This is a genomic window from Arhodomonas sp. SL1, assembly GCF_052060015.1.
GTDB lineage: Bacteria > Pseudomonadota > Gammaproteobacteria > Nitrococcales > Nitrococcaceae > Arhodomonas.
Genome location: NZ_JBPODZ010000001.1, coordinates 454,146 through 509,087 on the forward strand (window position 1 = coordinate 454,146; position 54,942 = coordinate 509,087).

Annotated in this window: 54 protein-coding genes and 1 tRNA gene (2 of these 55 running past the window's edge); 29 read left to right on the forward strand and 26 right to left on the reverse strand. The window is 68.4% G+C overall.

Going from position 1 to position 54,942, the window contains the following annotated elements; all coding sequences use genetic code 11:
* The 3 genes from ACQ754_RS02130 to ACQ754_RS02140 all read left to right on the forward strand — a co-directional run.
* Nucleotides 1–352, forward strand: partial view of a DnaJ family domain-containing protein gene (locus ACQ754_RS02130; RefSeq protein WP_440995335.1) — the 3' portion only. 32 nt of this gene lie to the left of the window's left edge; 352 of the gene's 384 nt are visible here — the last part of the coding sequence; its start codon lies beyond the left edge, outside the window; the stop codon is at nucleotides 350–352.
* Nucleotides 353–464: 112 nt separating this feature from the next.
* A complete protein-coding gene (locus ACQ754_RS02135) occupies nucleotides 465–1,091 on the forward strand; it encodes a hypothetical protein (protein ID WP_440995336.1) in 627 nt (208 codons plus the stop codon).
* A gap of 23 nt (nucleotides 1,092–1,114) precedes the next feature.
* Entirely contained in the window at nucleotides 1,115–2,236 is a 1,122-nt protein-coding gene (locus ACQ754_RS02140) for a GGDEF domain-containing protein (protein WP_440995337.1), read from the forward strand.
* On the opposite strand, the gene ACQ754_RS02145 is transcribed toward ACQ754_RS02140, so the two are convergent.
* From ACQ754_RS02145 to ACQ754_RS02170, 6 genes are all read right to left on the reverse strand, one after another.
* A complete protein-coding gene (locus ACQ754_RS02145; RefSeq protein WP_440995338.1) occupies nucleotides 2,196–3,122 on the reverse strand; it encodes an esterase/lipase family protein in 927 nt (308 codons plus the stop codon). The two genes, ACQ754_RS02140 and ACQ754_RS02145, sit on opposite strands and share 41 nt — an antisense overlap.
* Before the next feature lie 89 nt (nucleotides 3,123–3,211).
* Nucleotides 3,212–5,965, reverse strand: a complete 2,754-nt coding sequence (gene acnA / locus ACQ754_RS02150; protein ID WP_440995339.1) for an aconitate hydratase AcnA — start codon at nucleotides 5,963–5,965, stop codon at nucleotides 3,212–3,214.
* A gap of 154 nt (nucleotides 5,966–6,119) precedes the next feature.
* A complete protein-coding gene (hflD, locus tag ACQ754_RS02155; protein WP_440995340.1) occupies nucleotides 6,120–6,737 on the reverse strand; it encodes a high frequency lysogenization protein HflD in 618 nt (205 codons plus the stop codon).
* Complete coding sequence (mnmA, locus tag ACQ754_RS02160; protein WP_440995341.1) at nucleotides 6,724–7,833, reverse strand: tRNA 2-thiouridine(34) synthase MnmA; 1,110 nt, start codon at nucleotides 7,831–7,833, stop codon at nucleotides 6,724–6,726. The genes hflD and mnmA overlap by 14 nt, the downstream gene beginning before the upstream one ends.
* A 54-nt stretch (nucleotides 7,834–7,887) precedes the next feature.
* Nucleotides 7,888–8,340, reverse strand: coding sequence for an NUDIX hydrolase (locus ACQ754_RS02165; protein WP_440995342.1), 453 nt, complete (start codon nucleotides 8,338–8,340; stop codon nucleotides 7,888–7,890).
* Nucleotides 8,333–9,352: a LysR family transcriptional regulator gene (locus ACQ754_RS02170; RefSeq protein ID WP_440995343.1), complete on the reverse strand. Its 1,020-nt coding sequence runs from the start codon at nucleotides 9,350–9,352 to the stop codon at nucleotides 8,333–8,335. The genes ACQ754_RS02165 and ACQ754_RS02170 overlap by 8 nt, the downstream gene beginning before the upstream one ends.
* Nucleotides 9,353–9,755: 403 nt before the next feature.
* Here ACQ754_RS02170 and aceA point away from each other — a divergent pair, with 403 nt between their 5' ends.
* From aceA to clpA, 3 genes are all read left to right on the forward strand, one after another.
* Nucleotides 9,756–11,051, forward strand: a complete 1,296-nt coding sequence (aceA, locus tag ACQ754_RS02175; protein WP_440995344.1) for an isocitrate lyase — start codon at nucleotides 9,756–9,758, stop codon at nucleotides 11,049–11,051.
* A gap of 169 nt (nucleotides 11,052–11,220) precedes the next feature.
* The gene (gene clpS, locus ACQ754_RS02180) at nucleotides 11,221–11,541 is read left to right on the forward strand and encodes an ATP-dependent Clp protease adapter ClpS (RefSeq protein WP_440995345.1); all 321 of its coding nucleotides are present in this window, start codon (nucleotides 11,221–11,223) and stop codon (nucleotides 11,539–11,541) included.
* 71 nt (nucleotides 11,542–11,612) lie between these two features.
* Nucleotides 11,613–13,886 (forward strand): ATP-dependent Clp protease ATP-binding subunit ClpA, encoded by a 2,274-nt coding sequence (gene clpA, locus ACQ754_RS02185; protein WP_440995346.1) that lies wholly within the window; start codon nucleotides 11,613–11,615, stop codon nucleotides 13,884–13,886.
* A 59-nt stretch (nucleotides 13,887–13,945) separates the two neighbouring features.
* Here clpA and infA read toward each other — a convergent pair whose 3' ends face one another.
* The 4 genes from infA to ACQ754_RS02205 all read right to left on the reverse strand — a co-directional run bounded on the left by infA (nucleotide 13,946) and on the right by ACQ754_RS02205 (nucleotide 16,875).
* Nucleotides 13,946–14,164, reverse strand: a complete 219-nt coding sequence (infA, locus tag ACQ754_RS02190) for a translation initiation factor IF-1 (RefSeq protein WP_440995347.1) — start codon at nucleotides 14,162–14,164, stop codon at nucleotides 13,946–13,948.
* Nucleotides 14,165–14,262: 98 nt separating this feature from the next.
* A complete protein-coding gene (locus tag ACQ754_RS02195) occupies nucleotides 14,263–14,982 on the reverse strand; it encodes an arginyltransferase (protein WP_440995348.1) in 720 nt (239 codons plus the stop codon).
* Complete coding sequence (gene aat, locus ACQ754_RS02200) at nucleotides 14,975–15,706, reverse strand: leucyl/phenylalanyl-tRNA--protein transferase (protein ID WP_440995349.1); 732 nt, start codon at nucleotides 15,704–15,706, stop codon at nucleotides 14,975–14,977. Before aat ends, ACQ754_RS02195 begins: the two co-directional genes overlap by 8 nt.
* A complete protein-coding gene (locus tag ACQ754_RS02205) occupies nucleotides 15,703–16,875 on the reverse strand; it encodes a GNAT family N-acetyltransferase (protein WP_440995350.1) in 1,173 nt (390 codons plus the stop codon). The genes aat and ACQ754_RS02205 overlap by 4 nt, the downstream gene beginning before the upstream one ends.
* A gap of 56 nt (nucleotides 16,876–16,931) precedes the next feature.
* Between ACQ754_RS02205 and ACQ754_RS02210 the strand changes: the two genes are divergently transcribed.
* Together ACQ754_RS02210 and lolA are read left to right on the forward strand one after the other, a co-directional pair.
* Nucleotides 16,932–19,322, forward strand: a complete 2,391-nt coding sequence (locus ACQ754_RS02210) for a DNA translocase FtsK (protein ID WP_440995351.1) — start codon at nucleotides 16,932–16,934, stop codon at nucleotides 19,320–19,322.
* Nucleotides 19,323–19,333: 11 nt separating this feature from the next.
* Nucleotides 19,334–19,960: an outer membrane lipoprotein chaperone LolA gene (lolA, locus tag ACQ754_RS02215; RefSeq protein WP_440995352.1), complete on the forward strand. Its 627-nt coding sequence runs from the start codon at nucleotides 19,334–19,336 to the stop codon at nucleotides 19,958–19,960.
* Here the strand turns inward: lolA and ACQ754_RS02220 are convergent.
* A complete protein-coding gene (locus ACQ754_RS02220) occupies nucleotides 19,942–21,291 on the reverse strand; it encodes a replication-associated recombination protein A (protein ID WP_440995353.1) in 1,350 nt (449 codons plus the stop codon). The two genes, lolA and ACQ754_RS02220, sit on opposite strands and share 19 nt — an antisense overlap.
* Before the next feature lie 128 nt (nucleotides 21,292–21,419).
* Here ACQ754_RS02220 and crcB point away from each other — a divergent pair, with 128 nt between their 5' ends.
* Both crcB and serS read left to right on the forward strand, forming a co-directional pair.
* Entirely contained in the window at nucleotides 21,420–21,797 is a 378-nt protein-coding gene (gene crcB / locus ACQ754_RS02225) for a fluoride efflux transporter CrcB (protein ID WP_440995354.1), read from the forward strand.
* 23 nt (nucleotides 21,798–21,820) lie between these two features.
* Nucleotides 21,821–23,095 carry a serine--tRNA ligase gene (gene serS / locus ACQ754_RS02230; RefSeq protein ID WP_440995355.1) on the forward strand — a complete coding sequence of 425 codons (1,275 nt, stop codon included), beginning with the start codon at nucleotides 21,821–21,823 and terminating at the stop codon, nucleotides 23,093–23,095.
* 6 nt (nucleotides 23,096–23,101) lie between these two features.
* Here the strand turns inward: serS and ACQ754_RS02235 are convergent, their stop codons facing one another.
* Nucleotides 23,102–23,644: a Smr/MutS family protein gene (locus tag ACQ754_RS02235; RefSeq protein ID WP_440995356.1), complete on the reverse strand. Its 543-nt coding sequence runs from the start codon at nucleotides 23,642–23,644 to the stop codon at nucleotides 23,102–23,104.
* Nucleotides 23,645–23,780: 136 nt separating this feature from the next.
* Here ACQ754_RS02235 and surE point away from each other — a divergent pair, with 136 nt between their 5' ends.
* From surE to rpoS, 5 genes are all read left to right on the forward strand, one after another.
* Complete coding sequence (gene surE / locus ACQ754_RS02240; RefSeq protein ID WP_440995357.1) at nucleotides 23,781–24,530, forward strand: 5'/3'-nucleotidase SurE; 750 nt, start codon at nucleotides 23,781–23,783, stop codon at nucleotides 24,528–24,530.
* Between the two features lie 29 nt (nucleotides 24,531–24,559).
* Nucleotides 24,560–25,195: a protein-L-isoaspartate(D-aspartate) O-methyltransferase gene (locus tag ACQ754_RS02245; protein WP_440995656.1), complete on the forward strand. Its 636-nt coding sequence runs from the start codon at nucleotides 24,560–24,562 to the stop codon at nucleotides 25,193–25,195.
* Nucleotides 25,192–25,773: a YqaA family protein gene (locus tag ACQ754_RS02250; RefSeq protein WP_440995358.1), complete on the forward strand. Its 582-nt coding sequence runs from the start codon at nucleotides 25,192–25,194 to the stop codon at nucleotides 25,771–25,773. The genes ACQ754_RS02245 and ACQ754_RS02250 overlap by 4 nt, the downstream gene beginning before the upstream one ends.
* Nucleotides 25,770–26,507: a peptidoglycan DD-metalloendopeptidase family protein gene (locus tag ACQ754_RS02255; protein WP_440995359.1), complete on the forward strand. Its 738-nt coding sequence runs from the start codon at nucleotides 25,770–25,772 to the stop codon at nucleotides 26,505–26,507. The genes ACQ754_RS02250 and ACQ754_RS02255 overlap by 4 nt, the downstream gene beginning before the upstream one ends.
* A 149-nt stretch (nucleotides 26,508–26,656) precedes the next feature.
* A complete protein-coding gene (gene rpoS / locus ACQ754_RS02260) occupies nucleotides 26,657–27,676 on the forward strand; it encodes an RNA polymerase sigma factor RpoS (RefSeq protein WP_440995360.1) in 1,020 nt (339 codons plus the stop codon).
* A 4-nt stretch (nucleotides 27,677–27,680) separates the two neighbouring features.
* Here rpoS and ACQ754_RS02265 read toward each other — a convergent pair whose 3' ends face one another.
* Nucleotides 27,681–28,052: an Mth938-like domain-containing protein gene (locus tag ACQ754_RS02265; RefSeq protein ID WP_440995361.1), complete on the reverse strand. Its 372-nt coding sequence runs from the start codon at nucleotides 28,050–28,052 to the stop codon at nucleotides 27,681–27,683.
* Between the two features lie 172 nt (nucleotides 28,053–28,224).
* Here ACQ754_RS02265 and alaC point away from each other — a divergent pair, with 172 nt between their 5' ends.
* The 5 genes from alaC to recJ are packed head-to-tail and all read left to right on the forward strand — an operon-like array spanning nucleotide 28,225 to nucleotide 34,647.
* On the forward strand, nucleotides 28,225–29,427 hold the full coding sequence (gene alaC / locus ACQ754_RS02270) for an alanine transaminase (RefSeq protein WP_440995362.1): 1,203 nt from the start codon (nucleotides 28,225–28,227) through the stop codon (nucleotides 29,425–29,427).
* On the forward strand, nucleotides 29,424–30,734 hold the full coding sequence (locus tag ACQ754_RS02275; protein ID WP_440995363.1) for a homoserine dehydrogenase: 1,311 nt from the start codon (nucleotides 29,424–29,426) through the stop codon (nucleotides 30,732–30,734). Before alaC ends, ACQ754_RS02275 begins: the two co-directional genes overlap by 4 nt.
* 8 nt (nucleotides 30,735–30,742) lie before the next feature.
* Nucleotides 30,743–31,882, forward strand: coding sequence for a threonine synthase (gene thrC, locus ACQ754_RS02280; RefSeq protein WP_440995364.1), 1,140 nt, complete (start codon nucleotides 30,743–30,745; stop codon nucleotides 31,880–31,882).
* A 3-nt stretch (nucleotides 31,883–31,885) separates the two neighbouring features.
* Nucleotides 31,886–32,902, forward strand: coding sequence for a hypothetical protein (locus ACQ754_RS02285; protein WP_440995365.1), 1,017 nt, complete (start codon nucleotides 31,886–31,888; stop codon nucleotides 32,900–32,902).
* The gene (recJ, locus tag ACQ754_RS02290) at nucleotides 32,899–34,647 is read left to right on the forward strand and encodes a single-stranded-DNA-specific exonuclease RecJ (protein ID WP_440995366.1); all 1,749 of its coding nucleotides are present in this window, start codon (nucleotides 32,899–32,901) and stop codon (nucleotides 34,645–34,647) included. Before ACQ754_RS02285 ends, recJ begins: the two co-directional genes overlap by 4 nt.
* A 1-nt stretch (nucleotide 34,648) precedes the next feature.
* Here recJ and ACQ754_RS02295 read toward each other — a convergent pair whose 3' ends face one another.
* The 4 genes from ACQ754_RS02295 to pepN all read right to left on the reverse strand — a co-directional run bounded on the left by ACQ754_RS02295 (nucleotide 34,649) and on the right by pepN (nucleotide 41,437).
* The gene (locus ACQ754_RS02295; protein ID WP_440995367.1) at nucleotides 34,649–35,224 is read right to left on the reverse strand and encodes a hypothetical protein; all 576 of its coding nucleotides are present in this window, start codon (nucleotides 35,222–35,224) and stop codon (nucleotides 34,649–34,651) included.
* A complete protein-coding gene (locus tag ACQ754_RS02300; protein ID WP_440995368.1) occupies nucleotides 35,221–36,645 on the reverse strand; it encodes a hypothetical protein in 1,425 nt (474 codons plus the stop codon). Before ACQ754_RS02300 ends, ACQ754_RS02295 begins: the two co-directional genes overlap by 4 nt.
* Before the next feature lie 75 nt (nucleotides 36,646–36,720).
* Nucleotides 36,721–38,781, reverse strand: a complete 2,061-nt coding sequence (locus tag ACQ754_RS02305) for a carboxy terminal-processing peptidase (protein ID WP_440995369.1) — start codon at nucleotides 38,779–38,781, stop codon at nucleotides 36,721–36,723.
* A 4-nt stretch (nucleotides 38,782–38,785) separates the two neighbouring features.
* Nucleotides 38,786–41,437: an aminopeptidase N gene (gene pepN / locus ACQ754_RS02310; protein WP_440995370.1), complete on the reverse strand. Its 2,652-nt coding sequence runs from the start codon at nucleotides 41,435–41,437 to the stop codon at nucleotides 38,786–38,788.
* A 148-nt stretch (nucleotides 41,438–41,585) separates the two neighbouring features.
* On the opposite strand from pepN, the gene ACQ754_RS02315 reads away from it, so the two are divergent.
* Nucleotides 41,586–42,839, forward strand: a complete 1,254-nt coding sequence (locus ACQ754_RS02315; RefSeq protein ID WP_440995371.1) for an MFS transporter — start codon at nucleotides 41,586–41,588, stop codon at nucleotides 42,837–42,839.
* Nucleotides 42,839–43,699 carry an alpha/beta hydrolase gene (locus ACQ754_RS02320; protein WP_440995372.1) on the forward strand — a complete coding sequence of 287 codons (861 nt, stop codon included), beginning with the start codon at nucleotides 42,839–42,841 and terminating at the stop codon, nucleotides 43,697–43,699. Before ACQ754_RS02315 ends, ACQ754_RS02320 begins: the two co-directional genes overlap by 1 nt.
* Here the strand turns inward: ACQ754_RS02320 and ACQ754_RS02325 are convergent.
* Entirely contained in the window at nucleotides 43,687–44,157 is a 471-nt protein-coding gene (locus ACQ754_RS02325; RefSeq protein ID WP_440995373.1) for a DUF6231 family protein, read from the reverse strand. The two genes, ACQ754_RS02320 and ACQ754_RS02325, sit on opposite strands and share 13 nt — an antisense overlap.
* A 116-nt stretch (nucleotides 44,158–44,273) precedes the next feature.
* Between ACQ754_RS02325 and ACQ754_RS02330 the strand changes: the two genes are divergently transcribed.
* Nucleotides 44,274–45,302, forward strand: coding sequence for a quinone-dependent dihydroorotate dehydrogenase (locus ACQ754_RS02330; RefSeq protein WP_440995374.1), 1,029 nt, complete (start codon nucleotides 44,274–44,276; stop codon nucleotides 45,300–45,302).
* Here the strand turns inward: ACQ754_RS02330 and ACQ754_RS02335 are convergent.
* Entirely contained in the window at nucleotides 45,299–45,901 is a 603-nt protein-coding gene (locus tag ACQ754_RS02335) for a rhomboid family intramembrane serine protease (RefSeq protein WP_440995375.1), read from the reverse strand. The genes ACQ754_RS02330 and ACQ754_RS02335 overlap by 4 nt on opposite strands.
* A 106-nt stretch (nucleotides 45,902–46,007) precedes the next feature.
* Here ACQ754_RS02335 and ACQ754_RS02340 point away from each other — a divergent pair.
* A tRNA-Ser gene (locus tag ACQ754_RS02340) sits at nucleotides 46,008–46,095 on the forward strand.
* A gap of 61 nt (nucleotides 46,096–46,156) precedes the next feature.
* Here ACQ754_RS02340 and ACQ754_RS02345 read toward each other — a convergent pair.
* Together ACQ754_RS02345 and ACQ754_RS02350 are read right to left on the reverse strand one after the other, a co-directional pair.
* On the reverse strand, nucleotides 46,157–46,765 hold the full coding sequence (locus ACQ754_RS02345; RefSeq protein WP_440995376.1) for a DUF4202 domain-containing protein: 609 nt from the start codon (nucleotides 46,763–46,765) through the stop codon (nucleotides 46,157–46,159).
* An 11-nt stretch (nucleotides 46,766–46,776) separates the two neighbouring features.
* The gene (locus ACQ754_RS02350; protein ID WP_440995377.1) at nucleotides 46,777–47,163 is read right to left on the reverse strand and encodes a cyclic-phosphate processing receiver domain-containing protein; all 387 of its coding nucleotides are present in this window, start codon (nucleotides 47,161–47,163) and stop codon (nucleotides 46,777–46,779) included.
* Between the two features lie 136 nt (nucleotides 47,164–47,299).
* On the opposite strand from ACQ754_RS02350, the gene ACQ754_RS02355 reads away from it, so the two are divergent.
* Together ACQ754_RS02355 and ACQ754_RS02360 are read left to right on the forward strand one after the other, a co-directional pair.
* Nucleotides 47,300–47,911: a biliverdin-producing heme oxygenase gene (locus ACQ754_RS02355; protein WP_440995378.1), complete on the forward strand. Its 612-nt coding sequence runs from the start codon at nucleotides 47,300–47,302 to the stop codon at nucleotides 47,909–47,911.
* Nucleotides 47,904–49,991 (forward strand): diguanylate cyclase, encoded by a 2,088-nt coding sequence (locus ACQ754_RS02360; protein ID WP_440995379.1) that lies wholly within the window; start codon nucleotides 47,904–47,906, stop codon nucleotides 49,989–49,991. Before ACQ754_RS02355 ends, ACQ754_RS02360 begins: the two co-directional genes overlap by 8 nt.
* A gap of 10 nt (nucleotides 49,992–50,001) precedes the next feature.
* Here the strand turns inward: ACQ754_RS02360 and ACQ754_RS02365 are convergent, their stop codons facing one another.
* The gene (locus ACQ754_RS02365) at nucleotides 50,002–50,604 is read right to left on the reverse strand and encodes a hypothetical protein (RefSeq protein ID WP_440995380.1); all 603 of its coding nucleotides are present in this window, start codon (nucleotides 50,602–50,604) and stop codon (nucleotides 50,002–50,004) included.
* A gap of 165 nt (nucleotides 50,605–50,769) precedes the next feature.
* Here ACQ754_RS02365 and ACQ754_RS02370 point away from each other — a divergent pair, with 165 nt between their 5' ends.
* Nucleotides 50,770–51,375, forward strand: coding sequence for a CoA pyrophosphatase (locus tag ACQ754_RS02370; RefSeq protein WP_440995381.1), 606 nt, complete (start codon nucleotides 50,770–50,772; stop codon nucleotides 51,373–51,375).
* A gap of 72 nt (nucleotides 51,376–51,447) precedes the next feature.
* Here the strand turns inward: ACQ754_RS02370 and ACQ754_RS02375 are convergent, their stop codons facing one another.
* The 3 genes from ACQ754_RS02375 to ACQ754_RS02385 form a co-directional block, all read right to left on the reverse strand.
* Nucleotides 51,448–51,756, reverse strand: a complete 309-nt coding sequence (locus tag ACQ754_RS02375; RefSeq protein WP_440995382.1) for an Lpp/OprI family alanine-zipper lipoprotein — start codon at nucleotides 51,754–51,756, stop codon at nucleotides 51,448–51,450.
* Between the two features lie 126 nt (nucleotides 51,757–51,882).
* Nucleotides 51,883–52,449 (reverse strand): L,D-transpeptidase family protein, encoded by a 567-nt coding sequence (locus ACQ754_RS02380; RefSeq protein ID WP_440995383.1) that lies wholly within the window; start codon nucleotides 52,447–52,449, stop codon nucleotides 51,883–51,885.
* Nucleotides 52,446–52,688: a glutaredoxin family protein gene (locus ACQ754_RS02385; protein ID WP_440995384.1), complete on the reverse strand. Its 243-nt coding sequence runs from the start codon at nucleotides 52,686–52,688 to the stop codon at nucleotides 52,446–52,448. The genes ACQ754_RS02380 and ACQ754_RS02385 overlap by 4 nt, the downstream gene beginning before the upstream one ends.
* A gap of 111 nt (nucleotides 52,689–52,799) precedes the next feature.
* Here ACQ754_RS02385 and dusA point away from each other — a divergent pair, with 111 nt between their 5' ends.
* Nucleotides 52,800–53,774, forward strand: coding sequence for a tRNA dihydrouridine(20/20a) synthase DusA (gene dusA, locus ACQ754_RS02390; protein WP_440995385.1), 975 nt, complete (start codon nucleotides 52,800–52,802; stop codon nucleotides 53,772–53,774).
* Here dusA and ACQ754_RS02395 read toward each other — a convergent pair.
* On the reverse strand, nucleotides 53,762–54,577 hold the full coding sequence (locus ACQ754_RS02395; RefSeq protein WP_440995386.1) for a TatD family hydrolase: 816 nt from the start codon (nucleotides 54,575–54,577) through the stop codon (nucleotides 53,762–53,764). The genes dusA and ACQ754_RS02395 overlap by 13 nt on opposite strands.
* Before the next feature lie 89 nt (nucleotides 54,578–54,666).
* On the opposite strand from ACQ754_RS02395, the gene ACQ754_RS02400 reads away from it, so the two are divergent.
* Nucleotides 54,667–54,942 carry the beginning of a class I adenylate-forming enzyme family protein gene (locus ACQ754_RS02400; protein ID WP_440995387.1) on the forward strand. The gene runs 1,269 nt beyond the window's last position, so the window shows 276 of its 1,545 coding nt (coding positions 1–276); the start codon lies at nucleotides 54,667–54,669; its stop codon lies off the right edge, out of view.

A 54,942-nucleotide genomic window follows, 5' to 3' on the forward strand; every position in this document is an offset into this window, starting at 1 on the left:
CCTGCAGGAAGCGGAGGCTCGCGGCGAGTTGCGAGGCCTGGCCGGCGAAGGGGCACCTTTGCCGCTGGATGAGGATCCGATGATGCCCGAGGAGTTGCGCATGGCCTACCGCGTACTGCGCAACGCCAATTGCCTGCCCCCGGAGCTCGCCCAGCGCCAGGAGATACGCCGCCTCGAGGAACTGCTGGCCCATGTCGATGATGCGCACACCGGCGCCAGGGATGAGGCACGCCGCCGGCTGACGGCGTTGCGGGTCAGCGTGGAGGCGCGCCGCGGTGGCACGGCCCCGCTATGGGCGGACCCGGCCTATCAGGAGCGGCTTGCCCGCCGCATGGACCCAGCGAAGGAGTGAGCTCGAAGGATCCGTGATAGCCTGGGTTTGACAGCGCGCCGGTAGCCGCTGCTACCGTTCGCTTTTCGCCGGGCCACGGCCTGCGGTTTCTGCAAGCATGAGGCGATTCGTTATGTTGCATTGGAAGGGTTCCCCCATCCGGAGCGGCCTGCTGGTGGCCGCAGGTGCGTTGGCACTGGCATTGACCCTGCCCGCCGTGGCCCAGCAGGGCCAGGGCGGCGGTGCCGGGGCTCAGGGCGGCGAGGGCGCAGCGATGCAGTCCCGCGCCCAGGTCCAGGAACTGCGTCAGCAGCTGGCGGAGATCCGGCAGGCCGCCCTGGAGGCCAATCCGGAGCTGGAGCAGGAGCGCCAGGCGCTGCGGGACTCCGTTACCGAGGCCGTTCGTGCCGAGGGCGTCGATCCCCAGGAGGACGTGGGTCGTCTGCGCGAGATCGCGGAGAAGCTCCGCGGCGGGGAGGTCGAGGGCGAGGAGCAACAGGCCCTGACCGAGGAGTACCAGCAGACCCGCCAGGAGCTCCTGGAGGCCCGGCGTAAGGCGCTCTCGAACGAAGAGATCCGAGCCTCGCGCACGGAGTTCCAGGAAAAGCTGCTGAACGCCATGAAGGCGGAAAACGCCGACACCGAGGGGCTCATCGAGCAGTACAACCAGGCGCGCATGCAGCTCCGCCAGCAGATGCAGAACCAGCAGGGTGGCGGCGCGGGGATGCAGCCCGGCCAGGGTGATACCGGCGCCGAGTAATCGAGGTCGGCGGGTACAGTCCCATGGACCGCTTCGGGCTGTTCCCCGAGAACGACCCCTACCAGCAGCTGCGACTGAAACGCTTCCTGATGGCCACCCTGGTGTATGGGGTGGCCATTGGGTTGAAGGCGGTGTATGCGCAACAAGGCCTGATGGCGTGGCGCTCCTGGGCAGGTCTGTCGGCAGCCATCCTCGTCGTTAATCTGGTGCTCTTTGCCATCCTCCGTTCCGGGCGCAACGAGCGCCTGCGGGACCCGAGCCTCACCGCCGTCCAGATGGTGCTCGCCTGCCTGCTGATGATGGCCACCCTCTATCTTGCCGATGGGGCGCGGGGCGCGTTGCTGCTGCTGTATCTGGTTCTGCTGATGTTCGGTGTCTTCCGCTTGCGCAGCTGGCAGTTCACCGCCCTCGGCGTGCTGGCGCTGCTCTGTTACGGCGGTGCCATCCTGGCGCTGTTTTTCACGCGCCCCGCGGCAGTGGAGCTCCAGGAGGAGCTGCTGCAACTCGCGGCGCTGACCGTCATGATCCCCTGCGGGGGCTATTTCGCCGGTTATGTGGACGATCTGCGCCGCCAGCTCAAGGGCCGGCAGATCGATCTGCAGCGTGCCCGGGAACGGGTCCATGACCTCAGCGTCCTGGATCCGCTGACCGGCCTGACCAATCGCGGGACCCTGGTGAGTGCGGTGGCCGAAGAGGTGGAGCGGGGCCACCGGCTCGAGCAGCCATTGGCCCTGATCCTGCTCGATCTTGACGGTTTCAAGGCGATCAATCGGGAACACGGCCACGAGGTGGGGGACCGCATCCTCCAGCAGGTGGCCGAAGCCCTCGGCGAACGGCTGCGGGCCATCGATACCGTGGGCCGATACGGTGGCGAAGAATTCCTGGTGGCGCTGCCGGATATGGAGGTGCGAGAGGCCGAACGCCAGGCCGAAGCGCTGCGCCGGCGCCTCCAGCGATGCCGGCCCTCCGATGAGGAGGGCATGCCGGCGATCACCGTGTCCGTGGGGGTGGCCGAGCTGCACGAAGGGGAAGGCACCTGGGACCTGATCGGTCGGGTCAGGGCCGCCGCGGATACGGCTACCGAGCGCGGTGGCGACCGTGTGGTCACTGCGGAGGAGGATCGTGCGCCGACGACCCCCGGCTAGCGGCGGCGATGGCATCGAGGACCGGCCGACGCCAGCCAAGCAGCAGATGACCGGACTCGATCACTCGACGTTCACGGGCCTGTAACGGCAGGGCGCTGTCCCAAGGCCGGATCAGCTCGTCCTGGCGGGCCGCCATCGCCGTGAATCCGCCCGCGAGTGCCCCGTCCGCCTCCAGTGACCGAAGCCAATCATTGCCCGGGCGTAGCTGCCTGCCATTGTGGCCCCATGCCCGGCGCGCCAGCGCGGTCCCGCGATGGGGAGTCGCAAGCGTGAGGACGAACCGGGTGGTGGCGGGCAGCCCGTGGCGACGGTGGCAGGCGCGGATGATCAGCCCCCCCATGCTATGGCCGACCAGGACGAATGGACGACCAGGGTAGCGCTGTACCTCCCGGGCCAGTACCGCGTGCAGCGCGTCGGCCTGCTCATCAATGCTCCCGAAGGCGGGTTCCAGGGTCGGGGGTGGCAGGACAGCCACACCACGGCGACGCAGTCGCCACCAGGCCGGTAGCCAGTAGCCGCCGTTGCAGCAGTAGCCGTGGACGAGGATCACGAGCGGGGCCTGCTTGTCCCCGGGGCACGGCAGGTGGCGCCGGAGCAGGGGGTAGACCATCGCTTGCAGGGGGCCGTGGGTGAGGGTGAGCGCCAGCCATTCCCCGGCCAGCGCGAGCACAGTGGGGCCCGCGGCCAATCGTGGCGCCGATGGGTCGCGATGCCGCGCCAGCACGAACGCCGTGATGACGTAGGCGGCCCGCCCGGCGAGGGCAACCCCCACCAGTGCGATGACGACGAGGCCGAGCTCTGCGCCGCCGGCGATCGCTGTGGCGCCCGCCACCACATAGATGAGCAGCTCCAGGGCGATCAGCGCCCCCTCCAGCCGTGCCACCATCACTGCCTTTCCCTGCCGCCCATAGAAAGGCCCGCCCCCTTGCGGGTGGCGGGCCCTGTCGCGTGCCGGGGCGCCGCGTGGGGCTCAGCTCACGCGGCCTGGCCCTTGCTCGCGAGCTGGCGTAGCACGTAGTGCAGAATGCCGCCGTGGCGGTAGTAGTCCCATTCCGTGGGCGTGTCGATGCGCACTTCCGCCTCGAAGGAGGTCTCCTTGCCGTCCGTGCCGCGGGCGGTCACCTGCACGGTCTCCGGCTCGCCCTCCACGCTGCCGATCTCGAAGGTCTCCTCGCCGGTAAGGCCGAGGCCCTCGACGCTGTCACCGTCCTTGAACTGCAGCGGCAGCACGCCGAAGCCCACCAGGTTGGAGCGGTGGATGCGCTCATAGCTCTCGGCGATCACCGCGCGCACGCCCAGTAGCCGTGTGCCCTTGGCCGCCCAGTCGCGGCTGGAGCCGGTGCCGTACTCCTTGCCGGCGAGGACCACCAGCGGTGTGCCGGAGTCCTTGTAGCGCATCGCGGCATCGTAGATGCTGATCTGCTCGCCGGTGGGGAAGTACGTCGTCCAGCTACCCTCGGTACCCGGTGCCAGCTGATTCTTCAGGCGCACATTGGCGAATGTGCCCCGCATCATCACCTCGTGGTTGCCCCGGCGCGAGCCATAGCTGTTGAAGTCCACGGGCTCGACGCCCTGCTCCTGCAGGTACTTGCCCGCGGGGCTATCGGGCTTGATCGCGCCGGCCGGGGAGATGTGGTCGGTGGTGATGGAATCCCCCACCTTGACCAGGCAGCGAGCACCGGAGATGGCGCCGAGGCCTTCCGGTTCCATGGTCATACCCTCGAAGTAGGGCGGGTTCTTGACGTAGGTGGACGCCGGCCACTCGTAGATCTGGCCCTCGGGTACCGGCAGCTGCTGCCAGGTCTCCGAGCCGGCGAAGACATCGGCGTACTTCTCCCGGTACATCTTGGAGTTGATCTTGCTCTCGATGAGCTCCGAGATCTCCTTCTGCGACGGCCAGATGTCCTTGAGATAGACGTCGTTGCCGTCCTTGTCCCGGCCGAGGGGCTCGCGGTCGAGGTCCTTGGCCATGGAGCCGGCCAGGGCGTAGGCGACCACCAGCGGCGGCGAGGCCAGGTAGTTGGTGCGCACGTCCTGGTGGATGCGGCCCTCGAAGTTGCGGTTGCCCGAAAGCACCGAGGAAACCACCAGATCGCCCTCGCGGATGGCGCTCTCGATGGCATCGGGCAGCGGCCCGGAGTTGCCGATGCAGGTGGTGCAGCCGAAGCCGACCACGTAGAAGCCCAGCGCCTCGAGGTGGGGCAGCAGGCCGGCATCGCGGAGATAGGCCGGTACCACCTGGGAGCCCGGGGCCAGGGAGGTCTTCACCCAGGGCTTGGTCGTTAGGCCGCGCTCGTGGGCCTTCTTCGCCAGCAGACCCGCAGCCACCAGCACCGCCGGGTTGGAGGTGTTGGTGCAGGAGGTGATGGCGGCGATGACCACGTCGCCGTGCTTGAGCCAGTGCCTCTCGCCGTCCAGCTCAAACTCCACGGCCCCCGTCTCGTGCCAGTTCTCGTTACCCGGTGCCGAATGGCCACCCTCGCCCTCGAAGCGTTCCTCCTCGCCGTTGGCGGGCAGGGCATGGTGGCTCTCCACCTCCTTCTCCAGGGTGTTGTGGAAGGCCTTCTTGGCGTCGGTGAGGGCGATGCGGTCCTGGGGCCGTTTGGGGCCGGCGATGCTCGCCACCACCTCTCCGAGGTCCAGTTCCAGGGTGTCCGAGTATTCCGCCTCGCGGGCGCCGGTCTCCCGCCACAGCCCCTGGGCCTTGGCATAGGCCTCCACCAGATCCAGGTTCTCCTGGTCACGGCCCGAGAGCTCCATGTAGCGCAGGGTCTCGGCATCGATGGGGAAGATCCCGCAGGTGGCGCCGTATTCGGGGGCCATGTTGCCGATGGTGGCCCGGTCGGCCAGGGGCAGATTGTCCAGGCCGTCGCCGTAGAACTCGACGAACTTGCCCACTACGCCCTTCTCGCGGAGCATCTGGGTGACCGTAAGCACCAGGTCGGTGGCGGTGGCGCCCTCGCGGAGGCTGCCGGTGAGCTTGAAGCCGATCACCTGGGGCACCAGCATGGTGATGGGCTGGCCGAGCATGGCCGCTTCTGCCTCGATGCCACCCACGCCCCAGCCGAGCACGCCGAGGCCATTGATCATGGTGGTGTGGGAGTCGGTGCCCACCAGGGTGTCGGGGTAGGCCTGGACCCGGCCATCGAGCTCCTTGGTCATCACGCCCTTGGCCAGGTACTCCAAGTTGACCTGGTGGACGATGCCGGTGCCCGGCGGCACGACGCGGAAGTTGGAGAAGGCCTTCTGGCCCCAGCGCAGGAACTTGTAGCGCTCCTCGTTGCGCTTGAATTCGATCTTGGTGTTGAGATCCAGCGAATCCGGCTTGCCGAAATGGTCAACCATCACGGAATGGTCGATCACCAGGTCCACCGGCTCGAGGGGGTTGATCAGCTCCGGGTCCCCGCCGAGGCCCTGCATCGCGTCGCGCATGGCGGCGAGGTCGACGATGGCGGGCACACCGGTGAAGTCCTGGAGCACCACCCGTGCCGGCGTAAAGGCGATCTGATCGGAGGGCTCCGCCTTGGCGTCCCAGCCGAGCAGTGCCCTGACGTGATCAGCGGTCACCGCCTGGCCGTCCTCCTTGCGCAGCAGGTTCTCGAGCAGGATCTTCAGCGAGTACGGGAGGCGGTCGACGTCGTTCTCGCCCTTGAGGGCGTCGAGACTGTAGATCTCGTAGTCCTTGCCGCCGACCTTCAGCGTGGATCGGGTATTGAAGCTGTTGCTCATTGTCCCTCCCAGTGCGTTTGCGGGCAGTCGAGCCCCGGATCCTGGCGCTCAAGTCCATGCCTGTGCCGGGCGCTGGCGCACTGCTTGTCCGTTGGATTTGCTAGCCGAAAGCGCAGGCTATGATACACGACGAGGCTATTGATGTGGCAGTGCATCAGGCTTCGGAAAGCAGGGCGCGGGCGCTGTCGATGAGCTGGCGCCTGCCGAGGAGTAGGCGCAGCCGTGAGCCGCCGGCGCGCCGCCACAGCGCCGCGGAACGCAGCGCCGAGAGCAGCAGCGCCCGGATGGCGGCGGCGTTGCGCGGGTCCTCAAGATGGGCGCGCTCGCCGGACACCATGATCCGAGGACGCACCTCGCTGACCGTCTGGCTGTAGAGGTCACCGAGGTTGTGGAGCACATTGTCATGGATGACGGAGCCGAAGTACTCGGCCTGCTCGGCGGCACCGCGCAGGCCGGAAACCATTTTCTGGAACCGGCGCCGGTCCCGGGCGAGGCGGCGCTCGAGGTGCAGCACGGTGACCAGGTAGCGGGTGAGCTCCGCCTCCCGTGGCTGGTTGAGGTGATCCACCAGAAGTCGCAATCCTGGGGCGAGGGCCTCCCGGGAGCCGTAAAGCATGGTCAGGTCCCCCTCCAGGCGGCCGAGCAGCGCGCGCAGGCAGGGTTCCATGCGCCGAGTGTCGCCGTGGCCGTGACTGGCGATGGCGCGGACCTGCTCCAGGGCCTGGAGCACACCGGCGAGCGCCAGGGCCTGGTCGGTATCACGCGCTGGCACGTTCGGCTCCCCGGGCAAGGCGCGTCGCGATGATGCCGCCGCCGAGGCAGCGGGGCCCGTCGTAGAGCACGATCGATTGACCGGGCACCACCGCGCGCTGCGGCTCGTCGAAGAGCACGCGCAGCCGGGGTCCCTCGGGATAGACGACGCACGGCTGATCCGGCTGACGATAGCGGGTCTTCGCGCTGCAGCGCAGGGGTGCCTGCGGCCCATCTCCGTCGACCCAGCACAGCTGCCCGGCGGTCAGCCCCGCGCTCAATAGCAGGGGATGATCGTGGCCCTGGGCGACGACCAGGCGGTTTCGGGACAGGTCCTTGTCCACTACATACCAGGCCCCTTCGCCGTGCCCAGCCCGGCCCCCGAGGTCCAGGCCGCGGCGCTGGCCGAGGGTGTAGAAGGCCAGACCCAGGTGCGTGCCGATAACCTCGCCCTCCGGGGTGACGATCTCCCCGGGCTCGGCGGCGATGTAGCGGCCGAGGAAGGCCCGGAAGTCACGCTCGCCGATGAAGCAGATGCCCGTGCTGTCACGCTTGTCGAAGTTGTCGAAGCCGGCGTCCTCGGCAAGCGCCCGCACCTCGCGCTTGTACAGCCCGGCCAGGGGGAAGACGCTGCGGGCCAGGCGTTCCTGGTCCAGGGTGTAGAGGAAGTAGCTCTGATCCTTGCCGGGATCGGCACCGCGCAGCAACGTGTAGCGGCCGCCCTCGCGACCGACCCCGGCGTAGTGCCCGGTGGCGACGCGGTCGGCGCCAAGGCGCAGGGCGTGATCCAGGAAGGCGCGGAACTTGATGCGCTGGTTGCAGAGGATGTCGGGATTGGGGGTGCGCCCGGCTCGGTATTCGCGCAGGCAGTGCTCGAAGACCTCAGCACGGTACTCCCGCGCGAAGTTCGCCTGATGTAGCGCGATGCCGAGGGTGTCGCAGACCTGACGGGCATCGGCGAGGTCCTGCGCGGCGCTGCAGTGGCTGTCGGAGTCATCGTCCTCCCAGTTCTTCATGAACAGGCCCTCGACCCGATGGCCTGACTCGAGCAGACGCAGTGCCGCCACTGCCGAGTCCACGCCCCCGGAAAGGCCCACGATGATGCGCTCGACACTCACGATTGCCGTCCCGTCCCCGCTATGCGCTGGCTGCGGTGAAATGGTAACACGCGCTTATGGCAGATCCTGGAGCAGCCCCAGGGGGTAGAGCGCGCCCCGGAGATAGTCCTCGACGCTGCGCAGGACCATGGGGCTGCGCAGGCGCTCGTGCTCGGCGGCGATCTCTTCAGCGGTCAGCCAGATGGGGCGGTGGATGTCGGGATCCAGGGACCGCTCCGGGTGGTGGGTGACGCACCGCGCCGCAAAGGTGGTGCGCAGGAAGGTGAGGTCCTTGCCGGGATGCCGCCAGCGATAGATCGCGATGATTCCCTCGGGCTCTACGTGGTAGCCCGTTTCCTCAAGGACCTCCCGGCTCATCGCCTCGGTGAGCCCCTCGTCCGGCTCCAGGTGTCCGGCCGGCTGGTTGAGCCGCAACGCGCCGTCCACCCACTCCTCTACCAGCAGGAACCGCTCGCCGCAGCGGATCACCGCCGCCACCGTCACCCGCGGCCGCCAGGGCTCAGTCATTGTGCGAGGGCGCCCCGGCCTGGTCGGCGGCGACAAAAACGTTCTCGCTTACGCTGGCCGTGGGGCTCTCCCGCAGGGCCTGCTCGTCGGCGAAGAAATCCGGTTTCATCAGCTCGATGAACCGCCGTGCCTGTGCGGAAAGGAACTTCCCGCGCCGGCTCATGACCCCGTAGGTCCGCCGTGGGAAGATTTCCGGGAGGGAGCGCACGGCGATCCGCTCGGCACCGGTCAGGCAGATGTTGCTGGCGATGGCGATGCCGAAGCCGAGCTCCACGTAGCGCTTGATGATCTCCCAGCCCCCCACCTCCAGGCGGACTCGGTAGGGCACGCTGTGCTGCTGGAAAACCAGATTGATCAGCCGCCAGGTGGTGAGCTGCCGCGGGGGCACGATCAGCTGTCCGTCGGCGAGATCCTCCAGGGTGATCACCGGCTTGGTCGCCAAAGGGTGGTCCTCGGGGGTGATCAGTGACAGGCCGTAGGAGTAGACCGCCCGGTAGTTGATATCGTCCGGGAGATCGAGCATTGAGCCCACGGCGAAATCCACTTCATCCTGGCGGATCGCCTGGCACAGCTCGCGGCCCTGGAGATTGTGCAGCTTGACATGGACTTCGGGGTACTGCGCCATGAACGCGCGGATAAGGTCCGGCAGGATGTAGAGGGTGGTGCTCTCGCCGGCGGCGATGTCGAGGCGCCCGGCATGGAGGTTCTGGCTGCGCGCGGCGAAGCGCTCGGGCAGGGCGTCGACGCCCTCCACCAGGGGCTGGGCGAGCTCGTAGAGGGTCTCACCGTCCGGGGTCAGGCGAATCCTCGGGCCACGGCGCTCGAACAAGGTGATCCCGAGCTCGCGCTCCAGCGCCTGGATCTGCAGGGACACCGACGGCTGACTCAGGAACAGCCGTTCCGCTGCCCGCGAAATGCTCCCGGACTGGGCCGCGAAGCAGAAGGCACGCAGTTGCTTGATGCGGTTATGCTTATAGTAAATGCGGCCAATGCCGTCCGCGCCCTCCGCCAAACCGATGCCCCGCCAAAGAAATTGGTAAAACCAATAGTAAATATTGTGTAAATAGGGTTGTCAAATGTTGCGATGCGGCATTATGCTGCAATCGCGTCGCCCGGGCCGTGGGGCTGAACAATGGGCTCGCGGCGGCGCGCCATCGATGGCCGTCGGGCTTGAGGCGTCGACACGACGCCGATAACGGCCATCGGTGACCCGTCCTGCCGGATCCGGCCGGGCGGGTGGGCCGTCCGCCTTCGGGTGGCGCCATTGTCGAGCGGGTGGGTAGCGCGAACCGCGCACCCCAGGGCCCATCGACCCGGCCAGCAGCCGGTATGGCGCCACACACCGAGGGCCCGGTAAACGACGACCTGAATCGACGCGGACCCATGGGGTCCGGCCTTAACGGGAGGCGATGCAAATGACAGACAAGCAGACGGCGATCCGCGAACTCGAGCGCGACTGGGCGGAGAATCCCCGCTGGAAGGGCGTGACCCGCCCGTATACGGCCGAGGACGTGGTGCGGCTGCGGGGCTCGGTGCAGATCGAGCACACCCTGGCGCGGCTTGGCGCGGACAAGCTCTGGAACCTGATCCAGGACGAGGAGAACTACGTTAACGCCCTTGGTGCCCTCACCGGCAATCAGGCCATGCAGCAGGTCAAGGCGGGCCTTAAGGCCATTTACCTGTCCGGCTGGCAGGTCGCCGCGGACGCCAATCTGGGCGAGACCATGTACCCGGACCAGTCGCTGTACCCGGTGAATTCGGTGCCGTCGGTGGTTCAGCGCATCAACAACGCGCTGCTCCGCGCCGATCAGATCCACACCGCCGAGGGCGACGACAGCGTCGACTGGCTGGCCCCCATCGTGGCCGACGCCGAGGCGGGCTTCGGCGGCGTGCTCAACGCCTTCGAGCTGATGAAGGCGATGATCCGGGCCGGTGCCGCGGGCGTGCACTTCGAGGATCAGCTCGCCGCGGTGAAGAAGTGCGGGCACATGGGCGGCAAGGTGCTGGTGCCCACCCAGGAGGCAGAGCAGAAGCTGGTGGCGGCTCGCTTCGCCGCGGACGTGATGGGCGTGCCCACCCTGGTCGTGGCACGTACCGACGCCCTGGCCGCGGACCTGATCACCAACGATGTGGACGAGCGTGACGCGCCGTTCCTCACCGGCGAGCGCACCGCCGAGGGCTTCCACCGCACCAAGGCGGGCGAGGATCAGGCCATCGCGCGCGGGCTCGCGTACGCGCCGTTCGCCGACCTGATCTGGTGCGAGACCGGCAAGCCGGACCTGGAGTTCGCCAAGCGCTTCGCCGAGGCCGTCCGCAAGGACTACCCGGATCAGCTGCTGGCCTACAACTGCTCGCCGTCGTTCAATTGGCGTGGCAACCTGGACGAGAAGACCATCCGCAAGTTCCAGAATGAGCTTTCGGCGATGGGCTACAAGTTCCAGTTCATCACCCTGGCCGGTTTCCATAGCCTGAACTACTCCATGTTCACCCTGGCCAAGGGCTACAAGGAGCGGCAGATGGAGGCCTACTCGGAGCTCCAGGAGGCGGAGTTCGCCGCGGAGGCGGACGGCTACACCGCCACCCGTCATCAGCGGGAGGTGGGCGCCGGCTACTTCGACCAGGTCACCCAGGTGGTCCAGGGCGGCGTGTCCTCGGTCACGGCCATGAGCGGCTCCACCGAGGAGGAGCAGTTCAAGACCGCTGCCAAGTAACGCGGCAGCGGCGTGACCCTGCTAGGAGCCCGGCGCCGGTGAGGCGCCGGGCTCTTTCATTTGGGGCGACGGAAGGCGACGGCGCGCGATTGGTTAGCGCACGGGGACCTTTTAAAATCGTCGTATCAGGTCCATATCCACGGGCGCACACAGACAGGCTTCAGGTGCGATGAGCGAGCATAACGACCCCCGCAAGGAAGACGATGTCTCGGTAGAGACGGCGAAGCCGAAGCTGAAGCGGCCGCCACTCTACCGGGTGGTGCTGCTCAATGACGATTACACCCCGATGGACTTCGTCGTCGAGGTGCTGCAGACGTTCTTCCGGATGGACCGCAGCCAGGCGACCCAGGTGATGCTGCATGTCCATACCCGTGGCAAGGGCGTCTGTGGGGTGTACAGTCGGGATATCGCGGAGACGAAAGTCGAGCAGGTGATGGACTATGCGCGCACCCACGAGCATCCGTTGATGTGCACCATGGAACCGGCATGACAGGGGGAACCTGCCGCCGGCCTGCGGGTCCAATATGCGAGACCGCCACGAGGGCGATCGGGTGAGGGCACATGTTGAGTAAAGAGCTGGAATTCACCCTGAACCTGGCCTTCAAGGAGGCACGGGAGAAGCGGCACGAATTTCTCACCGTCGAGCACCTACTGCTGGCGTTGACCGACAACCCGGCGGCGCTGGAGGTACTGCGTGCCTGTGGCGTGGACCTGAATCAGCTGCGCGAGGAACTGGAGGCCTTTCTCGAGGAGACCACCCCGCTGCTGCCGCCGGACGATACCCGCGAGACGCAGCCGACGCTGGGCTTCCAGCGCGTGCTCCAGCGCGCCATCCTGCACGTACAGTCGTCGGGGCGTAAGGAAGTGACAGGGGCCAACGTACTGGTGGCCATATTCAGCGAGCAGGAGTCCCAGGCGCTGTATCTCCTGCACAAGCAGAACGTCTCCCGCCTGGACGCGGTGAACTACATTTCCCACGGGATCTCCAAGGTGCCAGGCGAGGAGGGCGCCAACGAGCCCGATTCTCCGAAGGAGGACGAAGAGGAGACGGTGCAGGAATCGGGACAGAAATCACCCCTGGAGAGCTTCGCCACGGATCTGAATGCCCGGGCGAAGAAGGGTCGCATCGACCCGCTGATTGGCCGGCGCCATGAGATCGAGCGCACGGTCCAGGTCCTCTGCCGCCGGCGCAAGAACAACCCGCTGTTCGTCGGCGAGGCCGGCGTGGGCAAGACCGCGATTGCCGAGGGGCTGGCGCGGCTCATTGTCGAAGGCGATGTCCCCAGCGTCCTCTCCGACGCCAAGATCTACGCCCTGGACCTCGGGGCCCTGGTCGCCGGCACCAAGTACCGTGGCGATTTCGAGAAGCGGCTCAAGGGACTGCTGGCCCAGCTCCAGAAGGAGCGCCACGCCATTCTGTTCATCGACGAGATCCACACGATCATCGGCGCGGGGGCGGCATCCGGCGGCGTCATGGATGCCTCCAACCTGATTAAGCCGATGCTGGCCAGCGGCGAGCTCAAGTGCATCGGCTCGACCACCTACCAGGAGTATCGCAGTATTTTCGAGAAGGACCGCGCGCTGGCGCGGCGCTTCCAGAAGATCGATGTCTCCGAGCCCACGGTCACGGAGACGGTCCAGATCCTGCGCGGGCTCAAGGATCGCTTCGAGTCCCACCATGGGGTGAAGTACACGCAGCCGGCATTGGAGGCCGCGGCGGAGCTGTCGGCACGCTACATCACTGATCGACGACTGCCGGACAAGGCCATCGACGTCATCGACGAGGCGGGGGCCAATCTGCGGCTGCTACCGCCTTCCCGTCGCAAGAAGACCGTGGGGGCCTCCGACGTCGAGACCATTGTCGCCAAGATTGCACGTATCCCACCGAAGCGGGTGTCGAACTCGGATATGCGCATGCTCGAGTACCTCGAGCGTGACCTCAAGCGCAACATCTACGGCCAGGACGAGGCCATCGATACCCTCGCCGCGACCATCAAGACCTCGCGGGCGGGGCTGCGGGACACCGGCAAACCGGTGGGCTCGTTCCTGTTCGCCGGGCCGACCGGTGTCGGCAAGACCGAGGTCACCCGCCAGCTCGCCGAGCAGATGGGTATCCACATGGTGCGTTTCGACATGTCCGAGTACATGGAGCGCCACACGGTCTCCCGCCTGATCGGTGCGCCCCCGGGCTACGTGGGCTTCGATCAGGGCGGGCTGCTCACCGAGGAGGTGATCAAGCATCCCCACGCGGTGGTGTTGCTCGATGAGATCGAAAAGGCCCATCCGGACGTGTTCAATCTGCTGCTCCAGGTCATGGACCATGGCACGCTCACGGACAACAACGGTCGCGAGGCGGACTTCCGCAACGTGATCCTCGTGATGACCACCAATGCCGGGGCCGAGGAGCAGAGCCGCCGATCCATCGGCTTCACTACCCAGGATCATGCCAGTGACGGTATAGAGGCGATCCGTCGTACCTTTACGCCGGAGTTCCGCAACCGTCTCGACGCCGTGATCCAGTTCAATCCGCTGGCGCCGGCGGTGGTGGAGCAGGTGGCGGATAAGTTCATCCGTGAGCTGCGTCATCAGCTCGCCGAGAAGAAGGTGTCTATCGAGATCACGGACGGCGGCCGGCGCTGGCTCGCCACCCACGGCTATGACCCCAAGATGGGGGCCCGGCCGATGGCGCGGCTCATCCAGGATCGCATCAAGCGGCCGTTGGCCGATGAGCTGCTGTTCGGGCGACTCACCCAAGGTGGTCAGGTGGTGGTGGATGCCGACGAGGGCACCGACGAACTGAGCTTCGAGATCAGCGAGGCCGCGGTGGCGGAATAACGGCAGGCCGCCGAGACGCCATGCGGACGGCGTCGGCGGCGGCCCCGGCAGGGGCGGGGTCAGCGGGCGCGGTAAACGATACGCCCCTTGTTGAGATCGTAGGGCGTGAGCTCCACCGTCACCTTATCGCCACGCAGTATCCGGATATAGTGCTTGCGCATCTTGCCGGAGATATGGGCAGTGACTTCGTGGCCATTCTCCAGCTCGACGCGGAACATGGTATTGGGGAGCACGTCGATCACCGTGCCGTTCATCCGGATATTGTCTTCCTTCGCCATTCAGCCCCTACTCGTTTTGCCCAGGGAATGCGCCCGCCGTTGGGGAGGGCGTCAAATCCGGTATGGTACCGAATCGCGCCCGGCCGCTCCAAGTACAATCACTCGTGGCGATGCCAGTCCCCGTCGGGGCCGAAACGCTCGTGGGGGGTGAAGCCGCTCTTGTAGCACATCGTCGGCGCCTCGGCGATCCAGTAGCCGAGGTAGAGCCAGGGCCGCCCCAGCCCCTGGGCCCGTCGTATCTGGCGGAGTATGGCTAGGGTGCCCGGGCCGAGGTGCCCATAGGCCGGGTCGAAGAAGGTGTAGACCGCCGACAGGGCGTCGGGGGTGCGGTCGGTGATGGCGACGGCCACGAGTCGGTCGCCATCGCGAAGCTCCATGAGCTCGGTGTCGCACCAGGGCGCGAAGGCGAAGCCCGCATAGTCCGCCGGACCGATGGTGCTCATACCGCCACCGGGGTGGCGCGCGTCGACATAGCGGCGGAATAACTCATAGTGCTCGTCGTGGTAGTCTCCGGGGAGGACGTGGGCCGCCAGGTGCTCGCCGGCGCGCAGGCAGCGCCGGTGCCGCCGACGCGGACGGAACACGTCGACCGGGATGCGCAGGCTCTCGCAGGCGTTGCATCCGGGGCACATGGGCCGGTACACGATGCCGCCGCTGCGGCGCAGGCCCAGGGCCAGCAGCCGACCGTAGAGGGTCGGTGACAGTGGCGCCTCAGGGTCGATAAAGGCGTTCCGTGCGGTTCGCCCCTCGAGATAGGGGCAGGGTTCGGTGGCGCCGAGATAGATCTGCATCCGGCGCCCGCGCTCGTGGCTATCCATGGGCCTCGCCGGCCAGGGGGGAGACGCCGCCGAACCGCCAGGGGCCATGGACCTGATGGCGTTGCCGGGCCTGCCGGAGTGCCGCGAGGAATTGTCGACGGGGCCAGTCCTCGGCACCGAGGCGCCGGAGGTGATCGGTGGGCAACTGGCAGTCGAGGAAGTCGAACCCCCATGCCGCAAGCTGTTGCGCCAGCCGCACCAGGGCCACCTTGCTGGCGTCGGTATGGCGGCTGAACATGGATTCACCGAAAAAGGCCGCCCCCAGCGAAACGCCGTAGAGCCCGCCCACCAGGGTGCCGTCCCGCCAGACCTCCACCGAATGGGCGATGCCGCGCTCGTGCAGGGTGCTGTAGGCCTCGATCATGCCCGGTGTGATCCAGGTGCCGGCCCCGTCGCGCCGTGGCGCGGCGCACCCGGAAATGACGCGGGCGAAGGCCCTGTCGAGGGTCACGCCGAACTCATCGCGGCGCAGGCGCTTGCGCAGGCTTCGGCTGACATGCACCGCACCGGGCCGGATCACCGCCCGGGGGTCCGGGCTCCACCAGAGCACGGGTTGGTCCTCGGCGAACCAGGGGAACACCCCGTTGCGGTAGGCCTCGACCAATCGGGCGGGGCTCAGCGAACCGCCGATGGCCAGCAAGCCGTTGGGCTCGCGGAGGGCCTGCTCCGGGTCGGGGAATGGCGTGCGGTCATCGCCGGGTGCGATCCACGGTACTCGGGTCATGACGGCGACGCGGGTTGCTGGCGATACGGTCCGGCCATTGTAAGTTCCTCCGCATAGGCCTTCACGGCCGGGCGCTCCCGGGCCAGGAAATCGGCCACCGCCCGGTGGAACGCCGGCTCACGGAGGTGATGCAGGGAGTGGGTAAGTACCGGCAGGAAACCCCGCGGGACCTTGTGTTCGCCCTGGGCGCCCGGCTCGAAGCGCTGCAGCCCCTCGCGGATGCAGTACTCGATGCCCTGATAGTAACAGGTCTCGAAGTGCAGGCAGTCGATTGCCTCGTCGCTACCCCAGTAGCGGCCGTACAGTGTGCCCGAATCGCGGAAGCAGATGGCCCCGGCCACGGGCCGGTCCCCGCGCTCGGCGACGAACAGCACCATCCGCCGACGTAGCCGCTCGCCGAGGGCGCGGAAGCACTCACGGCTCAGCACCGGCACATTGCCGCGCTCACGGAAGGTGTTGCGGTAGAATCGGTGGAGGTCCGCCCAGAGCGCGGCATCGGCCTCGTCGCCGTGGAGGACGCGCAGGCGGATCCCGGCCTGCTCGACGAGGCGGCGTTCGCGGCGTATGTTCTTGCGCTTCTTTGCGGTCAGGTCGGCGAGGAAGGCGGCAAAGTCGGGGTAGGATCGGTTATGCCAGTGGAACTGGCAGCCCAGGCGATGCAGGTAGCCCGCCTCCGCGCCGGCCGCGGTGGCGGCCTCCGGGAGGAACAGCCAGTGCACGGAGCTTAGCCCGGTAGCATCCGCGTGTTCCCGTGTGGCCTCCAGTAAAAGGCGCGCCAGGCGGCTCGCATCCACCCCGGGGCGGGTGAGCACCCGGGGACCGGTGGCCGGGGTCCAGGGGATGGCGACCACCAGCTTGGGGTAGTAGTCGAGGCCGTGGCGGGCGTGGGCATCCGCCCAGGCGAAGTCGAAGACGAACTCGCCCCAGGAATGATCCTTCAAATAGGCGGGGGCAGCGGCGAGGATCCCGGCAGCGTCGCGCAGCACCAAGTGGTGCGGCGTCCAGCCAACGGGGTCCCCCACCGCGCCATGCTCCTCGAGGGTGGCGAGGAATTCGTGACGGAGGAACGGGTAATCGCTGCCGTCGAGGGCATTCCATTCCTCCGGCGCCACCACGTGTAGGTTGTCCACTACCTGCAGCGCCGGTTGGGACGTATCATTTTCTCGCATTAATAGATGGTTAGACGCTAAACTTCTAAACGTACCTAGATTCAGGGGCCATTGCCGTGGCGAAGGCGGAGACCACCTCCAATCCGGGCCTGCCCTGGGGGCAGCATATCAGCCGTGGCCTCCGTGAGGCGGCGCTGCTCATCCTGCTCGCCATTGCGGCCTTCCTGCTGCTGTCACTGGTGAGTTATGACCCGCGGGACCCCGGCTGGAGCTATACCACCGCGGCCGCCGAGGTTCACAACGCCGGGGGGAGGGTGGGTGCATTCTTCGCCGATTTGAGCCTGTTCCTGTTCGGCTATCTCGCCTACCTGTTCCCGCTGATGATCGTCTTCGCCTCGGCCCTGGTCTGGCAGTGGCAGCGCCGGGAGGGGCGGATCCACTGGGGCGTGTTCTCCCTGCGCCTGGCCGGTTTCGTGGTGACCGTGCTGGCTGGCACCGCAGTGGTGACCCTGCACTTCGCGCCGGTGCCGGGAACGGTGCCATTGAGCTCGGGGGGTATCGTCGGGGCGCTGGCGGCCCGCGCGCTGGAAGAGGCGTTCAGCTTCCCGGGGGCGACACTGCTGTCGCTGGCGACCCTCGCGGCAGCGGTGACGGTGGCTACCGGGCTGTCCTGGGTGCGTCTCGCGGAATGGCTGGGCCGGGGGCTGTTCTCTCTCGCCGCCGGCCTGCGTGAGCGGCTGCAGGGGTTTGCCGCGGCGCGGCGCGCCCGGCGGGAGCGGCTCGAGGCACTCGCCCCGGCGCCTGTGCCGGCACCGGAAGCCGGGGCCCGTCCCGGCGCGGCGGGGCGCAAGGGCAAACGTCGGGGTGGTGGCAGCCGACGGGCCCAACGCGAGCCCCGTCTGGGGGCTACGGACCCCGCCCCCGAGGAGGGTCGACAGATGGTGCTGCTCGATGAGGTGGACCCGGGGGAGGTGAGCCCCGGGGAGCTGCCCACCGCGTCGTTGCTCGACGCCGCGCCCCGGGCGCAGGGGGGCTATAGCGAGGAGGCACTGGCCGAAATGTCGCGCCTAGTGGAGACCAAGCTGGCGGACTTCGGCGTCAAGGTGGAGGTGGTTGCGGTGCGGCCGGGGCCGGTCATCACCCGTTTCGAGCTGCAGCCGGCGGCGGGCGTGAAGGTCAACCAGATCTCCAATCTCGCCAAGGACATGGCCCGGGCGCTGTCGGTGACCTCGGTGCGGGTGGTGGAGGTGATCCCGGGGAAGACCGTTGTCGGCCTGGAGATCCCCAACGAGCAGCGGCAGGTCATCGCCTTCTCGGAGATCATTCAGTCGGACCCCTTTCAGCGCGCCGCCTCCCCGCTGGCGCTGGCCATTGGCAAGGACATCGGTGGCGGCCCGGTGACCGTGGATCTGGCGAAGATGCCCCACCTGTTGGTGGCGGGCACCACCGGCTCCGGTAAGTCCGTGGGCGTGAACGCCATGATCCTGAGTCTGCTCTATCGAAACGGGCCCGAGGCGGTGCGGATGATCATGATCGACCCCAAGATGCTGGAGCTGTCGGTCTATGAAGACATCCCGCACCTGCTCGCCCCGGTGGTTACCGACATGAAGGAGGCGGCGAACGCCCTGCGCTGGTGCGTCGCCGAGATGGAGCGCCGCTACCAGTTGATGGCGGCGCTCGGGGTGCGCAACATCGCCGGCTGCAACCGCAAGATCCGGGACGCCGCGGCGCACGGCGAGCCCCTGGCTGACCCCCTTTGGACCCCGCCGCAGACGCCGGCCGCCGACGCCGGTGATCCCGATGCGGTGCCCGAGGCGCCGCGACTGGAGCCGCTGCCCTACGTCGTCGTGGTGGTGGACGAGTTCGCGGACATGATGATGATGGTGGGCAAGAAGGTGGAGGAGCTCATCGCCCGCCTGGCCCAGAAGGCCCGGGCGGCAGGCATACACCTGATCCTGGCGACCCAGCGTCCTTCCGTGGATGTGATCACCGGCCTGATCAAGGCGAATATCCCCACGCGCATGGCCTTCCAGGTGTCCTCCCGGGTGGACTCGCGTACCATCCTCGATCAGATGGGCGCCGAATCGCTGCTCGGCCAAGGGGATATGCTCTATCTCGGCCCCGAGACACGGGGTATGCCGGAGCGCGTGCATGGGGCGTTCGTCTCCGATGCGGAGGTGCATCGCGTCGCCGAGCACCTCAAGCGTAGCGGACGGCCGGACTACGTCGACGAGATCCTCCAGGAGCCCGGTGGTGACGCCGCCGGCATCCCGGGTCTCGGCGGTGACAACGCCGGCGACGAGTCCGATCCGCTCTACGACGAAGCCGTGCGGATCGTCACCGAAACCCGAAAGGCCTCCATATCCGGGGTCCAGCGCCGCCTGAAGATCGGCTACAACCGCGCCGCCCGGCTGGTCGAGGAGATGGAGGCGGCGGGGATCGTGGGGCCGCTGCAGTCCAACGGCGGCCGCGAGGTCCTCGCCTCGCCGCCGCCCCCCGCGGACTAGGAGATGCGAAAGTGAAACGATGGTACCGACTCCTGCCGGTGCTGCTGGTGCTGGCCTTCCCGCTCAGGGCCGCCTCGCCGGACGAGCTGGCCGAGTTCTACCAGTCCGTGGACAGCCTGCGCGGTTCGTTCGTGCAGGTGACCCGGGATGAGGAGGGCACGGTTTTGGAGCGCGCGGAGGGGCGCTTCGTCATCCAGCGCCCGGAGCGGTTCAATTGGCTCTACGAGACGCCCTACGAGCAGCGTATCGTCGGCGACGGGGAATGGCTCTGGGTCCATGACCGCGACCTCCGCCAGGTCACGGTACGCCCCGTGGAGGAAGTTCTCGGCGTGGGCCCGGCGCTGCTGCTCAGTGGCAGCCTCGAGGCGCTGGAGGCACGCTTTCGCATAGAGTCGGGCACCGGGGGCTGGATCACCCTGCGGCCGCGGGACGATGCCTGGGATTTCCAGTCCGTGCGCCTGCGCATGGACGATGGCCTGCCCGCCGTGGTCCGGCTCACCGATGGCCTCGGCCAGACGGTGCGCCTGGAGTTCGCGGGGCTGGAGCGTAATATCCCGGTGGAGCCGGCCGCATTCGATCGGGATATCCCCGAAGGCGTCGATGTGATCGCCCCGGAGGGCTATGATTCTTCCTCTTGACCGTTGCCGTCGTCGTCGGCGCGGCGATCGAGGGCTTGGCGCCATTCCATGAGCTCGCGGAAGCGCCGTTCTTGGCCCTGATCGCGGGGGTGAAAGAAACCCCCGTAAGGCAGATCCTCCGGCCAGCAGTCGTGGCCGCTGCCCGCGGGGTAGGCGGAAGGCTCGTCGTGGGCATAACGGTAGCCGCTACCATGGCCGAGCTCCTTCATCAGCCGGGTCGGGGCATTACGCAGATACAGCGGCACCGTGAAGTCCGGGTGCTCGCGCACAAAGGCCTGTGCGGCCTTCCACGCGCGGTCGATGGCGTTGCTCTTGGGGGCGACGGCTAGGTGGATGGCGGCGTGGGCTAGCGCCCGCTGCCCCTCATAATCACCAAGGCGCAAATAGGCATCCCAGGCCGCCATGACCAGGGGGAGTGCCCGCGGGTCGGTATTGCCCACGTCCTCGGAGGCGATGGCGGCGAGGCGCCGGGCAATGTCCAGCGGGTCGCCGCCGCCGTCTATGAAGCGCGCGATATACAGCAGCGCCGCATCCGGCCGCGAGGAACGCACCGACTTGTGCACGGCGGAGAGCAGGTCGTAATATGCATCACCCTGCTTGTCGAAGGCGCTCGCATGATGGCCGAGGACGTCCGCGAGGGCGTCCTCGTCCAGCCGCTCGCCGTCCCCCTCGGGCCAAGTGAAATCCGCGGCGCTCTCCAGCAGCCCCAGCGCCCGACGGGCGTCTCCGCCTGCCGCCCGCGCGATTCGCTGCAGCACCTCGGTAGCGGCGCGGAGACGGCGCTGCCCCAGCCCCCGCCGATCATCGGCGAGGGCGTGCTCGAGGACCGCGACGAGGTCGCCTTCGTCGAGGGGCTTGAGCACGTAGACCCGGGCACGGGAGAGCAGGGCGGAGTTCACCTCGAAGGAGGGGTTCTCCGTGGTCGCGCCGATGAGTGTCAGCAGCCCGGATTCCACGTGGGGCAGCAGGGCGTCCTGTTGGGCCTTGTTGAGCCGGTGGATCTCATCGAGGAAGAGCACGGTGGGCGTGGCGGGGGCAGCCCGGGCCCGATCCACGGCTGCGCGGATCTCACGGACCCCGGCCATCACCGCCGACATCCGCTCCAGCCGCGCGCCGGAGGCGGCGGCCAGGATTTCGGCCAGGGTGGTCTTGCCGGTGCCCGGTGGGCCCCACAGGATCATGGATTGCAACCGGCGGGCCTCGGCCATCCGGCGCAGGGGCTTGCCCGGGCCGACCAGGTGGGCCTGCCCGGCGAAGTCGTCCAGCGACTCCGGGCGCATGCGGTGGGCCAGGGGCTGATGCTCCGCGGTGGTGTGCTCGAACAGATCCATGGGATGGCACTCTACCGCGGTGCTCGGAGGACGCAAGCCTTCGCCCGCGGGCCTTGTGCCGGTACAATCCCCGCCTATGCCGGGATCAGGGGTAGCGGGATTGGACAGGCACCCAGTGGCAGGCAGGGATGTGGGTTGAGGCCTCCGCCGTGGCGGTGGGGGGCGCGGCCGGCGCGGTGTTGCGCTTTCTCCTCACCCGCGGGATGACCTACTGGCTCGGGCACGGCTTCCCGTGGGGGACGCTGGCGGTCAATGTCCTCGGCAGCCTGTTGCTGGGGGTGCTGTTCGTCATTGCCGTGGAGCGCGGGGGCGTGCCGTTATTGTGGCGCGCCGGGCTCATGGTGGGGCTGTTCGGCGCGTTCACCACGTTCTCCACTTTCTCCGTGGACACAATGGTGTTGCTGGAAGACGGGGCACCGGTGCGGGCGTTGGCCAATGTGCTGGCCAACGTGACGGCCTGCCTGATCGCTGCATGGGTGGGTCTGCGCCTCGCGCGAGTGTTGTGAACGGATAGGATAAAGGTCGATCTATGCTGGATGTGAAGGCGTTGCGCGCGGATCCGGAGGGTGTGGCCGCCGGGCTGCGGCGACGTGGCTACGAGCTCGATGTGGCGCGTTATCGCGCCCTCGACGAGCGGCGCCGGGAGCTGCAGGTTCAGACCCAGGAGCTGCAAAACGAGCGGCGCACCCGCTCCAAGGCGATCGGTGCCGCCAAGGCCCGGGGTGAAGATATCCAGCCATTGCTCGACGAGGTGGCAGACCTCGGTGACCGGGTGCAGGCCGCCGAGGACGCGCTGGCGGAGGTCCAGGCGGAGCTCCACGACATCCATATGGGGATGCCCAATCTGCCCCATGCAGACGTGCCTGAAGGCGCCGACGAATCGGACAATGTCGTCGAGCGGTATTGGGGCGAGCCGCCGGCGTTCGAGTTCACCCCCCGTGACCATGTGGACCTGGGGGCGCAGGCCAACGGCATGGATTTCGAGGCCGCGGCCCGCCTGGCCGCCGCCCGGTTCGTGGTGCTGCGCGGTGCCGTGGCGCGGCTGCACCGCGCCCTCGCGGGCTACATGCTCGACGTACAGACCCGGGAGCACGGTTACCAAGAGGTCTACGTGCCGTATCTGGTTTCCCCGCAGACCCTGGAGGGCACCGGCCAGCTCCCGAAGTTCGGGGACGACCTGTTCGCCATCGCCGGCGAGCACTCCCTGTATCTCATCCCGACCGCTGAGGTGCCGGTCACCAACCTGGCCGGGGCGCAGATCCTCGAGGCGGATGCGCTGCCGATGAAGATGGTGGCCCAGACGCCGTGCTTTCGCTCGGAGGCCGGTTCCTACGGCAAGGACACCCGGGGCATGATCCGCCAGCACCAGTTCGAGAAGGTGGAGCTGGTGCAGGTCACCCGACCGGAGGATTCCTATGCCGCGCTGGAGGAGCTCACCGGCCACGCCGAGCGCATCCTCCGCGAGCTGGGTCTGGCCTATCGGGTGGTGACCCTGTGCACCGGAGACATGGGCTTCGCCGCGGCCAAGACCTACGACCTGGAGGTCTGGTTGCCGGGGCAGCAGGCCTATCGCGAGATCTCCTCCTGCAGCAATACCGCGGCCTTCCAGGCCCGGCGCATGCAGGCGCGCTGGCGGAACCCGGAGACGGGCAAGCCGGAGCCGGTGCATACCCTCAATGGGTCGGGGTTGGCGGTGGGGCGGTGCCTGATCGCGGTGCTGGAGAACTACCAGGAGGCCGACGGTCGGGTGCGGCTGCCGGAGGTGCTCAGACCGTACTTCGATGGGGCGGAGTACCTCGGCTGAGCACCTTCAGCCACCGACAAGCACGTAGACCGCCCCGGTGCCGCCGTCGACCCGGCGAGCCGAGCAGAAGGCGAGGACGTCGTCGCGCTGGCGCAGCCAGCGGTCGACGCGCCCCTTGAGCACCGGACCATCGTTACCCGATCGCCGTCCCTTGCCGTGGATCACCCGCACGCAGCGGATGCCGCGCAGGTGGCACTCGGCGAGGAACTCCCGAAGCGCGCCGGATGCCTCCCCAACGGTCATGCCGTGGAGGTCGATCTCCCCCTGGACCGCGTACTGGCCGCGGCGCAATCGGCGCAGGACCTGCCGATGGACGTCCCTGCGGAGGTAGCTCAGCGCCTCGCCGCGCTCGGCACCAAGGTCGGCATCGTCCAGCGGTGGGCGCAGCAGCTCGTCCATGACCTGGTCATTGTCCGCCATGCGTTGGCGCGGTACCGGCCGCGGGCGCGGTCGGTAGAGCTCGCGTCGGCCGTGCTCGCGCAGGCGGCGCACGTCACGCATGGCCTCCCGAAAGGCGTTGCTGTCCGAGTCGCGGTCCCCGTTGTACACGACGCCCTCCCGGTTTCGCGGCTAGGGTCTACTGGGCCCTTGGCGCGTATGCTACCCGGGCGATGCCCTGCTGTGCCAGCTGGATAGCCGGCTTCGTGAAGGTATACTGTGGCATTTCCGGCGCCATGGGGGGAGCATGCGCATTCTGCTGAGCAACGATGATGGCTACCGTGCCACCGGGCTGCGGACACTGGCGGAGGCGGTGGGCCGTCACGGCGAGGTGGTGGTGGTAGCCCCGGAGCGCGACCGCAGCGGCGCCTCCAACTCGCTGACCCTCGACGTTCCCCTGCGGGTCTGGCCCGTGCGGGAGGGGGTCTTCCGGGTGGAGGGCACGCCCACGGATTGTGTCCATCTCGCGGTCACCGGGCTGCTCGACCCGGAGCCGGACATGGTGATCTCGGGGATCAACGCCGGTGGCAATCTGGGCGATGACGTGCTCTATAGCGGCACCGTGGCGGCGGCCACTGAGGGGCGACACCTGGGGCTGCCCGCCATCGCTATTTCCCTGGCGGGGGAGGAGCCGACGCACTACGCCACGGCGGCCCGGGTCGCCGAGCGCCTGCTCGAGCGCCTGCGCCACGATCCCCTCCCCGCGGACACCATTCTCAACGTGAACGTGCCGGATTGCCCCTGGGAGGGCCTCCGGGGCTTCGAGGCCACGCGGTTGGGGCAGCGGCACCGCGCCGAGCCGGTGGTCCGCGACCAGGACCCCCGCGGTCGCCCCATCTACTGGATCGGGCCGCCCGGTGATGCCGACGATGTCGGCCCCGGGACCGACTTCAACGCGGTTCGCCGGGGTTACGTATCGATAACGCCCTTGCAGGTGGACCTGACGCGTTACCAGGCCCTGGAGCAGATCGCCGGCTGGCTCGGGGGGCTGGCGTGAGCAACGGGCAGCAGCGCCGGGGCATAGGGATGACCTCCGAGCGCACCCGCGAGCGCCTGGTCCGTCGCCTCGCGAACGCGGGCATCCGTGACCCAAGGGTCCTGAACGCCATGCGCCGCGTACCGCGCCATCTCTTCGTCGACGAGGCCCTGGCGAGCCGGGCCTATGAGGACACCGCGCTCCCCATCGGCCACGGCCAGACCATCTCCCAGCCCCATGTGGTGGCGCGGATGACGGAAGTCCTGCTCGGCGACGGCGACCCGCCGGCCAAGGTCCTGGAGATCGGCACCGGCTGTGGCTACCAGACCGCGGTGCTCGCCACGCTGGTGGAGCGGGTGTTCACCATCGAACGAATCCGCGGGCTCTACAGCCGTGCCAATGGCCACCTCCGCGAGCTCGGCGTGCACAACGTCCGACAGCGCCTCGGTGACGGCTACCTGGGCTGGCCGACAGAGGCCCCCTTCGACGGGATCCTGCTGACCGCTGCCCCGCCGTACGTCCCCGAGGGGCTGCTGGCGCAACTGGCCCCCCAGGGACGCCTGGTGGCGCCGGTGGGTGAGCCCGGTGCCCAGGCCCTGCGGCTACTGATCCGCGGGGATGAGGGCATCGAGGCCCGGGATCTGGCGCCGGTGAGTTTCGTGGCGATGCAGGAAGGGCTGCCGTGAGCCACCTGTTCAGCCGGCTTTATGAGCGGACGCTGCAGTGGGCAAGGCATCGCCACGCCGTATGGCTACTCGGGCTGTTGAGCTTCTCGGAATCGTCGTTCTTTCCGGTGCCGCCCGATGTGATGCTCGCCCCCATGGTGCTCGCACGGCCGACGCGCTGGTTGCAGCTCGCCGGGATCACTACCCTGGCCTCGGTGGCCGGCGGGGTATTGGGTTACCTGATCGGTGTGTTCGCCCTGGAGCTGGTAGAGCCGCTGATCCTCGAGCTTGGATACTGGGGCTCCTACGAGACGGCCCGGGAGTGGTTCGTGCGCTGGGGTTTCTGGGTGGTGCTGCTTGCCGGCTTCTCACCCATTCCCTACAAGATCTTCACCATTGCCGCCGGGGCCATGGCGTTGGCGCTCGTGCCGTTCGTGCTCGCCTCTGCGGTCGGGCGTGGCGCGCGCTTTGTCCTGGTCGCGCTGCTCGTTGCCTGGGGGGGACCGAGGGTTGAGCCTTGGTTGCATACCTATATCGACCGTATCGGCTGGATGAGCGTCGCGGTGGCGGTCGTGGCCGTGGCACTGTTGCAGCTTTGATCCGCGCCTTGCTGGTGGCGGCGCTGCTGGTGGTAAGTGGCTGCGCCGAATTCGACTATGGGCAAGGTGCACGAGGGTCGAAGCCGCCGGCGGTCTACCGCGTCCAGCAGGGCGACACCCTCTACGAGATCGCGGTCCGGTATGGCCTGGACTACCGCCGGGTGGCCCGCTGGAACGGGCTGTCACCGCCCTATACCATCTACCCGGGCCAGCGGCTCAGCCTCCGCCCCAGCGCCGGTGGCGGCACCAGCGCGGCCCAGCGCCGCTCCGATGACGGTGCGCCGGAACCGGCCGCCCCGGCGGATCGCCGGGCGGAATCGGAGCCGCGGCCGGCGGGGGGCGATGCCGAGGCGGCGGAACCGCCCGGCGGCTGGCAATGGCCGCTCGGCGGATCGGTGCTCAGCGGATACCGTGCCAGCGCCAATGGACGGCAGGGTATCACCATCGGCGCCGAGGACGGCGAGGCGGTACGGGCCGCCGCACCCGGGCGGGTCGTCTACAGCGGTAGCGGGCTGCGCGGCTACGGTCGGCTGGTCATCGTCAAGCACAACGACGCCTTCCTAACGGCCTATGCCTACAACGACGCGCTGCTGGTCGAGGAGGGTGCCAACGTCGATGCCGGGGAGCCCGTGGGTCGCCCCGGCCGCACTCCCGAGGGCGAGGAAGGCATCCATTTCGAGCTCCGGCGTCACGGCAAGCCCGTGAATCCCCTGGATTATCTCCCTGGCCGCTAGGGCGCCGCCGGCCCCGGGGACCCCCGTTGCTTCGCCACCGCTGCAGGCATATATTGGAGCCGTAACGATAACGATAAGCCCGTTTTCCGTGGACCATCGGGTTCCTAAACGTACCGGCCCCAGCGGGCCGGCGGGCATGGAGGAGCAGCATGGCGAGCAAACAGGCGCTGAGGGTCGATCCCGCAGCCATCGACGACGTGGAAGAGGATGCCGAGGCCGGGCTCGTCGTCGTCGCGGATAATGATCCGGCCACGGCCATCGAGGACACGGACGAGGAGATCAGAGAAGACGACACCACCGAGGTCGGCCGCCCCCGCAGGGGCGGCGAGTTGGACCACACCCTCGATCCCACCCAGTTATATCTCAACGAGATCGGATTCTCCCCCCTGTTGAGCGCCGAGGAGGAGGTGTACTACGCCCGGCGGGCCCAGCGCGGTTGTGCACGTTCGCGCCAGCGGATGATCGAGAGCAACCTGCGGCTGGTGGTGAAGATCGCCCGCCGCTATATGAACCGCGGCCTCGCCTTCCTCGACCTCATCGAGGAGGGGAATCTGGGGTTGATCCGCGCGGTGGAGAAGTTCGATCCGGAACGCGGTTTCCGCTTCTCCACCTATGCCACCTGGTGGATCCGCCAGACCATCGAGCGGGCGATCATGAATCAGACCCGCACCATCCGGCTGCCGATCCACGTCATCAAGGAGATCAACCAGTACCTGCGCACGGCGCGGCAACTCGTGCAACAGCTCGACCACGAGCCCACCATCGAAGAGATCGCCCGTGCCATGGACCGACCCGTCGAGGACGTGCGCCGGATGATGGGACTCAACGAGGGAGTGACCTCCGTCGACGTCCCCATCGGCCGGGAGGCGGATCGGGTGCTCCTCGACGCCATTCCCGACGAGACCAACCCGGATCCGTTCTCCGCCCTCGAGGATGATGATGTCCTCCACCACCTGGACGCCTGGCTGGAGCAGCTCACCGAAAAGCAACAGGCGGTGGTGATGCGCCGCTTCGGGCTGCGCGGCTTCGAGAAGGCGACCCTGGAGGAGGTCGGCAACGAGATCGGGGTTACCCGCGAGCGGGTGCGTCAGATCCAGATCGACGCCCTGCGTAAGCTCCGTGACGTCATGGAGCGAGCGGGCTTTTCCCAGGAGACGGTGTTCGGCTGAGCCCTCAGCGCAGCAGGAGGGCGGCGGTGACCCGCCGCCCCTCCGCCATGAGGATGTTGTAGGTGCGACAGGCAGCGGCGGTGTCCATCACTTCCATGCCGATGCCGCGCTCCAGCACCGCCAGCATGACCGCACGCGAGGGGAAGCGCTGGGTCTCGCCGGTGCCGAGGAGCACCACCTCCGGCTCCAGGGCCAGTACGGGGTCGAAATGCTCCCGGGCAAGCTCCTCGAAGCGCTGGGGCGGCCACTGCGCGTCCAGCGCCTCCGGCGCGAGCACCAGGCTGGTGGTGTAGCTCGTCTCGTTTACAACGATGCGGCCGGCATCATACCCTCGGATGCGGTAGCTGCCGTCGCCCCGTTCCTCGGTCAGTTTCATGGGCGAACAATAGCCCAGTGCCCCCGATGGCGACAAGGGCGGCGGGCGTCAATTGACAGCTCCCGGCGCCGCCAGTAGCTTTTACCGTCTGCTGTCCGCACGCGATTCCGCTCGCCCGCGGGCGCCGCCGCGAGGCGCCGCCGGGGCGGCACAACCATCACAGGGGCCCGAGGTGAACGAGGAATTCCAGCGCATACGCCGGCTGCCGCCTTATGTGTTCAATATCGTCAACGAGCTCAAGGCGGCGGCACGGGCCCGCGGCGAGGATATCGTCGACTTCGGCATGGGCAATCCGGATCGGCCCACCCCCCAGCACATCGTCGATAAGCTCGTGGAGGCGGCCCAGCGCCTGGACACCCATCGCTATTCCATGTCGCGCGGGATTCCGCGGCTGCGCAAGGCCATCTGTGACTGGTACGCACGCCGCTATGACGTGGATCTGGATCGGGAAACCGAGGCCATCGTCACCATCGGCTCCAAGGAGGGGCTGGCCCACCTGGCGCTCGCCACCCTGGGGCCGGGGGACAACGTGCTGGTGCCGAACCCCAGCTATCCCATCCATCCCTACGGTGTGGTGATCGCGGGCGCCGATTTGCGCCATGTCCCACTGGTCCCCGGGGTGGATTTCTTCGAGGAATTGGAGAAGGGCATCAAGGACACCTGGCCGAAGCCCAAGATGCTCATCCTCAACTTCCCGTCCAATCCCACCGGCAACTGCGTGGACCTCGAGTTCTTCGAGCATGTGATCGCGATCTGCCGGGAGCACGGGATCTGGGTGGTCCATGACCTGGCCTATGCCGATATCGTCTTCGACGGCTATCGCGCCCCCTCCATCCTGGAGGTGCCCGGGGCCAAGGAGGTGGCCGTGGAGTGTTTCTCGCTGTCGAAGAGCTATAACATGCCCGGCTGGCGGGTGGGGTTCGTGGTTGGCAACGAGCAGCTCATCGCCGCCCTGGCGCGGATGAAGTCCTACCTGGATTACGGCATGTTCACCCCCATCCAGGTGGCGGCCATCGCGGCCCTGGATGGTCCGCAGGACTGCGTGGAGGAGATCCGCGAGACCTACCGGCGACGCCGGGACACGCTCTGTGACGGCCTCGCCCAGGCCGGCTGGCCGGTGGAGCGGCCGCGGGCGACCATGTTCGTGTGGGCCCCCATCCCCGAGCCCTACCGTGGCATGGGGTCGCTGGAATTCGCCAAGAAGCTCCTGGCGGACGCCAAGGTGGCCGTCTCGCCGGGCATCGGTTTCGGTGAGTACGGTGATGACCACGTCCGTTTCGGGCTCATCGAGAACGAGCACCGCACTCGCCAGGCGATTCGTGGTATCAAGCAAATGTTCCGCAGGGATGGCTATCTAAAGGAGGCGAGCTCTTGAAACCGGTGAAGGTCGGCCTGCTGGGGCTGGGAACCGTCGGCGGCGGCACCGTCAACCTGCTGGAGCGCAACCGCGACGAGATCGGCCGGCGCGCCGGGCGCGACATCGAGATCGTGCACGCGGCGACCCGCCATCCCGATCGCCCGCGGACCTGTTCCACCGAGGGGATCCGGCTGACCAGCGATCCCTTCGAGGTGGTGGACGACCCGGAAACGGAGATCATCGTCGAGCTCATCGGCGGCGAGGAGCTCGCCAAGGAGCTCACCCTCCGGGCCATCGATCGTGGCAAGCACGTGGTCACCGCCAACAAGGCGCTGATCGCGGCCAGCGGCAACGAGATCTTCGCCCGGGCCCGGGACCGGGGCGTGACCATCGCCTTCGAAGCGGCGGTGGCCGGCGGCATCCCGGTGATTAAGGCCATCCGTGAGGGGCTGGTGGGCAACCGCATCGAGTGGCTCGCGGGGATCATCAATGGCACCGCGAACTTCATCCTCTCGGAGATGTTCCACGCCGACCGCGAATTCGGTGAGGTGCTCGCCGAGGCACAGCGCCTGGGCTACGCCGAGGCGGACCCTACCTTCGACGTGGAGGGCGTGGACGCGGCGCACAAGCTGACCATCCTGGCCTCCATCGCCTTCGGCATCCCGCTGCAGTACGACAAGGTCCACGTGGAGGGGATTTCCCATGTAGGCCAGGAAGACGTCGCCTACGCCCAGGAGCTCGGCTTCCGGATCAAGCACCTCGGCATCGCCGAACGCACGGACGCCGGTATCGCGCTGCGGGTGCACCCGACGCTGCTGCCGGCACGCCAGCTGCTGGCCAGCGTCGACGGCGTGATGAACGCGGTGATGATCCATGGCGATGCCCTTGGGCCGACTCTGTATTACGGACCGGGGGCCGGTGCCGAGCCCACCGCCTCGGCGGTGGTCGCCGACCTGGTGGACGTCGTCCGCGAGTTCACCCTCGCCCCCGAGGACCGGGTCCCCTATCTCGCTTTCCAGTCCCATGCGCTCTCCGATGAGCCGGTGCTGCCCATGGACCGGGTGGAGACCGCCTACTACCTGCGGATGCAGGCGCTGGATCGTCCCGGCGTGCTCGCCGAGGTGGCGCGCCTGCTCGGGGAGGCGGGGATCAGCATCGAGGCCATCATCCAGAAGCAGCCCGCCCCCGGGGCGGAGGATGTGCCGGTGATCATCCTCTCTCACCGGGTACAGGAATGGCAGATGGACCAGGCCTGCCGCTCCATCGAGGCCCTTGAGGCCATACGCGGGCAGGTCCATCGCATGCGTGTGGAGACGCTGGAGTAAATCGGGCAATGCCATTCAGAAATCGTTATACCGGCCTCATCAACAAGTACCACGACCGCCTGCCCCTGGCGGACGACGCGCGCGTCATTAGCCTCGGCGAGGGTGGCACGCCGCTGATCCGGCTGAACAACATACCCCGCGCCCTGGGGCGGGACGTGGACCTGTACGTCAAGTTCGAGGGGCTCAACCCCACCGGCTCGTTCAAGGACCGGGGTATGACCGTGGCAGTCAGCCAGGCGGTCTCGGAGGGCAGCAAGGCGTTGATCTGCGCGTCGACGGGTAACACCTCCGCATCGGCGGCGGCGTACGCGGCGCGGGCCGGTATCACGGCCTTCGTGCTCATCCCCGACGGTAAGATCGCCATGGGCAAGCTCGCCCAGGCGATCATGCACGGCGCGACGGTGCTGCAGATCCGCGGCAACTTCGATGACGGGATGCGCATCGTCAAGGAGCTCGCCGACGAGGCACCGGTCAGCATCGTGAACTCGGTCAACCCCTATCGCCTCCAGGGGCAGAAGACCGCCGCCTTCGAGATCGTCGAGGAGCTCGAGCGCGTCCCCGACTATCACTGCCTGCCGGTGGGGAATGCGGGCAACATCACCGCCCACTGGATCGGCTACAGCGAGCTCGCCCTCGGCCCCCACGACGAGGCCACCGCTGCCTGTGCCTTCTGCGCCGGCCATTGCCGTTACCAGTGTGGGCTGGTACGGGAGCGCCCGCGGATGGTGGGCTTTCAGTCCCGCGGTGCGGCCCCGTTCCTGCGCGGCGAGCCGGTGGCCGAGCCGGAGACCGTCGCCACCGCCATCCGCATCGGTAACCCCCAGTCCTGGGAGTACGCCTGGGCGGCGAGCCGCGAATCCGGAGGCTGGTTCGACGAGCTCGGCGATGACGAGATCCTCGACGCCCAGCGCATGCTCGCCGGCCACGAGGGGGTTTTCTGCGAGCCCGCCTCGGCCGCCTCCCTGGCCGGCGCGATGCGCGACATCCGCAGCGGCCGTATCGAGCAGGGCAGCACCGTGGTCTGCACCCTCACGGGGCATGGCCTCAAGGACCCGGACGTCGCCCAGCGCTATTCCGCGGAGGCGGTGAGCACCGTGGACGCGGACACCGCAGCGGTCAAGAAGGCCATTCTCGGGCGCCTGGACTGAGCCATGGCGGCCGGCGGGGTGGTGCACCTGCTGGCCCCCGGCCTGCTCGGCCCGGTGCCGGCGCAGCTGCAGGAACTGGTATCGCGCCGCGGTGCCTACCCGGCCACGGAATGGCTCCTGGCCCGGGCAGGGCGCTGCGGGGCCGCGCCTGCATTCCTCTCCCCCTGGCCGGCCGCCTTCCCGGGTGCCGGTGCGGTGGGGGTCCTCGGCGCGGGGGGAGAGCCGGGCGAATTCCCCTGGTGCTGCGCCGATCCGGTTCACCTGCGCCCCGACCGGGACCGCGTGATGGTTTTCGCCGGCGCCCACGTCATGCTGAGCGAGGCCGAGGCCACGCAGGTCCGCGATGCCTTTAATGCCCAGTTCGTGGCCGATGGCCTGGAGCTGCGCTGCTTCGGCGGCCACTTGTTCCTGCGCCTGCCCAGCCCCCCATCAGCGCTGGCCGGCGCGGGGGCCGGCGTGGCGACCCGGGAGGTCGCCGGACGACACCTGGGCGATTACAGCGGCATCGAAGCGGCCGACCAGGAATGGCGGCGACTGCTCAACGAGACACAGATGCTGCTCCACGGTCTGGCGCTGAACGCGCGCCGGGAGGAATCGGGAATGCTGCCGATCAACGGCCTCTGGTTCTGGGGGGCCGGAACGTTGCCGGCCGTGGCGGGCGATGGGATGCCACCCCTGGCCCTGAGCGATGACCCGGTGGTCAGCGGCCAGGTGCGCCTGCGTGGCGGCAGCGTCGACGCACCGGTGGCCCGTTACCGCGATCTCCCCGCCGATCAAGACATGATCGCGGTCTGGGGGGATGCGGACCGGGCCCTCTGCGGCGGTGATGTCGAAGGCTGGCTGGCGGCGTTACAGGCGTTCGAGGCGGACTGGGCCGTACCGGCGAGCGAGGCCGTCGCCCGCGGCCACCGACGGGCGGTGTGCGTCTACCCCGGTGGCGACCGGGGTTTCCGCCTCGACGGCCACGCGCGCCTGCGGTTCTGGCGCAGGGGGGGAGCCATCCGGCGGTGGCTGCAATGATGCCCGACCCGGGCCCGGTGGCGGTGGCGCGCCGTCCCGTGGACGCCGAGGCGCAGCGGCGGCTCCCGCCGCACTGGCACCCCGTTCTGCGCCGGGTCTACGCGGCCCGGGGGATCGATCACCCGGAGGCCCTGGATCGTCGCCTGGAGGTGCTGCCCGACCCCGCTACCATGGGTGGTACCGAGGCGGCCGCACGGATCCTCGCCGATGCCGTGGCGAAGGGGCGACGAATCCTGCTGGTGGGCGACTTCGACGCCGACGGCGCCACCAGCTGTGCCGTGGGCCTGCGCGCGCTGCGCGCTATGGGCGCCGATGCCGTGGACTATCTGGTGCCGAATCGCTTCCAGTACGGCTACGGCCTCAGCCCCGCGCTGGTGCGGGAGGCGGAATCCTTGGCACCGGAGGTCATCGTCACGGTGGACAACGGCGTCTCCAGTATCGATGGGGTGAGGGTGGCCCGGGAACGGGGCATGCAGGTCATCGTAACCGACCATCATCTGCCCGGGGCGGAGCTGCCGCCGGCGGATGCCCTGGTCAATCCCAATTGCCCGGGTTGCGGCTTCCCGGCGAAGACGTTGGCCGGAGTGGGCGTGATCTTCTACGTCATGGCCGCACTCCGGCGCCTGCTCCGTGCCCGCGGCCGATTCCCGCAGCAGGCACCTCCACTCGCGGGGTTGCTGGATCTGGTGGCGGTGGGGACGGTCGCCGATGTGGTGCCCCTGGAGCGCACCAACCGGGCCCTGGTCCACCAGGGGCTCGCCCGTATCCGTGCCGGTCGTGCGTGTCCGGGCATCAAGGCCCTGCTGGAAGTTGCCGGCCGCGATCCCGCACGGGTAGTGGCGGCGGATCTCGGTTTCGCGGTCGGGCCCCGGCTGAATGCGGCGGGACGGCTGGAGGATATGTCTGTGGGCATCGAGTGCCTGCTCAGCGACGACCCCGGCCGTGCCCGGGAGCTTGCCGCGGAGCTGGATGCGCTCAATCGCCGCCGCCGGGTGATCGAGGCGGACATGAAGGCGGAGGCCATGGAGCACGTCGCCGAGGGGGTCGCAGCACTCGAGGGCCAGTCTCCGCCGCCGGTGTTGTGTCTGAGCCGAGCGGAGTGGCATCAGGGGGTCGTCGGCATCGTCGCCGCCCGCCTCAAGGAGCGTTTCCACCGGCCGGCCATCGTCTTCGCACCCGACGAGGACGGCCAGCAGCTCAAGGGTTCGGCGCGCTCCATCCCCGGCGTCCACATGCGGGACCTCATCGAGCGGGTCGATACCTTGGAGCCGGGGCTGATCACGGGTTTCGGGGGCCACGCCATGGCCGCCGGTCTCACCCTTCCTCGGACGCATTTCGGACGCTTCGAGGCGCTGTTGCGAGAGGTCGCTGATCAGTGGATCGACGGGCAGGACCTGACTGCTACCCTCTACACGGACGGCCCGCTGGCACCCGCGGAGCTGAGCCTGGACACGGCCATGGCGCTGCGCTCGGGCGGCCCCTGGGGACAGGGTTTCCCGGAGCCGGTCTTCGAGGGACGTTTCCGGGTACTTCACCGGCGGGTCGTCGGTGGGGACCACCTCAAGCTCTCGGTGACCCCCGCGGACGCTGACACCGCGGTGGACGCGATCGCCTTTGGCGCTGTCGAGGCGGGCTGGCATGAGCTCGGCGAGCGGGTCGACATGGTCTACCGCCTGGAGGTAAACGCCTACCGGGGCGAGGAGCGTCTGCAGCTGGTCGTCAGGCACATGGCCGAGGCGGTGTAGCTCACTCTGCGGTCTCTCCCTCCCCCGCAGCGGGTGCCAGTCGCGGCGCCGCTAGCGGCAGTACGGTGACCGGCACATCCTTGCCCCATATCGTCCGCCATGCCCCGAGCTCCCGGCGGGGCGTGGCGGCCGGCAGGTCAATGAGCAGCACCCGCCGGAAGGCGTCGCCGGGCGGGAGGCTCGCCGGCGGCGTGGCGGCGGCGATGCGGCCCACGAGCACGGCGGCCGCAGGCATGTCCTTTTCCACGCAGCGGGCCGGCTCAGGGCGCCACTGCTGGCGCAGGGCGATCTCGGTGGCGGGCCCCTCCAGCATGCGGGCCGCCGCGAGCACCTGTGCCGCCCGAACGCCCGGGCGCTCGGCCAGGGTGAGATCCACTACCAGGCTGTCACCGATGAGGACGCGCAGGTCATCCCCGCCGCGGGGCCGCTCCAACTGTCCGAGCGGCAGCAATGGTGGGATCCGCCCGATCACCGCCGGATCGATGAGCAGGCACTGGCGCTCCCCCGCGGCAAGGGGCTGCACCGCGAGCAACAGCGCGGCGAGCACCCCGATCCACGGGCCGGCCATCCGGTTCATCCGCTTTCACCGCGGGCGGCATCCGGCAGGTCGCGGCGCCGCCGAAGGGACCGCTCGATGAACAGCGGAGCGAAGACCACCAGATCGTATAAGGCCAGCAGCAGACGCGAGAGCCCGCCGGTGACCAACGCAAGCAGCCGTAGCGCCAGCTCCGTCGCGCGCAGGATGGCGATACCGCTGGCGAGCATGGCCAGGCGTCCCTGCCGGACCGTCTGCTCGAAGGCGGTGGGCACGACGGCGAGGAACAGGGCCAGGCCGAAGGCCAGCACGGCCTGCGCGACGGCTGGGATCCACAGCAGCACCGGTTCCAGGGGGGCGCCACTGCCGCGGGTATACAGGGCATCGGCTGCGGCGTCCAAGGTCAGTAGATAGTCGCGCAGAAGGGCCAATGCCGCCACGGAGACCGCGAGGACGGCGAGCAGCACGCCTGCCCCGATGCCGAAGGCCAGCCGTATGGCGGTGCGCGCGTTACCGAGGCCGGGGATCAGCCGCGTCACCCTTGCGGTTTCGGTCAGCAGCAGTCCGCAGGTGACGATCATGGCGAGCAGGGCCGTGGTGAGCCAGGACGAGAACGGGGCCCCGCCTGGTGCACTACCGAGACCGGCGCCCACCTCCACCAGCGAGCGCCCGACGAGGCCGTGCAGGATCACCGCCCCGGCCGCCGCCGCGGCGAGCAGCAACATTGCCGTCACCCAGCGTGCCAGGGTCAGCCCGGCGGCACGGCGGGCGCGGTCCGGTTCGCGGGTACTGAGCCGCTGGAAGCGCTCGATCTGGCGGTGGACCGCCGCGGCGCGCCCCTCGACGCGTTGCAGATCCGCTTGAATGGTACCTAGCGTGCGCTCGACCCGCCGCCACACCGGGACCATGCGGCGGAAGATACGATGCCGGCGGCGGCTCGCCGCGCGGTAGCTCTGCAGGGTCTCGTGGCAGGCGCGGTCCAGGGTCCCGTGCATGTCCTCCAGCAACCGCGTAACCGAGGGGTCCTCGGGCCGCGGCAGGTTCGCCACCGTCTCCAGGGCGTGGACCCACTCGGGTGGACGGGGCGGTGCCTCCTCCGATTGTCGGTAATCTTCCTCGAGGCGATGGATGCGCTCGCTGAGCTGCCGGTGGAGGTGGGGAAAGCCAGAGAGGTCCCGCTGGACGGTCCGCTCCAGCTGCATCACCTCGCGCCGTACGCGGTCCTCGGCCTGTTCGCGGGCGTCCGCGAGGAGCATGCGGCGATAGCTACGGCCGAGGCGCAGGCGCCCGCGCACCAGGGCGGCGACTCCATGGCCGAGGCCACGCCGCGCGCGCCAGTCCAAGACCATGACAAGACGACGCGCCGGTCGACGGGCGAGGTAGAGCAGGGCGACGAGCACCCCCACCCAGAGCGGTCCTGATATCCAGGGGCTGTCGAAGGGAACGTGCAGAAGCCGCTGCATCCCGATGCTGATCCCCGCGTGACGCGAAAGGTCCCCACTCTGCGACGCACGGCCGCAGAGGGCAACCCTCCCGGCCTACTCCGCGGCGGCGGCGGTGCGCCGAACGGGGCTCGCGCCGGTAAGCACGGCCAGATCCGCGGTGATGCGTGCGGCCTCTCGGAGGACAAGATCCGGCCGATCCTCGTCGGTGAGCTCGTCCAGGCTCGCCACGGGCTCGCGGCCCATGGCCTCGAGCTGCCGGTTCACCGCCTCGAGTCGCGCCGCCCGCGCCTGTTCGGCCCGCTCGCGGCGGACCTCTTCGTCCAGGGAAACGCGGTCCGTGCGTTGCTCCTTGGTGCGATGGCTGACCTCCCGTGCCAAGGCCCGCATCGCCGGGTCGCTGTCCATCCGCGCCGCGTGACGCTCACGCAGTTCCGCAATCGGCAGCGCGCCCGGCCCACGCCGATAATCCACGGCCCGGATTTCGTCCCACGGCAGTGGATTGTCGGTATCGCGTTCGCCGGTCTCGCCACCGGCACCCATGGGCAGGGCCACATCCGGTTCCACGCCGCGAAGCTGAGTGCTCTCGCCGGTGACCCGGTAGAACTTGGCCACCGTCATCTTGAGCCGGCCCGTGGGTTGCTCGCTATCGAGGCCGAAGCGCTCCAGGTTGACCATGGTCTGCACGGTACCCTTGCCAAAGGTGCGCGCCCCCATCACTACGCCGCGGTCGTAGTCCTGGATGGCCGCGGCGACGATCTCCGAGGCCGATGCGCTGTAGCTGTCCACTATCACACCCAGGGGCCCGCGGTAGGCGATGGCGCCGCCGTCGTCATCCTCGAGTACTTCCCGTTCGCCGGTGCTGCGCTGTACCTGCACGATGGGGCCATGCTCGATGAACAACCCCGCCACACGCGTCGCCTCCTCCAGGGAGCCGCCGGCGTTGCCGCGGAGGTCGAGGACGATGCCATCCACCTCATCACGGATCTCGCCGATCAGCCGTTCCACGTCCCGGGAGGTGCTGCGGTAGTCCTCGTCGCCGGCCTCCGCCGCCTCAAAGTCCATGTAGAACGCGGGCACATCGATCACACCCACACGATGCCCGTCGGGACCGGTATCCGTGGTCAGCACCCGGGCGCTCGCGGCCTGTTCCTCGAGCTCGATGCGGTTGCGGGTCAGCCGTACCACCTCGGGGGAGGCATTGCCACCGCCGGCGGCGGGGAGCACCCGTAAGCGCACCTCCGATTCCCGCGGCCCGCGGATGAGATCCACCACGTCGGAGAGCCGCCACCCGACCACGTCCACCATCTCCTCGTCGCCCTGGGCCACGCCGATGATCCGGTCGCCGGGGGAGAGGTCGCCGCTCCCCGCCGCCGGCCCACCGGGGATCAGCTCGACGATCTCGGTATAGGCACCTTCGCCCTTCAGCAAGGCCCCGATGCCCTCGAGGGACAGGCTCATGTTGATGTCGAAGTTCTCCGAGCGCCGGGGCGAGAGATAACTGGTGTGGGGGTCGTAACGGCTCGACCAGGCGTTCATGAAGGCCTGGAAGATATCCTCCGGCTTGTACTGGCCGATGCTCCGGCTGAGTCGCTCGTAACGCTCGCGCAGGGTCTTGCGTACGTCCTCCCAGGGGGTGTCGTCGTTCATGCGCAGGGTGAGCGCGTCGTGACGGACGCGCTTGCGCCACAGGGCGTCCAGCTCCGCGCGGGATTCCGCCCACTCGGCATCGTCCCGGTCGATACGGAACTCGCCGCTGCCTTCGCGCAGCGCCGCGCCTTCCTCGATCAGGGAAAGGGCGAACTCGACGCGTTCCTGCACGCGCTGGTAGTAACGGTCGAAGACCGCCCAAGCCGGGCCGAGATCGCCGTCGCGGATGCGGTCGTCGAAGGTCCGGCGATAGTCCGCAAAGGCCTCCACGTCCTTGGCGAGGAAGTAGTAACGCTGGGGATCCAGGGCGTCGAAGTACGCCCGATAGACCTCTTCGGAGAGGTCGTCATCGATCGCCTGCTCCCGGAAGTGGTACTGGCTGAGCAGCTCCGCTACCAGACGGGCCTCGCCCTGTTGCAGGGAGGTGGGCTGGGGCAGCGGCGCCGCCGACAGCGAGGCCGCGGCCAGCAGGCCCAACAAGGCGGCAATGATGGAGGCGTGTTTCATGGGTCTACCCGTGCTGCTTGTCCCCTTGGGGCTCGAGGCTGCGCGCGATCACCTCGCGCACGTCCTTCGACAGTGCCGGTGCCTGATCGATCCGCTCGAGTGCTGTGCGCATCGCCGTGCCACGGCCCTCATCATAGCGCCGCCAGCGGCTCAGCGTCTTGGCCAGGCGCGCCGCGATCTGGGGATTGATGCCATCGAGTGCGAGCACCCAGTCCGCCAGGAAAGTGTAACCACTGCCGTCACTGCGGTGGAAATGATAGGTGTTGCCCTGACAGAAGGCGCCGATGAGCGCGCGCACCCGGTTGGGGTTGCCGGCGTCGAAGGCAGGGTGGTCAGTGAGCGCGCGTACCCGCTCGAAGGCGTCCTCGCGGCGTGACAGGGCCTGCACCCGGAACCACTTGTCCAGGACCAGCGGATCGGCTTGCCAGCGCTCGGCGAAGGCCTCGAGCTCGGCCTCGGCCTCCGGCATGGGGCTGTCGGCGAGCAGGGTGAGGGCGGCCATGGTATCGGTCATGTTGTCCGCCTCGCGGTAATGGGTCAGGCAGCGCTCCAGGCCATCAGAATCGCCGGCGGCGAACAGATAGTCCAGTGCCAGGTTACGCAGCCGCCGTCGGCCCATGTCCACTGGGTCCGGCCGATAGGTGCCGGTAACCCGGTTGTCGTCATAGGCCTTCCGAAGCTCGGTGCCGAGCCGCCGCCCGATCTCGGCACGCAGGTGCTCGCGCGAGTGATGGATGCCCGCCACATCGATGACCTCCATTTGCTCGGCGAGATACCCCTCCGCCGGCAGGGTCAGGGCCTCGGCCACCAGGGCCGGATCCGCCGCCGGATCGGTGAGCGTGCGCCGGAAGGCTTCCAGGAAATACTCGGGCGCGTCCTCGGGGCCCCGGTCCACCCAGCGCAGGAGGATGCGGCTGGCCAGGCGCTGGCCGGCTTCCCAGCGGTTGAAGTCATCGCTGTCATTAGCGAACAGAAAGGCGAGGGACTCGTCGCTGTAGTCGTATTCCAGGCGCACCGGCGCGGAGAAGCCGCGCAGCAACGAGGGGACGGGCCGCTGGGACAGGCCCTCGACGACGAATCGCTGCTCCGCCTCGCGCAGCTCGAGCACGCGCGTACCGGCGGCGCGCTCGTCCTCGCCACTGAGGCGGACGGGCAGGTCATGGCCGTCGGTGTCCAGCAGCCCCAGGGCCACGGGGATGTGCAGCGGCTGCTTCTCCGGCTGGTCCGCCGTCGGCGGGGTGTGCTGGGACAGCATGAGGGTCAGGTGGCCCGTCTGCGGATCGAATTCATCGGTGACGGTCACTACCGGCGTCCCGGACTGGTGGTACCAGCGCGCGAACTGGCCGAGATCGACGTCGTTGGCGTCGGCCATGGCGGCGAGGAAGTCCTCGCAGGTCACCGCCTGTCCGTCGTGGCGCTGGAAGTACCGATCCAGCCCCCGACGGAAGCCATCCTGGCCGAGCAGGGTGTGGTACATCCCGATGACCTCGGCGCCCTTCATGTACACCGTCGCCGTGTAGAAGTTGTTGATCTCGGCATAGGACTGCGGGCGCACCGGGTGGGCCATGGGGCTGGCGTCCTCGGGGAACTGCGCCGCGCGCAGGGTGCGCACTTCCTGGATGCGCCGCACCGCCGGCGAGCCGCGATCGGCACTGAACTGCTGCTCGCGGAAGACCGTCAGGCCCTCCTTGAGACTGAGCTGGAACCAGTCGCGCAGGGTGACGCGGTTGCCGGTCCAGTTGTGGAAGTATTCATGGCCGATCACCGCCTCGATATTGGCGTAGTCGGCGTCGGTAGCGATCTCCGGGCGGGCGAGGATGTACTGGGTATTGAAGATATTCAGCCCCTTGTTCTCCATCGCCCCCATGTTGAAGTCGTCAACGGCGACGACCAGGTAGTTATCCAGGTCGCATTCGAGTCCATAGGTGTCCTCGTCCCAGCGCATCGCCGCCTTCAGCGAGCGCATGGCGTGCTCGGTGCGGCCGGCATTGGTGTGCTCGGTATAGATCGCCAGGCGAATGTCCCGACCGGAGGGTGTGGTGTGGCAATCCTCGTGGCAGTGGAGATCGCCGGCCACCAGCGCGAACAGGTAGCTCGGTTTCGGGAAGGGGTCCCGCCAGCGTACCCAGTGCCGGCCCGCGCCGGCATCGCCGCTGGCCACCGGATTGCCGTTGGACAGCAGAATGGGGTAGCCGTCCCGGTCGGCGGCGATGGTGACCGTGTAGCGCGCCATCACGTCCGGGCGATCGGGGAAGTAGGTGATCCGGCGAAACCCCTCGGCCTCGCACTGGGTGCAGAACATGCCGCCGGAACGGTACAGTCCTTCCAGACGGGTGTTGTCCTGCGGGCGGATACGGGTGATCACCTCCAGGGTGAATCGGTCCGGGACCTCCTCGATGGTCAGCGCCGCCTCGTCGAGCCGGTACCGCCCTTCCGGCATGGCCGCCCCATCCAGGCGCAGGGCCTCCAGTACCAACTCCTCGCCGTCGAGGACCAGGGGCGCCTCCGGCGCAACCCCGGCACCGCGCCGTACGGACAGGCGCGAATGCACCAGCGCGTGATCGTCGTGGAGGTCGAATTCGAGCTCCACCTCGTCGACAAGATAGGGCGGGGCGGTATAGTCGCTCAGGTGAACGAGGGTGGGCGCCTGGCTCATGGCCTCTCCGTGTCGCTGTCGGTGTGTTCGTCGCTAGGGTAGCGCCCCCGCGCCGTGGGGCACAGGGGGGAGCCACACTCGGCCGCCCCCGTGCCGCCACCGAGCGGTTTTGCTATCCTCCTCGCCTTTTATGGTTACGGGGGCAGGTATGGGCTCGGCTCAGGGGGTCCGGGACACCAGCGGGCTCGCCACGGGGGCGGTGGCGCTCGCCGTGTTCGTGCCTTTCGCGCTCGGTTATTTCCTCTCCTACGTCTACCGCACCGTCAATTCGGTGATCGCGCCCAATCTGGTGGCGGACGCCGGGATCAATGCCGCGGACCTGGGGCTGCTGACCAGTGCCTTCTTCCTCGCCTTCGCGCTGGCGCAGCTGCCTCTGGGGATGTTGCTGGACCGCTTTGGCCCCCGGCGGGTGGAGGCGGCGCTCCTGGTGGTGGCAGCGGTGGGGACCTGGTTGTTCTCGCGCGGCGATGACTTGGTCTCGCTGACCATCGGCCGGGCCCTGATCGGACTCGGCGTTTCCGGCTGCATGATGGCCGCCTTCAAGGCCTTTGTGCAGTGGTTTCCGGCACGACGGCTGCCGTTCGTCAACGGTTGCCTCCTCGCGGTGGGCAGCACCGGCGCACTGGCCGCCACCGGTCCGGTGGAATGGCTGCTGGCCTTTACGGACTGGCGTACCCTGTTCGTCGGGCTCGTGGCCCTGTCCCTGGCCATCGCCGCCTCGCTGATGGTGATCGTGCCCGAGCACCGCGAGGAGCCGGCCCATCTGGGCCTGCGCGCCCAGCTCGGTGGCATCGTCACGGTCTTCCGTGACCGCTACTTCTGGTCCATCGCCCCGCTCACGGTCTGCTCCCAGGCGGCGTTCCTCGCCATACAGGGGCTGTGGGCGGGTCCCTGGCTCCGCGATGTGGCGGGCCTCGATCGCGCCGGCGTCGCTGTGCACCTGACGCTGCTGGGCCTGTCCGTGGTCGTCGGATTCCTGCTGTCCGGCATCATCGCCACCCGCCTCGCGCGACGCGGTATCGCCCCGGGTTCCATCGCCGTCGCCGGCATGGGTGGCTTCCTGGTGTTCCAGCTCGGCCTCGTGGCGTTCCCCGCCAGTTCGCCGATCGTGCTGTGGATCGGCTTCGGGTTGCTCGGCACCAGCGGCACCATCCCGTATGCCGCCCTCTCCCAGCATTTCCACGGCCAGCTGGCAGGGCGCGCCAACACCGCCCTCAATCTGCTGGTATTCGTGGGCGCCTTCGGCGTCCAGTGGGGCATGGGGGCACTGCTGCACCTCTGGGAGGACCCGGTTTCCCAGACGTACGGCGCCGGCGGCTATCACGCCGGCATAGGCGCGCTGGTGGTGCTACAGGCGATGGCCCTGGCCTGGTTCCTCCACGGCCGGAGGAGGGTGGGGTAATGTTCCGGTCATGGCTGGACTGGTGGGACGTCGTCGCCGGTGGGGCGGTGACGCCATTGGCGGTAACGTACCCCCGGGAACGGGTGCGGGGGCGACGGGCACCGCCGACCCTCCTGATCCATGGGGCCTATGCCGGGGCCTGGTGCTGGGAACCCCACTGGCTGGATTACCTCGCCGTGGCAGGTGTGCCCGCCCAGGCACCGGACCTGCGTGGGCACGGGGCCAGCCGGGGACCCCTGAACAGCGCCGGCATCGGGGACTACGTGGCCGATATCGAGGCCATGATGGCGGAGCTCGGCGAGCCCTGCGTCCTGGTCGGGCATTCCATGGGCGGCTTCATCATTCAGCGGGTCATCGAGCGCCGCCGTCATCCGCTGGCTGCCGCGGTGCTCATGGCGCCGGTCCCGCCCTCGGGTTTGCTCGCCGCCGGCCTGCGGCTGCTCGGCCGTGACCCGGCGCTTGCCGGACAGCTGGGAATGATGCAGGGCATCGGTCCCGCGGCGGTGGATCCGGGTATCGCCCGTCGCGCCTTGTTCTCTGACCGGGTCCCCGATGCAGTGGTCCGCCAATATGCCCCCCGAATGCAGCGGGAGTCGCCCCGTGCGATCTGGGATATGGCCTTCGGCCCGTTGCCCGCCACCACTGCGCTGCGGAATGCGGGGGTCCCGTTGCTGATGCTTGCCGCCGCGGAGGACCTCCTGTTCCCGGTGTCGGAGCTCCAAGACGCCGCCGCCCGCATGGCGGCGGATTTCTCGCTGGTGCCGGAGATCGGCCACGGAATGATGCTCGAGCCGCACTGGGAAAGCGCCGCGGCGGCCGTGCTCGAGTGGCTGGCGGCGTGCGGCGTCTACCAGCGGTAGCGGTCCCACATCTCCGGGTTCGCCCAGTTGCGTGGGTTGAGCCAGTCGGGGGTGGTCTTGTAGGTGGAGATATCGAACTCGTAGAGCGACACCGGCCCGGCGGCGTCCCGGCAGTCCCCCAGGTGGATATACCCAAGCGCCACCAGGTCGCTGCGCCGCCAGGGGTAGGAGGCGGCCGCATCGGTGGCCACCAGTACGTGGCGGGCGCACAGATCGCGCAGCCGGGCGAGGACCACAGCCGCGTCGCCCGGCTCGATGGCGGCATCGGCGGCAATGAGCGCCAGATCATAGCGCACGCCCGGTTGCAGGGCCGTGACGGCCTCGGCGGGCGCCAGGGGTGTCACCCGCGCGCTATGGGCACTGGGTGGTTGCAACCGCGAGCCGATCGTGACGATGGTCTGCGGCTCGAGGGCGTGGATGATGGCGGCGAGGCGGCCGTCTAGCTCCGGTTCGTTCATGATCGCGGTCCTTCTGGCCCGGCCCCAAGCGTACCATGCCGGGTAGGGGGTGATTGGCGCGATGGTGGCGCCCGGTGGGAGAATCAACGCGCAACGGACAAGGAGCGAGCCGCGAGATGTACCCCCTGATACGGCGCCTGCTGTTCCTGCTGGATGCCGAAACCGCCCATACGGCTAGCCTGGGCATGCTGCCCGCCCTCCAGCGCAGCGGTCTGCTGCGCCTGGCGCTCGGCGCGCCGCCATCGCAGCCGATCACCTGCATGGGGCTGCGCTTCCCCAACCCTGTAGGCCTGGCCGCCGGGCTCGACAAGGACGGGGATCACCTGGATGCCTTAGGCGCCCTGGGCTTCGGTTTTGTCGAGCTCGGCACGGTGACCCCGCGGCCGCAGCCGGGCAACCCGCGACCGCGGCTCTTCCGGCTCCCGGGGGACACCGCCCTCATCAATCGTTTCGGTTTCAATAACAAGGGGGTACACCACCTGGTGGAGCGGGTACGCCAGCGACGCTATCCGGGGGTGGTGGGGATCAACATCGGCAAGAACCGGGACACACCACTGGAGCGGGCGGAGGAGGACTACCGTTATTGCCTGGAGCAGGTGTACCCCCACGCGGACTACGTGGTGGTCAATATCTCCTCGCCCAATACGCCGGGGTTGCGGGACCTCCATGAGGCGGAGCATCTGGACACGCTGCTGGCGACGATGAAGGTCGAGCAGCAGCGGATGGTGGATCGTCACGACCGCTACGTGCCGCTGGTGGTGAAGATCTCGCCGGATCTGGACGAGGCCGCCGTCCGGATTACCGCCGAGCGCGTCCTCGCCCACGGCATAGATGGCGTGACTGCGACCAATACCACCCTATCGCGGGAAGGCCTCCGTGATCGTGTGCGCGCCCAGGAGGCCGGTGGCCTCAGCGGCGCGCCCCTGCGTCCGCGGGCCGACACGATATTGGCGACATTGCATCGCAGCCTCGACGGGCAGGTGCCGCTCATCGGTGTCGGTGGGATCACCCGGGGCGAGCATGCAGCGTCCAAGCGCCGGGCCGGGGCGTCCCTGATCCAACTCTACACGGGGCTGATCTACCGCGGCCCGGCGCTGGTCCGGGAGTGCGCAGCCGCCTTGCGTGACGCGCCCGGTCCGGGCTAGCCCATGGGGGAGAGCAGCTCGCTGAAGAAGCGTGGCAGCAGCGCCGGCTCCAGTAACAGCATGAATCCCACACCCCAGGCCGCGCCGGCGAGATGGGCGCCGTGATTGACATTGTCCGCCGCGCGGCGATCCGCCCATACCGAATAGCCGAGATAGGCCACCGCAAAGACGATGGCGGGCACGGGAACGATGAAGACGAGCAGCATGGACCAGGGCTGCAGCAATATGTAGGCGAACAGTACCGCCGAGACCGCACCCGAGGCACCGAGGCTGCGGTAACCGGCGTCCCGACGATGTCGCCAGTGGGTGGGTAACATGGCGAGGACGATGCCGGCGAGATAGAAGAGCACGAATCCGGCGACGCCGATGTGAGGCACCAGCACGCGCTCCATCACCCGGCCGAAAAAGTAGAACGTGACCATGTTGAATAGCAGGTGGGCGCCGTCGGCGTGAATGAAGCCGTGGCTCAGTAGCCGCCACCACTCGCCACGCGCCACCGCCGGCGGCCAGTAGATCAGTGCATCCAGGAGGTGGGGCCGCTGCCACGCGGCCAGGGAGACGCCGACGGTGATCAGGATGATCAGCACGGTAAGGGACATGACAAGGCTCGCGCGGCGTGAAGGAACGCAGACCCTACCGTGCCCGGCGCGAAGGGGGAAGCGCCCTTGCCTTGGACCCGGCCCCGCGGGAAAATGACGGGCTTACGGAGGAGTGGCCGAGCGGTCGAAGGCGGCGGTCTTGAAAACCGTTGACCCTACGGGGTCCGGGGGTTCGAATCCCTCCTCCTCCGCCACGCATTCGCTTCCACGCCGCCGTGCCGTCCCGGATAGCCCGCTGGTCCTGTTTCCCGTCCCTCATTCCGACGGGCCCTCTAGGGCGGCAGTGACCTGGGCGCGGACTTCCTCCGCCATGGGGATTTCCATGGCGAGCCCCCGGGCGCGGGGCGACATCTTTCCCCAGGTCCGGCGCAGGATCCGGTGGAGATGCTCCGTATCGACCCGCCCGGAAAACTCGGCTAGGTACCCCTCGAGAAACACCAGGCAGGCACAGTCCTCCACCGCCTGCGCCTCTGGGTCCCGACCAAGCCCCTCCTTGCGCACCAGGCTGGCCAGGCGCTCCGCTTCGGTCGCCGGGTAGCCGGCATCCAGGGCTATGGCCGCGGCGCGGGCGCCGGCGCTTCGGGCCTGCTCACGGCGCCAGCGCAGATAGCCCGTGCGGCCTTCGGGATACTCGCTGCGCGGGAGCTGCCAGCGTTGGAGGTGTTGGCCCCGCACCGCCAGGCGTAGGAGCTCACTGGGAGGGTGTTCACACACCTGGTCCAGCCATGCGCTCATTCGTTGCGCATGCCAGAGCTCCTGCGGCTGCTCTCCGACCGCCGTGCGCACAGCTCGGGGATCCTCGGCGTGGAGATCATCCAGGGCCCGAAGGGCTTGCTCGAAAGGGCTCGCGCGGGTGCTCGCCATTGCTCCTCCCCTCAGCCGGGACAAAGGTCATGCACGAGCATACCGGTTTCCTGGTCCCAGCGCCGATACTGGAGATAGGCCATCAGCTTGCCCAGGATCCGCCGGCGCCCCTCGGCCTCCTCGGTGTGGACATGGAAACGGAAATCCTCGGGGATGAAACGATAGTCCGCACGTAGATCCCGGAGGATCATCCAGTTGACGACGTCGAGTGTGGTGGTCCGGTCTGCAAGGCGGTAACCGAGCCGGAGCGCCACGGGGCATCCCCGCTCGCTCATGGTGTTGACCGCATCGCGGAAGTCCCGAACCGTGAGCAGCGGGAGCTCCGCTAGCTCTGGGGACAGCTCATCGGTAAGGGTAGCGGCATCCCGGTTGGCGTCGATGAGGAGGATGTAGTCCATTCGGTATCTGCCCCGATCCCTCTCCGTGGTTATCGTCCCTGGAGAATACGTGGGTTACCCTGATGATTCATCCCGGCTGCGCAATGGCTACGACATGAATTGTCGCGTGGTAACGCAAAAGCGGGACGGCCGATCCGTGGGCGTTCTCGATGAGCTTCGCCGGCAGACGGCGCCGGCCCATCGCCGCCTCGAGTGCCACCCCCTGCTTGGTGCCCTGTTGCGACGGGAACTTACATGCGACAGGTATACCACCATCCTGGGCATGTTCTACCGTTACTATCGGGCGCTCGAGCCTGCCCTGGCCATGTGGGCGGGGGATCCGCGGCTACTCCGCGCTGGCTATCGATATCGGCCGCGTGCGCCGCTACTCCGCGAGGATCTCAGCGCGCTGGGGCGCGGTCAGGGGCGGGCAGGGCCCCCCAAAGACGCGCTACCGGGGACACCGCCCCTGGATAGTGGCGACGCCGCCCTGGGCGTGTTGTACGTCATCGAGGGGGCTACCATGGGGGGCCGTGTCATTGCGCCCCGCCTTCGCGAGACATTGGGCGTCCGCCGGGAACGGGGTGGTTCGTACTTCCACCTGTATGAACACGGTGACTGGCCGGTATTACGCGATCTCCTCGAAGCTTGCCAGGAAACGGAAACCGCGGGCGCCGCCGGGGATGCGGCACAGGAGACCTTTGCGTGCCTGCACGGCTATTGCGACGCGTGGCTGGCCGAGATGGGGGAGACGCGCAGCCATGCCTGAGCCCGATGACCGCTTGGCGGCCGCGCTGGCCGATTGTGCCCGGGAGCCGGTTCATATCCCCGGCGCGATCCAGTCGGCCGGCTGGTTGGTCTGCCTGGACGGCGAGCTCGGGGGCATACGCCAGGCCAGCGCTAACCTTGCGCAGTGGCTAGGGGTGGCGCCGGAGCAGGCCCTTGGCATGGAGTCGGCGGACGTCTTCGGACGACGCCTGCGCGAGTGGCTCCGCCGGGGGCTGGGGCCGGAGGGATCACCGGCGGTGCAGCGATACTGGCATCGGCCGTCCCCGGGCCCACGCATGGCGTTTCATCTTACGGCGTATCGCACCGGGGATCGGGTGGTGGTGGAGGGGGAGCCTGTTCCACGGCAGCCCCGACGGACCCTCCAGGGCGCCTTCAGCCGGGAGCTGGCTGCATTGACCGAAGCCCCGACCGTGTCGGCGTTGCTGCAGCGGTTGACCGAAGGGGTACGGGCGATTACCGACCATGAACGGGTCCTCGTCTACCGTTTCGATTCGGACTGGAACGGCGCGGTGATTGCCGAAGACCTGGAGGAGGGTATGGCGGGGTTTCGGGGCCACCATTTCCCGGCCACGGACATCCCGCCCCAGGTCCGGCGGATCTATGGCATCAATCCGGTACGCAGCATCCCCGATGCAACCGCTCCCGCCGTACCCCTACTCGGGGTTGGCGGATCGCCGGAGGAGCCGTCCGTGGATCTCTCCCGCGGGGTGCTGCGTGCGGTCTCGCCGGTACACCTGGCCTACCTGCGGAATATGGGTGTGGCCTCCGCCTTCTCCGTGGCCCTGCATGGCGATGAGGGGCTCTGGGGGCTGCTGGCAGGGCATGGATCTGATCCCCGGGTACTGCCCCCGCCGGTGCGCGAGGCGGTCGTTGCCCTGACGCGGGCGGCCGCGCAGCGACTGTTCCTGCTCCGGGAACGCGAGGCGGGTCGGTTCCGGAGGGCGGTCCATGACAGCCGTGATTCCCTGGTCGGGGCCGGGGAACACGTGGAGGACCCGGCGAGTCTGCTTCGGCGCTACGGGGAACGCTGGCGGGGTCTGTTCGATGCCGACGGCATCGCCCTCGTTGTCGGCGAGCAGCCCCTCTCCCAGGGCCATGCGCCGGCGCCCGCGCAGCTCCTTGCGATCACGCGTTTGCTCGGGCGTCGGATGCCGGCGGAGGAGCGGGCATGGGCCAGTCGCGAGCTCGCTGCCGGACCGCTCGGGGAGGCGGTGTGGGATAGCGGAGTGTGCGGGGCGCTGGTCGTGCGCCTGCCCCTGGAGGAGGGTGATGCGGGTTGGCTGATGTTCTTCCGCGGCGAGGAGGTGGAGAGCCGGCGGTGGGCCGGCGACCCCCACAAACCTGCCGTCGGTGAGGTTGGGGAAAGCGGTCTCGGTCCCCGCCATTCCTTCGCGACCTGGGTGGAGCGACTGCATGGCCGCAGCCGGCCCTGGACGGAAGCGCAACGGCGTGCCGCCATCGATCTCGGCGAGGATCTGGCGGTGGCGGCGACACTGCAGCGCGCCCGGGAGCTGAATCGGCGTCTCGCCCGGCAACGAGCCGAGCTGGAGGCGGCCAATGAACGGCTGGAGCATCTTGCCCATACCGACCCCCTGACACAGGTGCGCAACCGCTACGGCACCGAGCTGGCGATCGACGCCGCGATCAGCGGCGCGGAACGCTACGGGCGTCGCCTCTCGCTACTGCTCTTCGATGTGGATCACTTCAAGCAATTTAACGACCGTGCCGGCCATGAAGCCGGTGACCGGGTACTGGCGGGGATTGCCAGCGAGGTCGCGGGCTCGTTACGCCGCAGCGATGACATCGGACGGTGGGGCGGGGAGGAGTTCATCGTGATCGCCAGCGGTATCGGCCACGACGCCGCGCTGTGTCTCGCCGACCGATTACGTCAGCGTATTGCGACGATGGAACCCGGCGGGCAGGGGGAAGTGACGATTAGCGTGGGAGTGGCGACCTGGCGCCGGGGCGATGATCGGCGCCAGTTGGTGGCCCGCGCCGACCGTGCCATGTATGCGGCCAAGTGCGCCGGCCGCAACCGGGTGGCCAGCGACCAGCAGTGACGGCTCCGACCTAAAAGCGGTACTCCAAGCCCGCCGAGAACATGGGTACGTAGCGAAAGCTCTCGAACCGAGTGCTCAGCTCCGCTTCCTCGCGGAGCCGACGGAGCTGATCATCGCCTTCCAGATCGGAGACGCCTTCGAATTTCACACCCATGTCCAGCTGGAGCCCGAAGCGCCGTTCCTCGCCGAATTGCTGGTCCCAGCCGAGACCCACATACGGCGTCCATTCCGAGTCTTCCTCGAAACGGTAGGAGGGTGGGTCATAATCCCCCGATGCCGCGACGCCCCCAGGCCAGCCCCACTCACCGCTGCCGTAGAAGGCACCGCCGGTGACGCGCACGCCCTCGGCTGTCGGTAGGTCCCAATCCACCAGGGCCGAGGCGGAGACCCCCTCGGGTTGCGTGGGTGGCGCCACCCGCCACTGGCCATTCTCCGCCGCCGCCGACGAGCTGCTGACACCGAAGCGAACATTCAGCGCCTCACTGAGCTCGGTGGTGAGTTCCAGCTGCGGGCGCATCGGACTGTGCCAGCCGCCCTCGGTAGCCTGGGCGGCGGCGTTACCGGCCCATAGGACCAGTGCCAGCAATGATAGGATGTGCAGACCGTGGCGCATGATCGGAACTACCCGCGTATATCCCATGTCTCTTGGATATCATTCGTCACCTATTATGCTTTAAAGCCATCGGTGGCGCACGTGCTTTCATCGGCCCTGGAGAACCACTGCGCAAATGACGGCCCCGGCTTATAATTCGGGGAACGGCCGTTGATCGCGGGCAGTATGGACACACCTTTGAACACCGGCTGGATCCGGACTCGCTTCGAGCGGGCGCGCATGCCGCTGCGCGCCCCCGTGCCCGCGGGCGCCGCTCTCCATCCCGCCGCGGTCCTTGTGCCGTTGGTGGAGCGCGGTGAAGGCCTCAGCGTCATCCTCACCCGCCGGACCGCCCACCTGCGCGCCCACGCCGGGCAGATCAGCTTCCCCGGCGGGCGGATCGAGGCGCACGATATATCCAGCCTGGCGGCGGCGCTGCGCGAGGCGGAGGAGGAGATCGGGCTTTCCCCCGCACTGGTAGAGCTGCTCGGCTCCTTGCCGGAATATCCCACGGGGACAGGGTTCCGCATCGCGCCGTGGGTGGGTCTAGTCGACCCGGGGGCGACCCTCGTTGCCGAGCCGCGGGAGGTGGCGGAGATCTTTGAGGTGCCACTGCAGCACGTCCTCGACGATCGCAACCATCGGCCCCATGCCATGCACTATCGTGGCCGGCGTCATCGGCTCTGTGCCATCCCCTACGGCGAGTACTATATCTGGGGGGCGACGGCCGCCATTCTCAGGGATCTGTACCGTCTGCTCGCCGACTGCCCGGACGCCCCGGACGTCCCTTGAGTCGGCACGGAAGGCGTGTTGCTGAAAGGCGACACGGGGCCACTGGCCCCGCGCGCCTCGCCATCGGGATGCTTACTTGTACATCGACTCCTTGAACACGCGGTCGATCTTCTCCGCATTCTGGTCGGCCGTGTACTGAGCGGACTCCGCCGCATTGAGGGCTTCATCGGCAGTGGCCTGGGCCTGCTCGGCGGCCGACATGGCGGAATCCGCCGTGCGTTGGGCCTGATCGGCGCTGGCCTGTGCATCCTCGGCGGTCATCAGCGCCTCGTCGATACGTGCATTCATTTCCTCCCGGGCCTGGGAGGCGCAGCCGACGAGCAGCGCCAGGGACGCGGTCGCCGCGGTGATCTTCAGCACGGTCTTGAGGGTGTCGTTCATCGAGTAACTCCTTGCCTTTCGCCGGTTTTCCGTTAGTTGTCCGCTGGCCGCCCGGGGGCGGCCAGTGCCCGCCAATCATCACGTTTCCCGGTATCCCATGCAAGGCCTGAAGGTGCCCGCGGGTGCTTAGCGGATCACCACGCGGGTGCCGCGCCGGACGTAGCGGAGCAACTCACCGATCTGCTCGTCGGTGAGCGCCACGCAGCCCTCGGTCCAGTGGAAGCGTTCATGGATCTCCGGGTCACCGCGGCCGACACCGTGCAGGCCTATGTAGCCGCCGAGCTCGGTATCCTGGGGTAGGGTGCCGCGATCATAGGCGAGATCCAGGAGCTCGTGATAGCGCGCCTCGTCGAGGACACCACGCCGCCGAGCGAGGTTGAGGTGGTGCACCGTCGGATAGTCCAGGCCGATGAAGACGTGGAAGCGGCTGGAAGGGTCGATCCGCGTGACCCGGTACTCCCCACGCGGGGTCGTCTGATCGCCATAGAGATGCAGGTCGGAGACGCCACCTCGGCCGAGGGCGAGGTTATCCATCACCGCAAGCACCTCCTCTTCACCGGCGCGCACCTCCAGGCGATCGGCAGCGGTATCCACTAGCACCCAGGCTTGCGCCGGGCCTGCGCCGGTGGCTGCAGTGGCGGGCCCCACCGTGAGCAGTAGCGCTGCCGTGAGGGTTCGGATGAGTCGGATCACAGGAGGAACCGGTACAATGCCGCGGCGTCAAAGGGCCAGCCCAGCTCGGCGCCGGTGTCCGGCCGACGCAGGACGGGGATGCGCTCGGCGTAGGCGTGCTCCCATGCCGGTTGGTCGAGGACATCCCGCGCGCTCACCCGTACACCCAGACGGCCGGCCACCGGCCGCAGCAGGTCTTCCGCCTGCTCGCAGAGGCAACAGCCATCAGTAGTGTAGAGCTCGATGTCCGTCGCCTTCATTGCCACCCCTTGCTGGAACGAGACCGCGGGATTCTACCAACCCCGCTCGGGAGCTGCCCGGAAATGCTAGACTCTGTCGCCGTTACCGGCCGCAACCGACTGATACCCGCAATGATACCGGACCGTCGCCTGTCCGTGGCGCCGATGATGGACTGGACCGATCGGCACTTCCGTTACCTTGCGCGGCTGCTCAGCCGCCGTACGCTGCTGTATACGGAGATGGTGCCCGCCCAGGCCCTTTGGCACGGGAAGGCGGAACGCTTTCTGCGCTTCCACCCCGACGAGCATCCGGTGGCGCTGCAGCTCGGCGGCGCGGAGCCGGAGCAGCTCGCCCATGGCGCCGGCCTTGCCGAGGCCTGGGGCTACGACGAGGTGAACCTCAATTGCGGTTGTCCCAGTGACCGCGTTCGCTCCGGGCGCTTCGGGGCGTGCCTGATGGCGGAGCCGGCCCTGGTAGCCAGACTGGTGGCCACGATGCGGGCGGCGACGACCCTGCCGGTTACGGTGAAGACCCGCGTCGGCATCGATCACCAGGACAACTACGATTTCCTAGCCCGTTTCGTGGAGGCGGTTGCCGAGGCCGGCTGCCGCAGCATCACGGTCCATGCCCGCAAGGCGTGGCTCGGTGGGCTCAGCCCCAAGGAGAATCGCACCATCCCGCCCCTGGACCACGCCCGGGTCGCGCGCCTGAAGGGCGATTTCCCGGGGCTGGAGGTCATCGTCAATGGCGGGATCGCCGATCTGGATGCCGCGGAGGGGCAACTGGTCCGGCTCGACGGGGTGATGATCGGACGTGCCGCCTATCAGGACCCCTATATGCTGGCGGAGGCGGACCGCCGCATCTTTGGCGAGGCGACACCGCCGCCGTCCCGCCAGGCCGTGGCCCGCGCATACGCGGACTACGTCGCCGCGGAGCTGGCAGCCGGGGAGCGGCTGTCGCGCATGACCCGCCACTTGGTGGGGCTATATCAAGGGCTCCCGGGTGCAAGGGCCTGGCGCCGGCACTTGAGCGAGCACGGCCCCCGGCGCGATGCCGACGCCACGGTGATCACCGAGGCGCTGGGGCATGTCGATCAGGCGGCCTGATCCGGGATCTCCAGGCCGAAGAAGGTGCGGGCGTTGGCGGTGGTGCCCTCGGCCAGCCGCTGCGGGTCGTCGCCCCGAAGCGCGGCCACGCGGCGGGCGATATGGGGCAGAAAGGCCGGCTCGTTGCGCCCCTGCGGAGGTTTCGGATCGAGATCCCGCGGCGGCAGGAACGGGGCATCAGTCTCCACCATCAGCCGCTCCGCCGGGATGCTCGGCAGGCACTCGCGCAAGGCACTGCCGCGACGCTCGTCGCAGACCCAACCGGTAACGCCCAGGTGGCAGTCCAGGTCCAGCAGCGGGAAGAGGACCTCGCGCCCATCGGTGAAGCAGTGCACCACCACACCGGGCAAGGCGTCGCGGTAGTCCGCAAGGATAGCGGTGAATCGCTCGGCGGCATCGCGCTGGTGGAGGAACACCGGCAGCCGCAGCTCGGCGGCGAGCTCCAATTGCGCCGCGAAGGCCTCTTCCTGCTGCGGCCGTGGCGAGAAGTCGCGGTTGAAGTCCAGGCCGGCCTCGCCGATCGCCACCACCTGGGTACGGCCGCCGAGCTCGCGGATCAGGGACTCCGTTTCCCGATCCCAGTGCTTGGCGTGGTGGGGGTGCACGCCGGCGGTGCTGGCCGCTACGGGCAGTGTCCCGGCGAGCTCCGCGGCCGCCGCCGAGCCGTCGGCGTCGACCCCGGTAAGGACCATTGCCACCACACCGGCGGCATGGGCCCGTTCGATGACCTGGTCACGGTCGGAGTTGAAACGCCGGTGGGTGAGGTTCACGCCGATATCGACGAGGGGCTGGAGTTGATCCATGGAGGCCTCCGGTATCCAATATGCGCCCGGATCTTACGCACAGGGCGGTGGTCTCTGGCAAGGCCGCGACACTGACCGGGAGGGCTTCCATGCTCGAAGACAGCAATGACCGCCCCATGGCTTGGGTGGGCGATTACAGTGGTCGCCGCGCGGTGCTGACCCCGGATCGCACGGCGGTGATCGACGGGGCCACGGGCCGCTACTGGTCGTTCGAGGAGCTCGATGACGCGGTCACCCGCGTCGCCGTGTGGCTGGAGGACAGCATCGGTGTCGGGGTGGGTGATCGGGTGGCACTGATCAGCGCCAATCGTGTGGAGGCGCTTTGCCTGTACCTGGCCTGCGGCAAGACCGGCACGGTGCTGGTC

What these genes read in the sequence shown, in the direction of transcription:
- ACQ754_RS02135 (WP_440995336.1), top strand. Translation starts at nt 465, where the DNA reads ATGTTGCATTGGAAGGGTTCCCCCATCCGGAGCGGCCTGCTGGTGGCC.
- ACQ754_RS02140 (WP_440995337.1), top strand. Translation starts at nt 1,115, where the DNA reads ATGGACCGCTTCGGGCTGTTCCCCGAGAACGACCCCTACCAGCAGCTG.
- ACQ754_RS02145 (WP_440995338.1), bottom strand. Translation starts at nt 3,122, where the DNA reads ATGGTGGCACGGCTGGAGGGGGCGCTGATCGCCCTGGAGCTGCTCATC.
- acnA (WP_440995339.1), bottom strand. Translation starts at nt 5,965, where the DNA reads ATGAGCAACAGCTTCAATACCCGATCCACGCTGAAGGTCGGCGGCAAG.
- ACQ754_RS02165 (WP_440995342.1), bottom strand. Translation starts at nt 8,340, where the DNA reads ATGACTGAGCCCTGGCGGCCGCGGGTGACGGTGGCGGCGGTGATCCGC.
- aceA (WP_440995344.1), top strand. Translation starts at nt 9,756, where the DNA reads ATGACAGACAAGCAGACGGCGATCCGCGAACTCGAGCGCGACTGGGCG.
- clpS (WP_440995345.1), top strand. Translation starts at nt 11,221, where the DNA reads ATGAGCGAGCATAACGACCCCCGCAAGGAAGACGATGTCTCGGTAGAG.
- clpA (WP_440995346.1), top strand. Translation starts at nt 11,613, where the DNA reads ATGTTGAGTAAAGAGCTGGAATTCACCCTGAACCTGGCCTTCAAGGAG.
- infA (WP_440995347.1), bottom strand. Translation starts at nt 14,164, where the DNA reads ATGGCGAAGGAAGACAATATCCGGATGAACGGCACGGTGATCGACGTG.
- ACQ754_RS02195 (WP_440995348.1), bottom strand. Translation starts at nt 14,982, where the DNA reads ATGGATAGCCACGAGCGCGGGCGCCGGATGCAGATCTATCTCGGCGCC.
- aat (WP_440995349.1), bottom strand. Translation starts at nt 15,706, where the DNA reads ATGACCCGAGTACCGTGGATCGCACCCGGCGATGACCGCACGCCATTC.
- ACQ754_RS02205 (WP_440995350.1), bottom strand. Translation starts at nt 16,875, where the DNA reads ATGCGAGAAAATGATACGTCCCAACCGGCGCTGCAGGTAGTGGACAAC.
- ACQ754_RS02220 (WP_440995353.1), bottom strand. Translation starts at nt 21,291, where the DNA reads ATGGATCTGTTCGAGCACACCACCGCGGAGCATCAGCCCCTGGCCCAC.
- crcB (WP_440995354.1), top strand. Translation starts at nt 21,420, where the DNA reads ATGTGGGTTGAGGCCTCCGCCGTGGCGGTGGGGGGCGCGGCCGGCGCG.
- serS (WP_440995355.1), top strand. Translation starts at nt 21,821, where the DNA reads ATGCTGGATGTGAAGGCGTTGCGCGCGGATCCGGAGGGTGTGGCCGCC.
- surE (WP_440995357.1), top strand. Translation starts at nt 23,781, where the DNA reads ATGCGCATTCTGCTGAGCAACGATGATGGCTACCGTGCCACCGGGCTG.
- ACQ754_RS02245 (WP_440995656.1), top strand. Translation starts at nt 24,560, where the DNA reads ATGACCTCCGAGCGCACCCGCGAGCGCCTGGTCCGTCGCCTCGCGAAC.
- rpoS (WP_440995360.1), top strand. Translation starts at nt 26,657, where the DNA reads ATGGCGAGCAAACAGGCGCTGAGGGTCGATCCCGCAGCCATCGACGAC.
- ACQ754_RS02265 (WP_440995361.1), bottom strand. Translation starts at nt 28,052, where the DNA reads ATGAAACTGACCGAGGAACGGGGCGACGGCAGCTACCGCATCCGAGGG.
- thrC (WP_440995364.1), top strand. Translation starts at nt 30,743, where the DNA reads ATGCCATTCAGAAATCGTTATACCGGCCTCATCAACAAGTACCACGAC.
- ACQ754_RS02285 (WP_440995365.1), top strand. Translation starts at nt 31,886, where the DNA reads ATGGCGGCCGGCGGGGTGGTGCACCTGCTGGCCCCCGGCCTGCTCGGC.
- recJ (WP_440995366.1), top strand. Translation starts at nt 32,899, where the DNA reads ATGATGCCCGACCCGGGCCCGGTGGCGGTGGCGCGCCGTCCCGTGGAC.
- ACQ754_RS02295 (WP_440995367.1), bottom strand. Translation starts at nt 35,224, where the DNA reads ATGAACCGGATGGCCGGCCCGTGGATCGGGGTGCTCGCCGCGCTGTTG.
- ACQ754_RS02300 (WP_440995368.1), bottom strand. Translation starts at nt 36,645, where the DNA reads ATGCAGCGGCTTCTGCACGTTCCCTTCGACAGCCCCTGGATATCAGGA.
- ACQ754_RS02305 (WP_440995369.1), bottom strand. Translation starts at nt 38,781, where the DNA reads ATGAAACACGCCTCCATCATTGCCGCCTTGTTGGGCCTGCTGGCCGCG.
- pepN (WP_440995370.1), bottom strand. Translation starts at nt 41,437, where the DNA reads ATGAGCCAGGCGCCCACCCTCGTTCACCTGAGCGACTATACCGCCCCG.
- ACQ754_RS02315 (WP_440995371.1), top strand. Translation starts at nt 41,586, where the DNA reads ATGGGCTCGGCTCAGGGGGTCCGGGACACCAGCGGGCTCGCCACGGGG.
- ACQ754_RS02320 (WP_440995372.1), top strand. Translation starts at nt 42,839, where the DNA reads ATGTTCCGGTCATGGCTGGACTGGTGGGACGTCGTCGCCGGTGGGGCG.
- ACQ754_RS02325 (WP_440995373.1), bottom strand. Translation starts at nt 44,157, where the DNA reads ATGAACGAACCGGAGCTAGACGGCCGCCTCGCCGCCATCATCCACGCC.
- ACQ754_RS02330 (WP_440995374.1), top strand. Translation starts at nt 44,274, where the DNA reads ATGTACCCCCTGATACGGCGCCTGCTGTTCCTGCTGGATGCCGAAACC.
- ACQ754_RS02335 (WP_440995375.1), bottom strand. Translation starts at nt 45,901, where the DNA reads ATGTCCCTTACCGTGCTGATCATCCTGATCACCGTCGGCGTCTCCCTG.
- ACQ754_RS02345 (WP_440995376.1), bottom strand. Translation starts at nt 46,765, where the DNA reads ATGGCGAGCACCCGCGCGAGCCCTTTCGAGCAAGCCCTTCGGGCCCTG.
- ACQ754_RS02350 (WP_440995377.1), bottom strand. Translation starts at nt 47,163, where the DNA reads ATGGACTACATCCTCCTCATCGACGCCAACCGGGATGCCGCTACCCTT.
- ACQ754_RS02360 (WP_440995379.1), top strand. Translation starts at nt 47,904, where the DNA reads ATGCCTGAGCCCGATGACCGCTTGGCGGCCGCGCTGGCCGATTGTGCC.
- ACQ754_RS02365 (WP_440995380.1), bottom strand. Translation starts at nt 50,604, where the DNA reads ATGCGCCACGGTCTGCACATCCTATCATTGCTGGCACTGGTCCTATGG.
- ACQ754_RS02370 (WP_440995381.1), top strand. Translation starts at nt 50,770, where the DNA reads ATGGACACACCTTTGAACACCGGCTGGATCCGGACTCGCTTCGAGCGG.
- ACQ754_RS02375 (WP_440995382.1), bottom strand. Translation starts at nt 51,756, where the DNA reads ATGAACGACACCCTCAAGACCGTGCTGAAGATCACCGCGGCGACCGCG.
- ACQ754_RS02385 (WP_440995384.1), bottom strand. Translation starts at nt 52,688, where the DNA reads ATGAAGGCGACGGACATCGAGCTCTACACTACTGATGGCTGTTGCCTC.
- dusA (WP_440995385.1), top strand. Translation starts at nt 52,800, where the DNA reads ATGATACCGGACCGTCGCCTGTCCGTGGCGCCGATGATGGACTGGACC.
- ACQ754_RS02395 (WP_440995386.1), bottom strand. Translation starts at nt 54,577, where the DNA reads ATGGATCAACTCCAGCCCCTCGTCGATATCGGCGTGAACCTCACCCAC.